Origin of the sequence: Paracoccus sp. Ld10 (assembly GCF_045064235.1) — a bacterium.
Classification (GTDB): Bacteria; Pseudomonadota; Alphaproteobacteria; order Rhodobacterales; family Rhodobacteraceae; genus Paracoccus.
In genome coordinates this window covers 1-56,484 of the sequence record NZ_JBISHD010000028.1, presented here as the reverse complement: position 1 = coordinate 56,484, position 56,484 = coordinate 1, and the positions used below count along the sequence as shown (strand labels likewise).

Here is a 56,484-nt window from a genome sequence, read left to right as displayed (position 1 = left end):
CGCCATCCGCGACGCCCTGCCCCACGCCCGCCAGCCCCGCCCGGTGCATTACAACGGCTGGGAGGCGATCTATTTCCGCCACGACGCCGACGAACTGGCCGACATTGCCGAACGTGCCGCCGCCCTGGGGGCCGAACGATTTGTTCTGGACGACGGCTGGTTCGGCCGGCGCGACGACGATACGTCGTCCCTGGGCGACTGGACCATCGATCCGCGCAAGCATCCCCATGGGTTCGCGCCGCTGATCGACAAGGTTCGCGCGCTGAACATGCGTTTCGGCCTGTGGTTCGAACCCGAGATGATCAATGAGGACAGCGACCTGTACCGCGCCCATCCGGACTGGGTGCTGGGGCCGGCGGACCAGATCCGGGGGCGCAACCAGCTGCATCTGGACCTGTCGCGGGACGACGTGCGCGACCATCTGTGCAACCACATCGGCGCGATCCTGACCGCGTGGGACATCGACTATGTCAAATGGGACCACAACCGCCTGACACCCTTTCCCGACGCAGGCCAGACGCGCGGCGTCTATGCGCTGTTCGACCGGCTGCGGGCAGCCCATCCCGGGGTCGAATTCGAAAGCTGCGCGTCCGGCGGCGGGCGGATCGATGCGGGCATCCTGACCCGCTGCGGCCGCGTCTGGCTGTCGGACAGCAATGATGCGATCGAACGGCTGCGCATTCAGCATCACGCCGCGATGTTGCTGCCCGCCTGCGTGACAGGCAGCCATGTCGGTCCGCGCGACTGCCACACGTCCGGGCGGGTGCTGCCGATGGGCCTGCGCGCCTGGACGGCCGCGCAACGGCACATGGGGTTCGAGATGGACCCCCGCGAACTGACCGACGCCGAATCCGACACCCTGACCCGCGTGACCGCATGGTGGAAGGCCAACCGCGGCTGGATGATGGCGGGCGACATCTGGCGGCTGGACCGCCCCGCGGGCAGCCTGGCCGAGATGCAGTTGGCCGCCGACGGCCACCGTCTGGTGGTCTTTGCCGCCCAGATCGACGCGCCTCTGGCCCTCCAACCGCCGCCGTTGCGGCTGACCGGGCTGGACCCCCGCGCAACCTATCGCCTGACGATGCTGGAACATCCCGTGGGTCACCACAGTTCCGCTGTTGCGCTGTCGCGGGGTGCGGTGACCCTGTCCGGCGCAGCGCTGATGGCGCAGGGGGTTGCCCTGCCCCCGTCATTTCCGCAAACCATCGCCGTGATCGAAGGGACGCGCCTGTGACGATAGACTGGATTGCCGCCGATTGGGGCACGACCAACCTGCGACTGTGGGCCATGTCGGGCCGCCGCGTGGTCGACACCCGCAGCAGCGATCAGGGCATGGGCGGCCTGACCCCGGACCGGTTCGGGGCCGTGCTGGCACAGGCGACCGACGGCTGGCCCGCCGTGCCGGTCATCGCCTGCGGTATGGTCGGGTCGCGCCAGGGTTGGGTCGAGGCGCCTTATGCCCCCGTTCCCTGCCCCGTCGCGCCGCGCCTGGTCGCGGTTCCGGGCGATCCGGGGGGACGACCTGTGCGCATCGTCTGCGGCATCCGTCAGGACAACCCCGCCGACGTGATGCGCGGAGAAGAGACGCAGATCGCGGGCCTTCTGGCGCTGGACCCCGAATTCGACGGCATCGCCTGCCTTCCGGGTACGCATACCAAATGGGTCCGGATCTCTGCCGGGGAAATCTGCAATTTCAAAAGCTTCATGACCGGAGAGCTGTTCGGCCTGATTGCCGACCATTCGGTGCTGCGCCATTCGGTCGGCGGCGACGACTGCGACCCCGCGCTGTTCCTCGAGGCGGTGTCGGACGCCATGAGCAGACCCGAACGCGGCTATGCCGGCCTGTTCCAGCTGCGCGCCGAATCGCTGTTGTCCGGGCTGGACCCGGCAGCGGCGCGGGCGCGTCTTTCGGGCACGCTGATCGGGTGGGAAATGGCCGCCGCCCGGCCCTGGTGGCTGGGATCGCAGGTCACCATCATCGGCGCCCCCGCGCTGTCCACCCTCTATGCGAACGCGCTGTCCGCACAGGGCGTGCCCGCCGCGCGCATGTCGGTCCAGGATGCCACGCTTGCCGGGCTGTCCGCCGCCCACCGCCATTTTCTGCAAGGATAATCCATGTCCCGCCCCCTGATCGCCATCCTTCGCGGCCTGACGCCGCAGGACGCACCCGCCATCGGCCATGCCCTGATTCGGGCCGGAATCACCCGACTGGAGGTGCCGCTGAACTCTCCGGACCCGTTGGACAGCATCGCCATTCTGACGCAGGAATTCGACGATGTGGCACAGGTCGGCGCGGGCACCGTGCTGAGTGCTGACCAGGTCCGGGCCGTCCGTGACGCGGGTGGCCGCATGGTTCTGTCGCCCAACTGCGATGCGGACGTGATCCGCGCGACCGTTGCCGCAGGCATGGCCAGCTATCCCGGCGTCATGACCCCGACCGAAGCCTTTGCCGCCCTGTCCGCCGGTGCCACCGGGCTCAAGCTGTTTCCCGGCGAACTGATCGGCCCCAAAGGCCTGCGCGCCATGCGGGCGGTGCTGCCCGCCGGGACCCAGTGCTGGGCCGTCGGCGGCGTGTCCGCAGACACCATGGCCGAATGGCGCCGTGCGGGGGCTGCAGGGTTCGGGATCGGGTCCAGCCTGTACATGCCCGGCGACAGTGCCGACACCGTGGCGGCCAAGGCCGCGGCCATTGTCGCCGCATGGGAGGTCAGCGCATGATCTTTGACGACACCCCCTGCACCTTGGGCGAAGGCGCGCTGTGGCATCCCGACCGCCAGTCGATGATCTGGTTCGACATCATCGGTCGGCGGATGTTCGAAAAGCCGCTGGACGGCGTGCGCCGCCACTGGGACTTTGCCGACCCCGTCTCGGCGGCGGGCATCGTCGATGCGGACCGGGTCATCGTCGCGTCCAGCCGGGCCCTGTCGCTGTTCGACCTGCGCGACGGGACCGCGCAGGTTCTGGTCCCGCTGGAGGCCGACAACCCCGTCACCCGCAGCAACGATGGCCGCGCCGATCCGCAGGGCGGATACTGGATCGGCACGATGGGGCTGAACGCCGAACCCGGTGCCGGATCGATCTGGCGGTTCCACCGGGGCGAACTGCGCCTGCTGTTTCCCGACATCACCATCACGAACGCGATCTGCTTTTCCCCGGACGGCGATCTGGCGCATTTCGCCGGTACCGACCGGTCGACCATCTGGCAGGTCAGGCTGGACCGCGACGGATGGCCCGTGGGCGATCCGCAGGTGTTCATCGACCTTTCGGCCGAAGGGCTGAACCCTGACGGCGCGGTGATCGATGCCGATGGCGGGCTGTGGTCGGCACAATGGGGTGCGGGGCGCGTTGCGCGCTATGACCGGCAGGGGCAGTTCGACCGGGCGATCGATTTGCCCGCGCCGCATGTGTCCTGTCCGGCCTTTGGCGGCCCGGACCTGACGACGCTGTTCGCGACGACCGCGCGGCAGGGTCTGGACGACCCGCGCGACACGGACGGCTGCACCTATGCGGTGCCCGCCGGCGTCACGGGCCAGCGGGAGCACCGGGTGATCCTGGACTAGACCTCGACGGTGATCCGGCCCATCGGGTTGGAGCAACAGGCCAGGATCCAGCCCTCGGCGATGTCCTCATCGCTGATGCCGCCGTTGTGGACCATGTGCACCTCTCCGGCGGTCTTGCGGATCCGGCAGGTGCCGCACAGCCCGAACGTACAGCCGGACGGGATGTTCAGCCCGGCCCGCTTGGCCACGGCCAGCACGGTGTCGGTTTCTGCGCACGCCGCCGTCACGCCGCTGGACGCAAAGATCACCTGGGCGCGGGCGTCGTCGTCGGGGGTCACGTCCTCGATCACCGGGGCCTCGGCCTCGGTCGCGACGGGGGCCCCGAAACTCTCCTGATGATACCGCTCCATGTCATAGCCAAGCGAGATCAGCATCTCTCGGACGGCCTGCATGAACGGTTCGGGTCCGCAACAGAACACCTCGCGGTCCAGATAGTCAGGGGCCATCAGGCCCAGCATCAGGCTGTTCAGCCGCCCCTGATAACCGTGCCAGACGCGGAACGGCTCGGGCTGTTCCACGGTCAGGCGCAGTTGCAGCCCCGGCACGCGGGCCACGTAATGTTCCAGCTGATCGCGAAAGATGATGTCGGACGGGCGCTGTGCGGCATGCACGAAAACGATGTCGGTGTCCTGTGCCTGATCCCAGGCCCAGGTGGTCATCGACATCATCGGCGTGATGCCCGACCCGGCAGAGATGAACAGATATTTCGGCGCCGGATGGCGGTGAAAACTGAACAGGCCGTTCGGGCCGAATGCCCTGATCCGCATGCCCGGTTTCAGCTGATCCAACATCCAGCGCGTGCCTATGGAGGTCGATTGCGCTTTGACGGTAACGGATATCGACAGCGGCCGCGACGGAGAAGAGCTGATCGTATAGGTCCGCTGGACGTTTCCGGCCTGCCCGCGCGCGGGATCGACGGGCAGATCCAGCGTCACGAACTGACCGGGCTGATAATCGAACCACGCCCCCGACGGGGCCCGAAAGATGAACGTCGCGGTGTCGCGCGTTTCCGGCACGACCATGACGCATTCCAGCGGCTCGTCATCGGACCACGGTTCCGCGGCCCAGTTCAGGCGGGGTTTCGCCATCTATTCGGCCGCCTGCTGCAGCCCAAGACGCGATGCCATCACACCGCAATACCAGTCGATCAAGTGGATCACCCCGGCCTCCTGGCTGGGGGAATAGGGCCCGGGTTCATAGGCGGGCGACAGGATGCCGGCCTGATTCTCCTCGACCACCTGACGATCCTCATCGTTGGTGTTCAGCCAGACGCGGGTCAGCGTTTCCAGATCATAGTCGACCCCTTCGACCGCGTCCTTGTGGACCAGCCAGTTGGTCGTGACCTGAGTCTCGGTCGGGCTGATCGGCAGGATGCGGAAGACGATCGCATGATCGGCCAGGAAATGATTCCAGGACGACGGAAAGTGATAGAACATCAGGCTGCCCGCTTCGTTCCAGGGCATCGTGCCCATCCGCCGCGCCACTGCGGCCTTGCCCGACAGGGTAAAGCTTTCCTGATGGTCCATCAGTGGCACCCGGGCCATGCGCCATTGCATGTCGGCGGCGTTCACGAACCGGGACGGCAGGTTGGCCGCGTCGCATTTGGTCCAGTGGTCCAGAATTTCGGGCGAGGCTGCGTTCGGCCCCTCCATCACCGTCATCAGCGGATCGTCGGAATAGGTGCGGCACAGGGACGGATGGCTGCCGCTGCAGTGATAGCACTCGCGGTTGTTTTCCATCACCAGTTTCCAGTTGCCGTTCTCGACGATGGTCGAGCTGAAAGCGACCTTGGCATCCGCCAGCCCCGACGGCGCCGCATACCGGATCAGGTTGGCTGCCAGTTCGTTGATGGCGGGGGGCACTTGGGCCAGGCAGATGAAGACCATGCCATTCAGGTCAACGCAATGCACTGATTTCAAGCTGTATTTCGACGGATCGAAATCAGGGCCCATGTCGCGGGCGAACAGCAGCTTGCCGTTCAGATCGTAGGTCCATTGGTGATAGGGGCAGACCAGTTTCGGATTGGTCCCGTTCGATTTCGCGCACAACCGCTGGCCACGGTGGCGACAGACGTTGTGAAAGGCGCGGATGCGGCCGTCGGCACCGCGGGTGACGATGACCGGATACTGGCCGACCTGCATGGTGATGTAGCTGCCCGTCTTGGGCAGCTCGCAGCTGGGTCCGGCGAACAGCCATTCGCGGTACCAGATCTGTTCAAGGTCATCCTGAAACGTCTGCTGCCCGCAATACAGATCGCGCGGCAGCGCATGGCCGGGAAGACGCGCGGCGATCAGCTGGGCTGTGGTCAAGTCGGAGGTCTGGGTCATGGCGCTGCTCGGGGGTCCGGTGTGGCTTTCGCCCCAAATTAGTCGTCGGCAAACGACAGGGCGGCAGAATTGCGACATTCTGCCAGCAGAAACGGACATCGGCATCGACGCCTCGCATTTGAGGCAGAAAGCCTCGCAGCCCCCATCGAGGGGGGCGGCGAGGCTGCGGGGCCCCCGGACCCCCGCGGCACGGGCCGACAGGGTATTTTGCGTCAACAGTGGAAAATCGTTCCAAAACGCTTGGCAAGAGCGTCGCGGTGGCGTATCCCATGCTTGGGGTATGGCCCGATGCCTGAGGCCCCGACATCCGAGGAGAGCCCCATGACCCGTCCCGCCACCCCCCGCCACGGCCTTGAGGTCGATCCCGACTTTGCGCAGTTCATCGAGACGCAGGTGCTGCCCGGCACCGATGTGTCGGCGGACGCGTTCTGGAACGGGTATGCCGGGCTGCTGGACGGATTCGCAGCCGAAAACGTCACCCTTCTGGAACGGCGCGCCGCGCTGCAGGGTCAGATCGACGCCTGGCACAAGGCCCGCGGCAATCAGCCTTGGGATGCCGCCGCCTATCGCGCGTTTCTGACCGACATCGGCTATCTGGTTGACGAACCTGCGCCTTTTGCCATCGAAAACGGTACCATCGACCCCGAAATCGCCACTCTTGCAGGGCCGCAGCTGGTTGTGCCGGTCAGCAACGCACGCTTTGCGCTGAATGCGGCCAATGCCCGGTGGGGGTCGCTGTATGACGCCATGTACGGATCGGACGTGATGGGGCCGGAGCCCGCAAGTGGGTTAGACCCGGCCCGCCGCGATGCGGTCGTGGCCAAGGCGGCAGAGTTTTTGGATCAGGCGCTGCCGCTGGCAAAGGGCAGCCATGCCGATGTCACCGCCTATGACGCCGATGCGCAGGGGCTAATGGCGACCGTTGCGGGCCAGCCCGTGCGACTGGCCGAACCGTCGGCCTTTGTCGGCACCCGCCACAACGGCGCGGATGTCGGGTATGTCCTGCGCCACAACGGTCTGCATGTCGAACTGGTGATCAACAGCGACCATCCGATCGGCGCGGCATCCGCCAGCGGGTTGCGCGACGTGGTGCTGGAGGCCGCGCTGTCGGCCATTCAGGATTGCGAGGACAGCGTCGCGGCCGTCGATGCCGAGGACAAGATCGCGGTCTATGGCAACTGGCTGGGCCTGATGAAGGGCGATCTGGCAGAGACCTTTGACAAGGGTGGCAAGTCGATGACCCGCCGCCTGCAGGACGACCGCACCGTGACCCGCCCCGACGGCAGCACCGTGACGCTGCAGGGTCGGGCCCTGCTGCTGGTGCGCAACGTGGGCCACCTGATGACCACCGACGTGGTGCGCAAGGACGGCCAATCGACCCCCGAAGGGATGATGGACGCGATGGTCACCGTCGCCTGCGCCATTCACGACCTGAAGAAATCCGACGGTCCCCGCAACAGCCGCAATGGTGCGATCTATATCGTCAAGCCGAAGATGCACGGCCCCGACGAGGCTGCATTCGCCGACCGCCTGTTCGCCCATGTCGAGGCGGCTCTTGGCCTGGCGCCCAATACCGTCAAGCTGGGCCTGATGGACGAGGAACGTCGCACCAGCGCGAACCTGGCGGCCTGCATCCACGCGATCCGCAATCGGATCTTCTTTGTGAACACGGGCTTTCTGGACCGTACCGGGGACGAGATCCACACTTCGATGCAGGCCGGTGCCTTTGTCGGGCGTGACGGGATGAAGACCGCGACCTGGCTGAAGGCATACGAGGATCGCAACGTCCTGATCGGCCTGGCATCGGGCATGCGGGGCCGCGCGCAGATCGGCAAGGGAATGTGGGCAAAGCCCGATGCCCTGGCCGAAATGCTGCAGGTCAAGGTCGGCCACCCGAAATCGGGCGCCAGCACGGCCTGGGTGCCCTCGCCGACGGCGGCGACGCTGCATGCGCTGCACTATCACCAGATCGACGTGGCCGCGCGCCAGGACGAGCTGGCGGGACAGCCCATCCCCGATCTGGACCTGCTGCTGACGCCGGCGCTGGCCGACGGTCCGATCCCGCAGGATCAGGTGCTGCGGGAACTGGACAACAGCGCGCAGGGGATCCTGGGCTATGTCGTTCGGTGGGTCGATCAGGGCATCGGTTGTTCCAAGGTGCCCGACATCGACGACGTTCAGCTGATGGAAGACCGCGCCACCTGCCGCATCAGCGCGCAGTATCTGGCCAACTGGCTGGAACACGGCCTGATCACCGTCGATCAGGTCGAGGACGCGCTGCGCCGCATGGCCGCCAAGGTCGACGGCCAGAACTCGGGCGACCCGGCCTATCGGCCGATGGCCCCCGGTTTTGACGGACCGGCGTTCCTGGCGGCGCGCGATCTGGTGCTGACCGGGACCAGCCAGCCGTCGGGCTATACCGAACCGTCGCTGCACGCGCGCCGCGCCGAAGCCAAGGCGATGTAGCACACGACTCTGCGCAGCGGCGGTTGCAACGCCGCCGCCGCGCGCTATGGTGCCCGACACACCATCTGGAGCACCGCCATGTCGAGAAAAATCATAGCCGTTGCAGGCATCGGCTATGTCGGCCTGTCCAATGCCGTCCTGCTGGCCGCCCGCAATACCGTCCGCGCGCTGGACGTCGATGCGAGCCGGGTGGCCATGCTGAATGATCGTGAATGCCCGATCATCGACGACGACATCGCGCGCCACCTGGCCATGCAGACACTGGACCTGACCGCCACGACCGACCCTGCCACGGCCTATGCGGATGCGGATTTCGTCATCGTGGCAACGCCGACCGATTACGACCCGGTGACGAACTACTTCAACACCTCCAGCGTCGAGGCAGTGATCCGCGACGTCACGCGTTTGGCCCCGCAGGCGGTGATCGTGGTCAAGTCGACCGTTCCTGTGGGCTTCACCAACGACGTCCGCGCCCGGCTTGGCACCGATCAGGTGATCTTCAGTCCCGAGTTCCTGCGCGAGGGGCGCGCGCTGCACGACAACCTGCACCCGTCCCGCATCGTCGTCGGAGAGGACAGCCCCCGCGGCCGCGCCTTCGCCGATCTGTTGGCCGAGGCCGCGCTGGACGCGGATGTGCCGGTCCTGCTGACCGGATCGACCGAGGCCGAGGCGATCAAGTTGTTCGCAAACACCTATCTTGCGCTGCGCGTGGCCTATTTCAACGAGTTGGACAGCTATGCGATGTCGCTTGGGCTGGACAGTCGCCAGATCATCGAAGGCGTCGGATTGGACCCGCGCATCGGCGCCCACTACAACAACCCGTCATTCGGCTATGGCGGCTATTGCCTGCCCAAGGACAGCAAGCAGTTGCTGGCCAATTACAACGACGTGCCCCAGAACCTGATCGCCGCCGTGGTCGATGCGAACCGCACCCGCAAGGACGTGATCGCGGACGCGATCCTGGCCCGCAAGCCGCGGGTTGTGGGCATCTATCGGCTGGTGATGAAGGCCGGATCCGACAACTTTCGACAGTCCGCGGTGCAGGGCATCATGAAACGCCTGAAGGCCAAGGGGCTGGAGGTGGTCGTATTCGAACCCGCCCTGCCCGACGCGCGTTTTTTCGGCTCCGAGGTCATCCGCGACATGTCCGAATTCAAGGAACGCGCCGACGTGATCGTCGCAAACCGCCTGACAACTGACCTTCAGGACGTGGCAGACCGGGTGTTCACCCGCGACCTGTTCGGCGGCGATTGATCACATCCTGTCGCGCATCTTTGCCTCTATCTGACGGCGACGCCAACGCGACCGGATCTGGCGCGCGTGCAGGCTCTGCGGGCACAGCGACATGTCGTCCCCCTGACCCCGCATCGAAAAACGGCGGGCTGCGGCGGCAATTCGGCTGTCGGCCGCGGTGATGGCCGCGACGGTCACCTCGACCTCGCGGATATCCGCCGTCTCCAGCGTGTCAAAGCAGCTATGGCGGGCGCGGTCCAGCAGATCCAGAACACTGCCGATATCGACGTGATCGCCGCTTTTCAGCGGCCCCTGCAGGGTCGCCTCGCGCGGGGTCGAATGCTGGCCTTGCGCGATCTCTGTCCGGTCCGCGACCGAGGACATTCGTTCGCCGCCGGCCGTCCAGACGGTCAACATGATCTCAAGGACATAGATCGGCTCGAACCCCAGGTTGCTGACCAGGATGCGCGCCGACAGGGACCGGGCACCGCCCAGATAGATCAGGATCTCTGTTCTCCGCTGGCGGCGCAGGCCTGACACGATGATGTGCAGATAGACCATCCAGACAAGTGCCGTGACCGCCGCCATTCCGGCCTGAACCAGCCCGCTATTCTCTGATATCCAGTTCCACATATGCCAACCGGCCTTTCCCCAAGGCCCTCCCAACACGGCACATCGCGGGATGTTCCATGCCGCGATCAGTCGGTCAGGGCTGCGGCCTCGGCTCCCAGGTCCAGTGCGGGGCCCGCGCCGATTTCGTCCAGCGCCGCGTCGATCAGCGCCGTGCCCAGATCCGATGCGGGCAAAAAGGCGTCCTGACCCGCGCCGGCCACGGCCAATGCCACCGACCAGCCGTCCTGATCCCGGCACATCAGTGCCCGTTCCTTTTGCGCCTCGATCAGACGGCACACACCCAGATCGGTGTCATAGCTGGCCAGCGCCCGCGCCACCGCACCGTCGGCCAGGACGGCATCGCCACCGGTCGGCACCTGTGCCAGCGCGACCGCAGCCTGTTGCAACATTCCACCCGCCGGGGGCGTCATGCGACCGGCCAGAAAGCCGCCAAGCCCCACGGCCAGCACCACAGACGCGGCCATGGCCCACCCCGCCACTGGCCGGGCGGCCAGCTTGCGCCCGAACGGCACGACCACCGGCGCCGGGGCGCCGGCCATGATCGTGGCGATCAGCTGATCGGAAACGGGCTGGGGCGGATAGGCCGCCTGCAAGCCGTGACGGGTGTCGGCGAACAGGGAAAAGCGGTCGGCCAGCGCCGGGTCGGACTCGATCCGCCGCCACAGCCCATCGGCGGTCGCATCGTCCAGTTCGCCGTCCGCCAGGGCCATCAGCATCTCGTCGCTCTCGTCGTTGGGGTCTATCGGGGAATCTGTACGGGTCATCGGGACATGCCTTTGCGGATTGCGTGAGACGAGCCGGGCTGGCGACAGGGTTGGCCCTCCTGCAGGGACTGCGCCAGGGCCGCACGGGCGCGGCCAAGGCGGCTCATGACGGTTCCCTGCGGCACGTCCAGCGCCAGCGCCGCCTCGCGATAGCGCATGCCCTCGACGCAGACCAGCATCAGCACCACACGCTGATCCTCGGGCAGGCGGTTCATGGCGCGACGGACATCGGCCAGATGCAGACGCGTCTCGGTCACCTCGCGTCCGTCATGGCCGATGAGGGGCAGCGCATCGTCGTCGTCCAGGCTGTCGGTGTCACGCCGCGCACGCACATGGTCGATAAAACTGTTGCGCAGGATGCGGAACAGCCAGCTGTCCATCCGCGTCCCCGGCACGAACCGGTCCAGGTTGCGCAACGCCTTTTCCACGGTGATCTGCACCAGGTCGTCGGCCAGCGCGTGGTGCCGCGACAGGCCGCGGGCAAAGGACCGCAGGCGTGGCAGCAGCGCGATCATCTGGGCGCGCAGGTCATCGGTCACGGGCGGGATCCCCCTTGCGGTAACGGTCAGCCTTGAAACGCGGCTCGTCCGGTTTTATTCCACCATCGGCGAAAGAAAAGCGCGCGCCGCGGATCATGGGGAATAGAATGGCCGTGCCGCCCGTTCCCATGCCCCGATCCGATCGCATCAAGGACCTGCCCATGACCCAGGACGCCCCGACCACGCGCCGCGCGCTGCTGACCCGCATGGGTCTGGCGGCGGGCCTTGCCTATGCGGCGCCCACGCTGATCGGGACGGGGACCGCCCGCGCATCCGACGGCAGCGCAGCATCCGGGCGCGCGTCGGTATCCCGACCCGTGCGCCAGCGGCAGCCCCGCGCGCGTCCCCGCCCGGAAATGGTAGTGATCATGGCACCAGGTCAAACCCTGCAGCCGTTGCGGGCCGCAGGGTACGATGTGCTGTCGCAGCGCGACAACACCACGCTGGCCCGCAGCGCCGCCCGACTGCGCCTGCCGCCGGGCCGCAACGCAGCCCAGGCACGCGCAGAGATCGCCCGCCTGCTGCCCGGATCGCTGGCGGCGCTGAATTCGCTTTATCGCCCGGACGACCTGACATGCGACGGCGCCGATTGCGCGGCCCAGCAGATGGTCAGCTGGAGCCCCGCCGACCTGCAGGCCAGGCCGCGGATCGGCATGATCGACACCGGCGTCAATCCCGACCATCCGTCGCTGCGTGGCCAGTCGCTGCGCGTCGATCAGGTCGATCTGGACGGGCGCAACGCAGCGGGGCGCCGGCACGGCACCGCCGTCGCCGCGCTGCTGATTGGCAACGCGCAGGGCCGCGCCCCCGGCCTGCTGCCGCAGGCCGACCTGATGGCGGTCGAAGCGTTCCACAGCCGCGCCGACGGGGCGGCCGCGGATGCGTTTTCATTGCTGAACGCACTGGACGTCCTGATCCAGGCGCGGGTGCAGGTCATCAACATGTCGTTTTCCGGACCCGCCAACCCGGTGCTGCGCCAGGTCGTGGTACAGGCGCGCGATGCGGGTATTGGCATGGTGGCGGCGGCGGGTAACGGCGGGCCGGGCGCGGCCCCGGCCTTTCCCGCCGCCTGGCCCGAGGTGATCGCCGTCACTGCGATCGATGCCGATCGCGCGCCCTATCGCCAGGCCGCGCGGGGCCCGCATGTCGCATTGGCGGCGCCGGGGGTGAACCTGTGGACCGCCGCCTCGATCGACGGGGGCAGGCTGCGGTCGGGCACGTCCTATGCCGCGCCCTTTGTATCGGCGGCGCTTGCGCTTGGGATGGACCGTGACGGGCTGAGTGCCGTGGATGCGCGCGATCGCCTGTTTCGTTGCGCCACCGATCTGGGCGCCCCGGGCCGCGATCCGGTCTTTGGCCATGGCATGGTCGCATCGCCGTCGGCCTGCGCCGATACCGGATCACAGATTTTTCCCGTCGGCGGGGAATAAGCCGCCCCGACGGCCCGTTGCACATATGAACCGGACAGGACCGGTTGCAGCAACACAAAGGAAGAAGCCCATGTCCGATACATCCGATATCCGCCTCTCGCGTCGCGGTCTTCTAGCCAAGCTGGGTCTGGCCGCAGGGGCGGCAGGCGCGATCTATGTGGCCCCCGCGCTGGCAGGGTTCGGGACCGCGCATGCCAGTGACGCCAGCGGGCGCGGAGGAAGCGGTCGCGGAGGAAGCGGTCGCGGAAACAGCGGTCGGGGCGGCAGCGGGCGTGGCAATAGCGGTCGCGGAAATAGCGGCCGGGGCGGCAGCGGTGGCGGGCGGGCAAGCCGGGCCAGCCGCGCATCGCGGCCCGGCAACCGGGCAGGCCGTTCGACACACCGCGCCCATCGCGGCAGCCGCCCGTCACGACCCGGCATCCGCCGCGACTGGTCCAAGCCGTCGCGCTGATCCCCAGTGACCCCCCGGACCCGCACCCGCCCCGCAGGAATCCCGCGCCAGTCGCGCGACCCGGACACCACCCTGCACTTTCCCGGAACCGGCCTGTCGCTGCGCCTGCGGGGCGCACAGCCGGTCCACCAGGCACTGATGGCCGCGATCCACGGATGGCAGCCGCAGACCCTGTCCGCGCCGCGCCCCGGCGACAGGCAGACGCTGGTGACACGGGGGGCGGGCGGGTTCTCGGCGCGATCGCCGTTCTTTGAGGGCGATCTGGCCGGGCTGGATGCGGCCAGTGCCGCCTGCGCCCTGATGGCCGACCTGTCCGAGGGGTTTGTGGCCGACCGCCCCAGTTGCATGGCGCTGCATTGCGGGGCGTTTCGTTTCGCGGGCGATCTGATCCTGCTGACGGGTCCGATGCGGGCGGGGAAAAGCACGCTGATCGGTCGCCTGACCGCAGAGCCCGACGTCACGGTGTTCTGCGACGACGTGCTGCCGCTGACTGCGGACTTGCAGGCCGTCGCTCTGGGCATCGCGCCCCGCCTTCGGCTGCCGCTGCCCAACGGCACGACGCCCGCGTGTCGCCGCCATGTTGCGGCAACACCGGGGCCGCGCGACAGGCGATACGCCTATCTGGCGGCCGCCAATGTGGCACCGCATGGCACGCAGGCCCGCCCCGGCACGCTGATCGTGCTGGACCGGCGCGATATCGCCCCCGCCACACTGCACCGGATGGACCCCGACCAGGCGGTGCGTCACCTGCTGGCACAGAACATGGCCGATCTGGGCAGCGCGGATCAGGCTTTTGCCACGACTCACGACATGGCAGCGGCGATGACCTGCCTGCGGCTGGTCTATGCTGATCTGGAGGATGCGGTCGCCCTGCTGCGCCGGGCTTTCGCACCCCATGCCCCGCCCCAGACCAACGTGCCGCTGGCCGATCCATTGGCGGATCCGCTGTTCGCGCCGGACCGGCAGTCCGTACCGGTGCAACCGGACCGGGTGATGCAGCAGTCGGCAGGCATCGTGGTACGGCAGATCGGCTCGGGCGCGTTCCTGTGGACGCCCTCGGACCCGGTCGTCTGGCATCTGAATCCGGTCGGCCATGCGGTCTGGGCCCTGCTGGCAATACCGGGCAGTGCGACAGATCTGGCCGTCACGCTGGCCGAGGTGTTTGCCGACGTGCCCCGCGACCGCCTGACCCGTGATATCGCGGCCCTGATGGGTGACCTGCTGGCGGGGGGGTTCATCACCGGATGAACCCCGCAGGCCGCGCCCGCGTTGTCCCGTCACATGTTCGCCCCAGGAGGCACCGATGACCGACACCGCCATTGCCACGCTGGAAGCCCGTCTTGTCGCGCAACGCCGCCTGTTGGCACAGTTGGTCGCAGCGCTGGATCCGCAGGCCCGCCAGCCGGTCATAGATTGGCTGGACCAACGGGAGACCCTGCGCGACGGGCAGGAGGATCCGGGCGCCGTCCCTGCCGAGGGCATGGGCCAAGCCCTGACCGTCACCGACGAATTTCGCATGATCCTGCGCCTGACGCGGGATCGCCTGCACGAGATGGACCAGCCCTAGCGTCGAGCCGCCAGCATGCGTGCCAGTTCGTCTGGCCGCACCAGCGCATCCAGATCGACCCGTGCGCGCAGTCGCGCCAGCAGCAGATACAGCCCTCCGATCTTGCGGTGCAGGAACAGGATCTCGGGCGGGGGCATCTCGGCGCGCGTGCGGGTGCGCGCGAACTGCATCGCCAGATCGGCCACCTGCCGGGGAATGTCGCTGTCGGTCAGGTCCATCATCCCGCCGGCACGCAGCGGGTCAAAGGCCAAGTCCATGATCTGCAACAGCACGGTCTGGTGCTCTGCGTCGGTCTGTTCGCGAAAATAGCCGATCTCGATGGCCGCGCGGCGTACCCCATCGCGGTCATTGGCCAGTGCCGCGCGCAACAGTGCCAGATAGCGCGGCGCAACGGGTGCGGAAAACCCTCGCGTGGCACCAAAGTCCAACAGCACGATCCGCCCGCCGTCCGGATGCGCGTCATCCGGCTGCCAGCGATAGTTGGCAAAGTTCGGATCGGTCTGCATCAAATCGAAGCCGAACAACTCCTCGATGACAAGGCGGGCCAGGTGATGGGCGGCGCGGTCGCGCATCGGTTGTGGTGCGTCGGCCAGAACCTCGATCGGGCGGCTATCGATGAAATCCATCGCCAGCACATCCGCAGTACTGAACTGATCGTCGGGCACCGGCAGGCGGAATTCGTCGCGCCCCGCCAGGTTGGCCGCGTACCGGCGCATCTGCGCAGCCTCGCGGACATAATCCGCCTCGGCATGCAGCTGGCTGCGGGCTTCGTCCATCAGGGCGGGCAGGTCGACACCCTGTGGCATCAGGCCGGGAATGCGCAACAGCAGACCCATATTGTCGATGTCGCTGTCGATGCTGCCGCGCACACCGGGGTATTGCACCTTGATCGCCAGATCGCGCCCATCCCTGGTCTGTGCCCGGTGCACCTGACCGATGGATGCCGCCGCGATCGGTCGCACCTGAAAGCGCGCGAAATGGCGCAGCCACCCCAGCCCCCAGGCCCTGTCCAACACGGCCTGCAGTTGTTTGGGTGGCATCGGGTCGGCATCGGCACGCAGCCGCGCCATGATCTGAGTCAGTTCGGGGGGCAGGAAATCGCCCGCCTCCATCGACACCAGCTGGCCCATCTTCATCGCGGCGCCGCGCATCTGCGCCAACTGTGCGGCCAGCCGTGCGGCATTCGCGGGCGTCAGGAACAGATCCTGCGCCGAAGGTCGCCGCCCCGTCGCCAACTGCCGCGCGCCTTGCGCCAGCGCGCGACCGCCCATGCCGCCTGCCAGACCGCCAAGGCGCATCATGCGCGTCAGCCGTCCCTGTGGCACAGGGCGGGGGGTGCGGTCGTCGGTCATGGTCGCGCCAGCAGATGCGCGGCCATCGCACGGCCGCTGGCCCAGCCATGTTCCGCATGCGGCCCCAACGCCCAATCCCCGCCGACGATCAGACCCGTCGTGTCATCAGCCAGGAAGGGTTGGCCAAGCGCCGTTTCCGTCAGTGCATAAAGCCAGCGATGGGCGACCGCGTGGTGCAGGTGATCGGGCCGCGCGCCCAGCAGGTCCAGCAACTGCGGCGCGATCAAGTCCGCCAGTTCCGCAAAGGGCAGGTCGATATGGGTCATGCTAAAATCAGGATCGGCCTGCACCACCCACGTGGTCAGGGGCTGTCCGTCGCGGCCCGGCTTGGCACCGTCCTGTGCGACCCAGGCCAGTGCGCCGGTGCCGCGATGCGTAACAAAGGGCCGCGGCGCCTCCGGGTCCAGCCCAGCCATCACCGTGATGCTGGCCTGATAGCGGACCTGCGCCAGCGGCGCGACGAATGCATGACCCGCACCCAGCAGGTCGCGCGCCTGCGGGGCGGGAATGGCCAGCACAACGGTGTCGGCGTGGTGGTCGATGCCCGTTCCGCGCAGATGCCAGCCGGTCGGACCGTGATCCAGTGCAGTGACCATCGCCCCAGTGTAAACGTCCATCCCCTGCGCCAAGGCACGCGGGATCTGGGCCATGCCGGGGGTGCCCACGAAACCATCGTTCCATTCCGCCGCATGACCGTCGCAGACCATCGTGTCCAGCAGCGCCGCGAAACCGGGATCGGTCGCGGGCAGCACCTGCGCGCCGTGATCGAACCGCAATCCGCCTTCGGTCCGGCGTGTCGCCAGCCTGCCACCGATGCCGCGACCCTTGTCGAACACGGCAACGGCATGTCCCGCATCCGCCAGCGCCCGCGCGCAGGTCAGCCCGGTGAGGCCCCCGCCGATGACCGCAACCCTACCCTGTTCGCCCATGTCCCGTGCCTTTCCTTGTCGGGGATCAGCAGGACAGACCGCGGCGGCATGCGCAAGGCGGCATTCTGTCCGGCAATGCGGTCAGGCCAGATCCAGCCGCCCAACGAAATCCAGGAACGCCGCCAGGGCCGCTGTCACCAGCTTGCGACTGGAATAGACGACATGGATCGGCACACCCGGCAACGCGTGATCCGCCAGCACCGGCACCAGCAACCCACGCGCCAGATCGTCGGCCACCTGAAATTCCGGGGCCAGTGCGATACCCTTGCCCGCAACCGCCAAGGCACGCAGCAATTCGCCATTGTTGCTGGAAAAAGCGGGGGTTATTTTCTGGTACACCATCTCGGTCCCGCTCAGCATCGGCCAAGTGCCCGCCCCCTTGAGGTTGGTATAGTGCAGGCACTGGTGGTCGCGCAGGTCCCCCGGGCGCTGTGGACTGCCGTGGCGCGCCACGTAATCGGGCGAAGCGACCAGCATGATGTTGGCATCATGCAGGCGGCGGGCATGCAGACTGCTATCCTCCAGAATGCCGATGCGGATGACGGCGTCGAACCCGTCGCGGGTCATGTCCGACCGGCTGTCATCCAGAACCACGTCCAGCTGGATGTCGGGATGTTCGTCCATGAAACGCATCAGATGCGGCTGAAAGACCTTTAACGTGTATTGAACCGGCACCCCCAGCTTCAGGGGGCCCGACGGGCGGCTGGATGCGGCGCGCACATCCTCGAACGCCGCGTCCAGGCGGGCAAGGATGTCCGTGACCTGCTGGTGAAAGCCAAGGCCCGCGGCCGTGGGCGTCACCGCGCGGGTGGTCCGGGTCAGCAGGCGCGTGCCCAGTTCCGCCTCCAGATCGGCAAGCATCTTGCTGCACATGCTTTTGGAAATGCCCATTCGCCGTGCCGCCGCCGCAAAGCCGCTTTCGTCGATGATGGCCACGAAACAGCGCAGTGCCTTGAGGTCCGTCATATGTCCAGATCCTCCGCTGGTCCCGCATCGGGACAAGCATACGGCACAAATGACAAGACCGCCACGCATCTGCGTGACGGTCCGTCATCAGTCGTCATCAGTGGATGACGCGGATCAGCGGTCGCTGTTCAGGTCAGCGATTTCGCTGTCGCCCGAGATCTTGGTCACGGTCAGCAGCTCGTCACCCGACAGGTTTGCGCGCGACAGTTCGGCCGAGGTCATCACGGTGTTGGCCGGAACCTGCACGGTTTCGACGACGGCGGTGGCGACCGAACCCGAATTGGGGCGCTCGTTGGTGCCATTCACGGCGGCCAGTGCGCCACCAGCGGTCAGGGTCAGGGCGGCGATGGCGAACACGAAGTTTTTCATGGTTATTTTCCTTAATCGAACAATATCTTGGCAACGGTGGCGCGCCGGATGCACGTCTGGTCCGTTCCGATGACTGTCAGATAAGGGTCACACAAACGAAAGATTAGGCGCGAAATCGCGCGCTCTGTGTTCGATGGAACGGGACAATCGCGCAGCATCGTCCCGTGTTTCGCCTAGGCCGTACAAACCTGTCCAATACGCGCCAGGATCGCGTCGGTCTGTCCGTCCAGCGTCGCGGATTGGCGGGGTCGTCCGTCCCATGCGCCCAACGGACCCTGGCGGTCGGCGGGGTTCATCAGCGTCAGGCCCAGGGCGATGCCGTCGGACAGGACACGGACCTCTCCCTGCACCAGGGTGAACAGATCGGGGTCGGTCAGATAGACGGCGGAGGTGCAGTCATGGACCAGCATCCCGTCATAACCCGCCGCCTGATAGAATCCGACATAGCCCTGCGACAGGTCGGCGACCAGTTGCATCCCCGCGCCCCCCCGCGCGCCCAGATCGGCCAGCATCGCGCTGTCCATGAAGGTGCGCGTGGTCAGGTCCAGCGGCACCGCGACCACCGGCCATTCCGCACCAAAAACGATGTCGGCGGCCAGCGGGTCGCCCCAGATGTTTGCCTCGGCCGCGGGGGTGATGTTGCCGGGTACGCGAAACGCGCCGCCCATGATCACCACGTCACGCACCAGCCCCGCGATGTCGGGGGCCATCTGCAACGCGCAGGCCAAGTTGGTCATGCGACCAACGGCCAGAACACGCACCTCGCCCGGATGGGCGCGGATGGTGTCGATCAGGAATTGGGCCGCGGTGTCAGGTTCGTCCACCGGCCGCTGCGGGGTCGGGTGGTTGCCCAGACCGTTGTCGCCGTGGATATGCGTGGGCCAGAATTCGGGCGGCATGTCCGGGGTCATCGGCCCTTCGGCCCCGCGATGGACGGGCGCGTCATGGCCCCATTCCTGTAACAGAAAGCGCGCGTTGCGTGTCGTCATCGCCACCGGCGCATTGCCGAACACGGTCGTCACGCCCAGCAGGTCGACCTGCGGGTGGCGCACCAGATAATAAAGGGCCAGCGCATCGTCCACGCCGGGGTCGGTGTCAAAGATCACCTTGTGCTGGGTCATCGTCATGTCCTGTCTGTGATCGACCCGATTTAACCTGCAATCCGGCCGCGTCAACAGGCGGTCACAGCGACATCGTGGCCTTTACCGCGCGGCGCCAGGCGTCATAGCGCGCGGCGCGGTCGTCATCGTCCATTGCGGGGGCAAAGCTGCGGTCCAGCGCCCAGTCCTTGGCGAACCCGGCCTGATCGGGATAGATCCCCGGCCCCTGCCCCGCCAGCCAGGCCGCGCCCAGGGCCGTGGTTTCCAGAACCTTGGGGCGGTCGACGGGCGCGCCCAGAATATCGGACAGGAACTGCATCGCGTAATCGGACGCGCTCATCCCGCCATCGACGCGCAGCGCGGTCTCTCCCTTTGGCTCCCAATCGGCCTTCATCGCCTCCAGCAGGTCGCGGGTCTGGAAACCCACGCTCTCCAGCGCGGCACGGGCCAGTTCTGCGGGGCCTGAATTGCGGGTCAGGCCAAAAATCGCGCCGCGACTGTCGGGCGACCAATAAGGTGCGCCCAGACCCGTGAAGGCCGGGACCAGGATCACCTGCTGTCCCGGATCGGCGCGTTCGGCCAAAGGTTGGGTTTCCTTTGCATCGCGGATGATCTTCAGCCCGTCGCGCAGCCATTGCACGACCGCGCCCGCGATAAAGATCGACCCCTCCAGCGCATAGGTCGGCTTGCCGTCCAGCTGATAGGCGATTGTGGTCAACAACCGCTGCGTCGACGCCACCGGCTTGTCCCCGGTGTTCAGCAACGCGAAACAGCCGGTGCCATAGGTCGATTTCAGCATGCCCGGTTGGAAACAGGCCTGACCTACGGTGGCCGCCTGCTGGTCGCCTGCGACGCCGGTGATAGGAATGGGCCGCCCGAACAGGTCGGGACGCGTGGTGCCGAAATCGGCGGCGCAATCCTTGACCTCGGGCAGCATCGACATGGGGATGTCGAACAGTTTGCAGATGGTGGCCGACCAGCGGCCCTTGTGAATGTCATACAGCATCGTGCGCGCGGCGTTCGTCGCGTCGGTGGCATGCACCTGTCCGCCGGTCAGGTTCCAGATCAGCCAGCTGTCCACGGTGCCGAATGCCAGATCGCCCGCCTCGGCACGCGCGCGGGCGCCGTCGACATGGTCCAGAATCCACTTCAGCTTGGTCGCCGAGAAATAGGGATCGACCAGCAGCCCGGTGCGGGCCGTGATGATCTCGGCATGGCCCGCGGCCTCCAGCTCGCGACAGAATTCGGCGGTGCGGCGGTCCTGCCAGACGATGGCGTTGTGAATCGCGCGGCCCGACCTGCGGTCCCAGACCACGACGGTCTCGCGCTGGTTGGTGATGCCGATGGCCTCGATGCGCGGATTGCCGCATTTCTCGATCGCGGCGCGGCAGGTGGCGGCGGTGCTGGCCCACAGATCGGCAGGATCATGTTCAACCCAACCCGATTGCGGAAAATGCTGGGGAAATTCCTCCTGCGCACTGCCGCAGGGGACCATCTTTGCGTCAAAGACGATGGCCCGGGACGAGGTCGTGCCCTGGTCGATGGCAAGGATGTGGGTCATGGGCGGTCCTTTCGTCACGAACGGGGGCGCGGATGACCGCGCCCCCCTCAGGTTAATGCGCAGGGATCACTCCTGCCAGCGCTTGATAAGCTCTTCATAGGCGATGGTGACCGGCGCGGGCTTTTCGTTCTCCAGCTTGGCGACGGGGGCGCCGGGCTGGTCGAGCCAGTACTGGGGGTCCTGCTCTTCGTTCAGGACCGGGCCCAGATCACCCTGCACACCGGAACGCTCCAGACGGTCCAGCACGTCTTCCTGCTGTTCGCACAGCGCGTCCAGCGCCTCCTGCGCGGTCTTGGCACCCGAGGACGCATCCCCGATGTTCTGCCACCACAGCTGCGCCAGACGCGGATAGTCGGGGATGTTCGCCCCGGTATCCGACCAGCGGACCCGGTCAGGAGAGCGATAGAACTCGACCAGGCCGCCCAGTTGCGGCGCCCGCTCGGTAAAGCTCTCATGCCGGATCGAACTGTCGCGCACAAAGGTAAGGCCGACATGGCTTTTCTTTGTATCGACCGTCTTGGACACGATGAACTGCGCATAAAGCCACGCCGCCTGTGCGCGGTCGACAGGGGTCGATTGCATCAGCGTGGCCGATCCCACGTCCTGATAGCCGACCTTCATGCCTTCTTCCCAATAGGCGCCATAGGGCGACGGGGCCATGCGCCATTTCGGCGTGCCGTCGTCGTTCATGACCGGAAGGCCTTCCTTGACCATGTCGGCGGTAAAGGCGGTGTACCAGAACATCTGCTGGGCGATGTTGCCCTGCGCGGGAACCGGGCCTGCCTCGCTGAAGGTCATGCCTGCAGCGGCCGGGGGCGTATAGTTCTGCAGCCAGTCGATGTATTTCTCGATCGCATAGACGGCGGCCGGACTGTTCGTCGCCCCGCCCCGCGCCATGCACGATCCGACGGGCTGAAAGTCGTCGTTGACCCGGATGCCCCATTCGTCGACCGGGAAACCGTTCGGTTCGCCCTTGTCGCTGGCCCCCGCCATCGACAGCCACGCATCGGTGAACCGCCAGCCAAGCGACGGGTCCTTTTTGCCGTAATCCATGTTGCCATAGACCTGCTGGCCGTCGATCTCGCGCCCGGTAAAGAACTTGGCGATGTCCTCGTAGGCGGACCAGTTCACGGGAACGCCCAGGTCGTATCCGTATTCGGCGCGGAATTCGGCCATGATGTCGGGGTCGGTGAACCAGTCGTGGCGGAACCAGTACAGGTTCGCGAACTGTTGCACGGGCAGCTGGTACAGCTTGTCGTCGGGCGCGGTGGCCTGATCCAGACCGATGAAATCGTCCAGATCCAGACCCGGGTTCGTGAAATCGGCGCCCTCTCCGGTCATCCAGTCGGTGATGTTGCGCACCTGCTGATACCGCCAGTGCGTGCCGTCCAGATCGGCGTCGTTGATGTACAGGTCGTACACGTTCTGGCCGGTCTGCATCTGGGTCTGCAGTTTCTCGACGACGTCACCTTCGCCGATCAGGTCATGGGTGACCTGGATTCCGGTGATGGCGGTAAAGGCCGGTGCCAGGACGCGGCTTTCGTATTCGTGGGTGGTGATCGTTTCCGACACCACGTTGATCGACATGCCCGACAGGGGTTCTGCGGCGTCGATGAACCACTGCATCTCGCCTTCCTGCTCCTCGCGGGTCAGGACGGACTGATCGCCGATCTCGGCATCGAGGAACGCGCGCGCGGCCTCGATATCGGCAAAGGCGGGGCCGGACAATGCCAGCATCACCGCGGTTGTGGACAGCAATCTCAGGCTCATTTGTATTCCCTCCCTGGAATTTCTCAACAGTCTCAGACAGCCTGCGAAACCCTCATTCCCGCAGGCCGATGCTCTATGTCAGACCCACCGAAAGACGGCGGCGGCCCAGACCAGGCAAACCAGCATCGCCCAGGGCAGCGCGGCCGTCATCAGTCCCAGCCAAGCCAGGGTGATGAAGGCAGAGCCCAAAAGCGTGATGAACAGGCGGTCGCCCCGCGTCGTCTCTATCCCCAGAACGCCGCGTCGGGGCGTTTCCGGGAACCGGACCGCCAGCACCGAAAAGGTGACCAGCAACAGGGCGATGGTGACGAAAAAGATCGCGGTCGGCAGCGTCCAGGCCATCCATGACATGGCGTATCCCCCTTACACGCGGCCCAGGGCAAAGCCCTTGGCGATATAGTTTCGGACGAACCAGATGACCAAGGCCCCCGGCACGATGGTCAGCACGCCCGCCGCCGCCAGCACCCCCCAATCGACGCCCGATGCGCCTTGGGTTCGGGTCATGGTCGCGGCGATCGGCTTGGCCGCCACGGATGTCAGCGTCCGTGACAACAGCAGTTCGACCCAGCTGAACATGAAGCAGAAGAACGCCGCAACCCCGATCCCCGAAGAAATCAGCGGCATGAAGATCCGGGTAAAGAACCGCCCAAAGCTGTAGCCGTCGATATAAGCGGTCTCGTCGATCTCCTTTGGGACGCCGCGCATGAAACCCTCCAGGATCCAGACGGCCAGCGGCACGTTGAACAGGCAATGCGCCAGCGCCACGGCAATGTGCGTGTCGAACAGCCCGACCGATGAATACAGCTGAAAGAACGGCAATGCGAACACCGCGGGCGGGGCCATGCGGTTGGTCAGCAGCCAGAAGAACAGATGCTTGTCGCCCATGAAGTGATAGCGGCTGAACGCATAGGCCGCCGGCAACGCCACGGCGACCGAAATCACCGTGTTCAGAACAACATAGATCAGGCTGTTCACGTATCCCATGTACCATGCCGGGTCCGTCAGGATGGTGGCATAGTTGGCAAAGGTCAGGTTGCGGGGCCACAGGCCAAAGGTGCCGGTGATTTCAGCGTTGGTCTTCAGGCTCATGTTGATCAGCCAATAGATCGGCAGCAACAGGAACAGAAGATACAGGATCATGACGACGGCGCTGCCGTTGATGCGCTTGCCCATACCTTCAGCCCCTTTTGTCCAGATTGGTCATGACCGTATAGAAGACCCAGGAAATCAGCAGGATCACCAGGAAATACATCAGCGAAAAGGCCGCCGCCGGACCCAGGTCGAACTGCCCCAGGGCCATCTTGACCAGGTCGATCGACAGGAAGGTGGTCGCGTTGCCCGGACCGCCCCCGGTGACCACGAAGGGTTCGGTATAGATCATGAAGCTGTCCATGAACCGCAGCAGGATCGCGATCATCAGGACGCCCGCCATCTTGGGCAGCTCGATATAGCGGAACACCTTCCAGCGGCTGGCCTGATCGATCCGTGCAGCCTGGTAATAGGCGTCGGGGATGGACTGCAGCCCGGCATAGGCCAGCAGTGCGACCAGTGACGTCCAATGCCAAACGTCCATCACGATGACAGTGGCCCAGGCATGGATAGGGTTCTGGGTATAGTTGTAGTCGATGCCCAAGGCGTCCAGCGTGTATCCCAGCAGGCCGATATCGACGCGCCCGAAGATCTGCCAGATGGTGCCCACCACGTTCCACGGGATCAGCAGCGGCAGCGACATCAGGACCAGAACGACGCTGGCCCAAAATCCGCGTTTGGGCATGTTCAGCGCGACAAAGATGCCAAGCGGAATCTCGATCGCGATGATGATGCCCGAGAACACCAGCTGGCGCCCAAGCGCGTTCCACATGCGTTCCGATTGCAGCAGGTCGGTGAACCAGCCTGTGCCGTTCCAGAAGAACACGTTGTTCCCGAACGTGTCCTGGAACGCATAGTTGACCACGGTCATCAGCGGGATCACCGCCGAGAACGCGACCAGCACCAGCACCGGCAGGACCAGAAACCAGGCCTTGTGATTAACGGTCTTTTCCATGGTTCCCCCCTTATGCCGCAGCCACGCGCCAGTCGTCGGCATAGACGTTGATGCGGCCCGGATCGAACACCGCGCGGGTCATGTCCGCGGTTATGGCCTGATCCTCGGGCGCGATGATGTTCAGGTCGTGACCCATCAGGTCGGCCCGGATGATGCGGTGGCGGCCCACGTCCTCGATCCGGCGGATGGTCACAGGCAGGCCCTGATCCGTGGACAGGCGGACATGCTCGGGGCGGATGCCCAACTGCACCTTGCCCGACAGCGCGCCATAGGATCCCGCCAGCGCGGTCGTGCCGCCCGGCACCTGCGCCTGCGTCCCTGCGACCGTCGCCGGCAGCAGGTTCATGCCCGGCGATCCGATGAAATAGCCCACGAACGTATGTTCGGGCCGGTCGAACAGTTCGTCCGGGGTGCCGATCTGGACCACGCGGCCATCATACATGACGACCACCTTGTCGGCGAATGTCAGCGCCTCGGTCTGGTCATGCGTCACATAGATCATCGTATGGCCGAAATCGTGGTGCAGCTTTTTCAACTGGGTGCGCAGTTCCCATTTCATGTGCGGGTCGATCACCGTCAGCGGTTCGTCGAACAGCAGCGCGTTCACGTCCTTGCGGACCATGCCGCGGCCCAGGCTGATCTTTTGTTTCGCATCCGCCGTCAGGCCGCGGGCCTTGCTGTCCAGCATGTGCTCCATCCCGATCATCGCGGCGATCTCGGCCACGCGTTCGGCGACATAGGCCTCGGGGCGGCCCCGGTTGCGCAGCGGAAAGGCCAGATTGTCGCGCACGGTCATGGTGTCGTAGACGACCGGAAACTGGAACACCTGCGCGATGTTGCGTTCCGCGGTGGGCGCGCGGGTCACGTCGACCCCGTCGAACAGGATGCGCCCCTGGCTGGGGATCAGCAGTCCCGAGATGATGTTCAGCAGCGTCGATTTTCCACAACCGCTGGACCCCAGCAGCGCATAGGCCGCCCCGTCCTGCCAGTCGTGGTTCAGTTCCTTGAGCGCGTAATCCTCCGGGCCCTTGGGGTGGGCGGAATAAGAATGGGCGAGGTTCTCCAGCGTGATCTTGGCCATGACCCCTCCTCAGGCGGCGCGTGCATAGGCGGCGGGGGTGACCATGCGGCCATCCTCGGCAAAGACATAGACGTGGCGCGGGTCCAGCCAGACCGGCAGCACCTGTCCCAAAGGCAGGTCGTGGACGCCATGGATCAGCCCGACCCACCGCTGTCCGTGATGGTCCAGATGAACAAAGGTTTCCGACCCGGTCAGCTCGGTCACGACCAGCTGCGCATCGAACTGCACCGCATCGGCCGCATGGCGCTGCAGGTGCAGGTGGTTGGGCCGGAACCCCGCCAGATAGCGCCCGTCGGGCAATGCAGGCATGCCCGCAACCGTGGCCTGCCCGCCCGCCACCTGGAACGGCAGAAAGTTCATCGGAGGATCGCTGAACACCCGCGCCGTGGTCGCATCGACCGGGCGGCGATAAACCGACGGCGTCGGCCCGAACTGCGTGACCCGGCCCTCCCACAGAGTCGCAGTGTTGCCACCCAACAGCAGCGCCTCTTCGGGTTCGGTGGTGGCATAGACAAAGATCGCGCCCGATTCCTCAAAGATGCGGGGGATCTCGACGCGCAATTCCTCGCGCAGCTTATAGTCCAGGTTCGCCAGCGGCTCGTCCAGCAGGACCAGACCCGCGTTCTTAACCAGAGCCCGCGCAAGGGCGCAGCGCTGCTGCTGTCCGCCGGACAGTTCCAGCGGCTTGCGGTCCAGCATGGGCGTCAGGCGCATCATCGCGGCGGTTTCCCGGACGCGGCGGTCGATCTCGGCCCGGTCCACGCCCATCAGGCGCAGGGGCGAGGCGATGTTGTCGAACACCGTCATCGCCGGATAGTTGACGAACTGCTGATAGACCATCGCGACCTTGCGGTCCTGGACGCGCATGCCCGTGACGTCGCGGCCCTCCCACAGGACGCGGCCCCGCGCCGGGCGGTCCAGCCCCGCCATCAGCCGCATCAACGAGGTCTTGCCCGACAGCGTCGGCCCCAGCAGCACGTTCATCGTGCCGCGTTCCAGCACCAGATCGGTGGGATGGACATGCACCTGCCCGTCGACCACCTTTGTCACACCCTGCAATTCTAACGTCATGTCCCCTCCCAAGGCCCTCCGACGGTCCGCGCTATCCGGCGGCGGCCCTCTGTGCCCACCGGGCCTTTATCCATTCGTCCAGGACCTGCACCTGATCGGCGCTCAGCCGCAGCCCCAGCTTGGTCCGCCGCCAGACCACATCGGCCGCGCGGCGGGCATATTCGTGATCCATCAGCCAGACGACCTCTGCCTCGGTCAGGGTGGCGCCGAAATCGACGCCCAGATCAGCGGCCTGACGCGCGCCCGACAAAATTGTCGCGGCCTCGGTCCCATAGGCGCGCACCAGACGGCGCGCCCAGGCTTCGGTCAGGAACGGATGGTCCGCCTGCAACCCCGCCACCAGCGTGGGCACGCCATCGACGGGGAAATCCCCCCCGGGCAGCGCCACGCCCCGCGTCCAGTCACCGGGCAGGTCCGCAAAGAACGGCGCGATCTTGGCCAGCGCCGATTCCGCCAGCCGACGATAGGTGGTGATCTTGCCGCCGAACACGTTCAGCACCGGTGCGCCCCCGGTCTGGTCGACCTTCAGAGTATAGTCGCGGGTCGCTGCCGTGGCGCTTTGCGCGCCGTCGTCATACAGCGGCCGCACACCGGAATAGGACCAGACCACGTCGTCCGCGGCCAACTGGCGGCGGAAATACTGGTTGGCAAAGTTCAACAGGTAATCCCGCTCCTGCGGCGTGCATTCCGGTGTCACCGACGGGTCCTGATGGTCGGCATCGGTGGTGCCGATCAGCGTAAAGTCGTTCTCATAGGGAATGGCAAAGATGATCCGCCCGTCCGTGCCCTGAAAGAAATAGCACTTGTCATGATCGTACAGGCGCCGCGTCACGATATGGCTGCCGCGCACCAGCCTCACGCCTTCGGACGAATTCAGCCGGATCGTGCCCTGGATCAGGTCGCCGACCCACGGGCCGCCCGCGTTAATCAGCATCCGCGCCCGGTGGCGCATCGTCTGTCCCGTCGCCACATCCTGGGTGGTCACGATCCAGTGGTCGGGATGGCGGTCGGCGGACAGAACCTTGGTCCCGGTCATCACCGTTGCGCCGCGCGCCTCGGCGTCGCGGGCGTTCAGGACGACCAGCCGCGAATCCTCGACCCAGCAGTCGGAATATTCATAGGCGTGGTGAAAGCGTTCCTGCAGCGGCGCCCCTTCGGGCGTGCCGTCCAGCGACAGCGTCCGGGTGCCGGGCAGGATCTTGCGACCGCCAAGCGTGTCGTACATGAACAGCCCCAACCGGATCAGCCAGGCGGGGCGGCGGCCCTTCATCCAGGGCATCACCATGCCCAACAGCTTGGACGTCGGCGTGTCCGATTCGAACCGCATGTCGGGGTGATAGGGCAGGACGAACCGCATCGGCCAGCTGATATGCGGCATCGCGCGCAACAGCACCTCGCGTTCGATCAGCGCCTCGCGGACCAGACGGAACTCGAAATATTCCAGATAGCGCAGACCGCCGTGAAACAGCTTGGTCGATGCGCTGGAGGTTGCCTGCGCCAGATCGCCCATCTCGGCCAGGGTGACGGACAGACCGCGTCCGACGGCGTCGCGGGCGATCCCGCACCCGTTGATGCCGCCCCCGATCACGAACAGATCGACCGTCTTGCCAGTATCCGTCACGCCCCGTCATCCTTTCGCCGCCTCCGTCTATCTCTGCCGCTGTTCGCATCAAAAAGAAAGACTTTTATTTTCGTTTTTTTTCATTTGTAATTTTCAATTAATATACAGATGGTTACCGTGTTTGCGTCATGCTTTATGCCCTATCTTCGGGCGAAAACCAGTCGTGTTGCCGCGTTTATCGTGCCGGACAGCTGCACGATCTGCACAAACCGCAACAAAGCGAACATCTTGCCTGTTCGGCCCGGGCGTGCAAGATCGGCAAAACCGCAAGGGGTGTCCCATGTCGCAAAGCTTTCGTCAGCCTGAGATTCTGGAGATCGCCCGCCGTGACGGCAAGGTCACGGTCGAGGGGTTGGCCAGCCATTTCAATGTGACGCTGCAGACGATCCGGCGTGACCTGACCGACCTGGCCGAGGCGGGTCGGCTGGAACGCGTGCATGGCGGCGCCATCCTGCCATCCAGCGTCGCCAACATCGGCTATGAGGAACGCCGCGCCCTGCATCACGACGCCAAAACCGCCATCGCCCGTGCCTGCGCGGCCGAGGTGCCCGAAAAGATCAGCCTGTTCCTGAACATTGGCACCAGCACCGAGGCCGTGGCCCGCGAACTGCTGGGGCATCGCGACCTGCTGGTGGTGACGAACAACATGAACGTGGCCAACATCCTGGCGGCCAATACCGACTGCGACGTGATCGTTACCGGGGGCAGCCTGCGCCGCGCCGATGGCGGTTTGGTCGGCACATTGGCGGCCGAAACCATCCGCCAGTTCAAGTTCGACCTGGCCGTGATCGGCTGTTCGGCGCTGGACAGTGACGGCGACCTGCTGGATTTCGACATCCAGGAGGTCGGCGTCAGCCAGACCATCCTGCGCCAGTCGCGCAAGACCTTTCTGGTGGCGGACCATTCGAAACTGTCGCGCAGCGCCCCCGCCCGCATCGGGTCGCTGTCGCAGCTGGACGCGATCTTTACCGACCGCGCCCTGCCCGGCGATCTGGCGCGGGCATGCGAGGCGTGGCAGACCCGCGTGATGGTGCCCTAGGCGCAGCACCCATTGATTTTAGCGGCGTAGCGTGGATCACGGCTCAAGAACCGAGCGTTGCATGTCGGATCTTTACTGGCTGACAGACGCGCAGATGACGCGTCTTGAGCCCTGTTTCCCGAAGTCCCACGGCAAACCTCGCGTTGATCATCGGCGCGTGCCGAGCGGGATTATCCTTATCAATCGCAATGGCTTACGGTGGCGGGACGTACCGCGCGAATATGGTCCGCACAAGACACTCTACAACCGTCGGAAGCGGTGGAGCGACAAGGGGGTCTTTGCGCAGATGATGGCCGGGCTGGCAGCCGAGCACGGTGAGAAGCAGACGGTCATGATCGATGCGACTTACCTCAAGGCACATCGCACGGCGTCCGGTTTGGGCGCGAAAACGGGGGGCGTGGTCGTCTGATCGGTCGAATCAAGGGCGGCATGAACGCCAGGCTGGATGCCATCCGCGACAGCAAGGGCCGCCCGATCGACGTCTTCGTCCCTGCCGGTCAGGTGAGCGATTACATTAGCGCCCGGGCTCTCCTGAGCAACCTGCCGGACGTCGATCAGTTACTTGGAGACCGGGGGTACGATGCCGATTGGTTCAGAGACGCATTGCTGGACAAGGGGATACGCGCCTGCATTCCCGGCCGGAAGCAACGTAGGATGCCCGTCCGCAACGATAAGCGGCGATACAAAAGACGCAATTGCATTGAGATCATGTTTGGCAGGCTCAAGGACCGGCGGCGCGTCGCAACACGGTATGACAGATGCCCAAAGGTCTTCTGCTCGGCCATCGCACTCGCCGCGCTCGTCATCTCCTAGCTGTGAAACTCAATGCGGCTAGAGCCTAGAGCCCAACGCTACAGGGACGCCAGCAGGGCGGCAGTGTCAGGCATGCGCGACAGGCTGGCCGCGATGCGGTCGCGCCAGCGCGGGCCACGGGACAGCGCGTCCTCATGCGCCTCGGCCAGATCGTCGGGGCGGTCGCGGGCCAGTATGGTGATCAGGAACGCCGCCTGTGCGCGATCCTTGGCCGATTTCAGTCGGTCGTCGGCACGCCTGCGGTCGGCCACGATCAGCTTGTGGATGGCGAACCGCTCCGGGCGGGGCACCTGTACCAGCACGCCGCTGCGATAAGGAATGGCCGCGGGGATCGGGTCCGCGATCAGATAGTTCAGGTGGTGCAACGCCTGCGCCTGTACCCCAAGTGCGGGCAGATCGCGCAGCCCTTCGTCGCCGAATGCGGGGGTCAGGAACTCGACCAGCGCATTGCCCTGCGTCTGGCGCCAGCGCCAGGCGCGGCCTGGTTCCAGACTGGGCGCCGGGGCGAAATCGAAATCGGCCAGCACCTGCGTGACCGGCGGCGCCGCCGCATCCTCCAGCGCCAGGGACAGACGCTCAAAGCTGGCGATGTCCAGATCATCGGTCTGCGCGGTCTGTTCCAGCGACAGCGACAGGTTCAGTTCTCCCTCGTACAGGCGAAAGGCATGGGTGCCGACGACCGTGCCGCCAAGGCGAAATACCCCCGCCCCGGACAGCGCCGCCATCAGGCTGCCACTGGTCGGGTCAAGGCCCAGGAACCCCTCGGCCCGCAACAGGCGCACCAGCCGGGCACGGCTGCGGCGGCGCTGTTCAGCCGGCACCCGATCGTCACGCGCCGCCTGCATGCGCCCGGCCATGTCGGGACCATCCTCGCCCAGATAGCGCTTGCGAACCTGGGTGCCGATGCGAAAGCTGTCGTACCAGTAGCCCCGCCCGTTACGTTCGACCAAGGTGGGCGTGCCACGCAGGTCCCGCAGGCCCTCGTCGCGCAGCGACCGCAACAGATCATGGTAAGCCGCGTGGGCCAAGGCAGAATGAGATCGGGTCATCATGCTCAACAGTTGGGACATCTGTTGAATACAGTCATGTTCAACAGTCGGCAAGTTTGTTGAACATTTTACCGACGGATCACGGCAACGATGCTGAATGCACGCGACCGATCCAATGCGCCTGCGGTCTTGTTCCGACCCGGTCACCCCAGCCAAGGCACGGGGCCGGTTACCACCCGGTCACGTCGCCCGGTGACATCGCGCCCCTGTCGCAAAAGATGGGCGGCGGCGCCCGAATTCTGAACGCCGCCGCCCTGTTTTCACATTATGCCAGACGCTCAGCGCGCCGCGCGACGCCGCGCTGCTGGTCCTGCAACGGAGGGGGGCACATGGCCCTCCTCTTCGGCGCGTTCTGCGGAATCGGCCGCCGATTTCGCCGCGTCGGACTGTGTCGCACCGGCCTCGATTTCGGCGGCGGCACGGGCCCAGTGATCGGCCTCCTGGCCCTCCTGGCAGCCTTCGCTCTCCCAGATCTGATGGGCGCGGGCGCGGATCAGTTCGTCTTTGTCCATATCGGTCATCATTTCCTCCAGTGATAAGACATAGGATTTGGGCGGCGCTTACGCACGCGTCAGGGCCACCACGCTTTGCCATCCCAGGGGCAGAACCCCCGAAACGGTATCCATGCAGGCGACGTCGTCACGCGCGGTATCAATGCGCAACGTCCAGTCACCTTCGGGCAGGGCGAACTCGCCGTCCTCGCCCGCGTTCACGATGATCAGGATCTGCGGCGCATCCGCAGGCTGCAGCATCAGCCCCAGAATGCGCAGTTCGCCGTCCGACCAGTCGCTGTCCACCATCGCATCGCCACGCGGGTGCAACCACTGGCCGACGGGCTGGCCGTCGGCTGCGGTAAAGTGGGTCTGCGCCAAGTCGCTTTCCCGACGGAATGCTGACAACGCGGCAACCGCATCGCAGATATCCGCACGTGCGCCGTCCCAGTCCAGCCAGCTGATGTCGTTGTCCTGGCAATAGGCATTGTTGTTCCCGTTCTGGGAATTTCCCATCTCGTCACCGGCCAGGATCATCGGCACCCCCTGCGACAAGAAGATGGTGGCCAGCATGCCCCGCACCCGGCGAACGCGGGCGGTATCGACACCCTCATCGTCGGTTGGACCCTCGATGCCCATGTTGTCCGACAGGTTGTGGTCGTGCCCGTCGCGGCCATCCTCGCCATTGGCGTCGTTGTGCTTGTCCGCATAGCTGACGGTGTCCCACAGGGTGAACCCGTCATGCGCCGCGACAAAGTTCACGGAACTGGTGGCGGGGCGGTGGCTGTGATCGAACTGCACCGGCGATCCGACCAGACGTTCCGCGATCACACCCAACTGGCCGGAATCACGGCGCCAGAAGGCGCGGGTATCGTCGCGGAACTTGTCGTTCCATTCGCGGAACGGCCAGCGGTATCCGCCGACCTGGTACCCGCCCTCGCCGATGTCCCATGGCTCTGCGATCAGCTTGATGCCGGACAGGACCGGGTCCTGGCGGATGGCGTTAAAGAACGATCCGTCACGCTCGAACCCTTCGGTCTCGCGGCCGAGCGTCGATGCCAGGTCGAACCGGAATCCGTCGACATGCATGACCTGCACCCAATAGCGCAGCGAATCCATGACCATGCGCAAGACCATCGGATGCGAGACGTTCAAGGTGTTGCCCGTGCCCGTGGTGTCAAAGCTGTGGCGCTTGTCCTCGGCCAACAGGTAATAGCTGGCGTTGTCGATCCCGCGGAACGACAGCGTCTGGCCCAGCTCGGACCCTTCGCAGGTGTGGTTGAAGACCACGTCCAGGATGACCTCGATCCCGGCCTTATGGAACTTGCGGATCGCCTCCTTGACCTCACGGATCTGGCCGGTCTTCAGATAGGGGGTATGGGGCGCAAAGAACGACAGGGTGGAATAGCCCCAATAGTTCGACAGGTTCTTTTCGACCAGATAACGGTCATTCGCGAATGCGTGGATCGGCAGCAGCTCGATCGCGGTGACGCCAAGCTTTTCAAGGTGATTGATCACAGGTTCGGTCGATAACCCGCGGAACGTGCCCTGCAGGTCCTCGGGGACGTCGGCGTGCCGTTTCGTCAGCCCTTTGACATGCGCCTCGTAAATGACCGTGTCCGCCCACGGCGTCCGCAATGCCCGTTCCGTGTCCCAGTCGAACCGGCTGTCCACGACCACGCCCTTGGGCATAAAGGGCGCACTGTCGCGTTCGTCAAACGACAGGTCGTCCTCGCCGATCGTATAACCGTGCAGCGCGTCGTCCCAGATGATCTCTCCGCACAGCTCGCGGGCATAGGGGTCCAGCAGCAGTTTGTTGGCGTTGAACCGGTGTCCGTTCTCGGGCTCGTAGGGGCCGTGGACGCGATAGCCATAGACCTGACCCGGCATGATGTCGGGCAGGTACCCGAACCAGATGCCCCCCTCCATGTCCGGCAGGGTGAGGCGATGCAGCTCTTCCTTGCCCTCATCGTCGAACAGGCACAGTTCGACCTTTGTGGCGTGGTCTGAATACAATGCGAAATTGGTCCCGTCGCCCAGAAATTCGGCGCCCAGGATGTCGGAACGGCCCTGGGTGGCATCAAAGATGGGCGGGGTGGTCAGATCACGCATGAAGTCCTCGGCGGTTGGAAGGGGGCGGGGTGACAGAGCGACGGATATGCGCGTGCGCGGCACGGCGGTCCAGCATCGCCTGGGTAATCAGCACCGTACCCGAGGGTGTGCGGGTAAACCAGCGCGCATCCTCGGCCGCGTTCTCTCCGGTGGTCAGGCCGGGTGGGACATGCGTGCCGGGCGCGACCAGCGTGCAGGTCAGGCGCGCGCTGTCGGGAACGATCGCGCCGGGCATGGCAATACTGCCACGCCCCAGATACCAGTCCGAGGCAGGGCTGGCAAAGGGCAGGCGCGCGGGCTCTGCGGCCACGAAATCCAGTTGCGCGCGGCGCAGCGCATCCAGGGTTCCCACGTCGCGCCAATAGCCACGTCCCGACGGTCCGGCGGGCATCTGCCACACAGCGGCCACACCCTGGGCCACCGCGTCGGGGATCACGTCCTGACCGAAATCCATCGCCTCCACAGGACGATCGAACAGCGCTTCCTGCAGCCAGCGGCGATCAAAGACATAGATGCCCATCGACACCATTGCACGGTCGGGCTGGTCGATCATGCCCGGCGGATCGGCGGGCTTTTCCAGAAATGACAGGATCCGGCCCTGTGCATCGGCCTGCATGACGCCAAAACCGCGCGCCTCGGCCCGCGCGACCGTATCGACCGCCACGGTGACCGCCGCGCCCGATGCCCGATGCGCCGCCAGCAGATCGGCATAGTCCATGTCATAGACGTGATCCGCCGCCAGGATCAGCACCTGATCGCCGCCCATCGCCTGCAGCGCATCCCATGTCTGGCGTGCCGCATCTGCCGTGCCCATGAACCGGTCTTGTCCGTCCTGCAGAACAAGCCCAGACTGCGGGAAATGGCGCCCCCACCGGGTCGGCAGGTGATGGTGAAGGCTGTGCGGCGCATATTGGGTCGCGACCAGCATGCGGTGCAGACCGGACCGCACCGCATTGGCCATCGCGAAATCAATGATCCGGTTCGTGCCCGCAAAGGGGACTGCGGGCTTACTGTCGCGCGCTGTCAGCTGATGCAGGCGCGTTCCCTTGCCGCCAGCAAGCAGCAGAGTCGCGACCGGCAATTGGGCCGCAGGGGTGGGGTGGCGCAGCACGGCGGGCGTCTTGTCTGACATGGCGACATCTCTTGTGGACCAGGGTTTCATCCCGCCGCGCTGTCCCGGTGACACGGGACCGTCTGGCGCTTCACCTGTCGAACCGATCCGGCCCCCTGTTGTTCCCCCGCGCGTCAAATATCAATTCGTCTGCCCTGGATCGGTGCATCCGTCAGACGCACACGACAGCCGTCAACGCCACGCCAAGCCAGAACATCGGCAGCCCCATCGTCTGATGCCGCACCACCGGGCAGTTCAAACAGCGCCGTCAGCTGTCGCTTGGCCGTGCGACGGATCAGGCGCACACCGTCATCGTCGATCTCTACCTGCGTCTCGGCGTCATGGAACATCGCCGGTGCATCGCGGCGCAACGCCAGCAACTGCTTGGTCCAGTGTGTCTTGACCGCGCTGATATCGACACCATGCGAACCCTTGGCCAATGCCGCCCAGGGGACGGGGCGTCGATTGTCCGGGTCGGTCAGCGCCAGGAACAGACCCTGTGTGCCCTGATAGATATCCGGAAAGCCCGGCATGACGGTCTTGAACAACAGCTGTGCCAGCATCAGGGCCTGCCCCCGGTCCAGCAGGCGGGTCAGGGCCGGGGGGGCGTCGGTGTCCCATTGCGCCAGCAGCGCGCGACCCAGACCAGAGATGCGGCCCTCGACCGCCTCATCGGGGTTGGTCCAGAAACTGTCCTGCTTGGCCTCGCGCAGGGCCTTTTCGACATGGGGGATCAGGCGGTCGGCCGCATCCTCGGCCCCGTGCATGGCCAGCGCGGTCTGGACCATGTACCACCGCCAGCGCGGGTCCACGCCCTGCGCCTCCGGCAATGCCGCCGCGGCCTGATCAAGCGCCGCCAGATCCTGTGGCAGGTGGCTGGCCGCGATCAGGCGGGCGCGCGCATCCTCGGACCGCTTGCTGTCATGAGACGACGTCAGCACCATGTCCCCCACGCGCCGCTGTGCCATCGCATGCGTTGCCTCCTGTCCGGTGATCGTTGCCTCGTCCGGTTCAGCGCCGACCTCGTTCGCGGGCAGATAGCGGGTCCAGCGAAAGCCAGCAGTATCCTCCTGCGCCTTGGCCAGCAACGCGCCTGACACCTGCTGCAGGCGCGTGACGAACGCCTGTTGCGCGGGTGTCGTCGGATCGGCCCAGACCTTGGCCAACTGTCGCAATACGTCGTCACTGCGCAGCCCCTGCGCGGCCGTGTCGGCCACCTGCCCGATCAGCGCACGGTCATCCGGACCAGCACCGCGTGCAGTGACATAGGTGCGGTAACGCGGCGTCGCGATCAGCAGGGCGGTCACCGCCTCGCGCAGCGTCTCGGGGCCCGGCTCGACCTGTGGCAGCGATTCAAGTGCGTGGGCGGCCATGCGCGCCAGCTGCATCCGCTCCGTCGCCAGTTCGTTGTCCAGGATCTCATGCTTGGCTTGGGTCAGCGTGTCGGCAAACGACGGCGTCGGCCCGACGGCATCGTGCCACGCGGTGTCCAGACGCTCCAGCCCCGTGGCGGGGGTCAGCATGCGGGTGATCAGGCGACCGGCCTCGTATCCGGTGGTGCCTTCGGTGGACCACCCCGCCGGCAGGGGCTCGTCACCGGTCAGGATCTTTTCGATCCAGATCGGCGTATCGGGCAGCGCCTTGGCCAGTCGGTCCATATAGCCGGCCGGATCGGCCAGCCCGTCAACGTGATCGACCCGCAGGCCCTGGACCTGCCCGCTGCGCACCAGATCAAAGATCAGCGCATGGGTGTCGTCGAACACGCCCTGATCCTCGACCCGCATGCCGATCAGGTCGGTGACGTTGAAAAACCGCCTATGCGTGATGCCGTCGCGTTCCAGCGGCCAATGCACCAGCCGCCAATGCTGTGCCTCGTGCAGGGCGCGCAGATCGTCGGTCGCGTTCGTCCCCGGTGCCAGCGGCAGGGCCAGATCACCGAACAGCCACTGTCCGTCGCGGACGCGGAACGCGCCCTCGGTCAGCATCTGTTCGAACGGGTCGGGCAGCCAAGGCAGGACCAGCGGCCCCGCGTGCCAGTCGATATCGAAATGCCGCGCGCGCGGGCTGGATCTGCCATGCATTAGCACATCCGCCAGCCACGGGTTCTGGACCGAAAAGGCCGTATGGTTCGGCACGATGTCCAGGATGATCCCCAGACTGCGCGCATGCGCCTGCGCGGCAAGTTCGGCGAACCCCTCCGCCCCGCCCAGGGTGTCGTCGATCCGCGTCGGGTCGGTGATGTCATATCCGTGCGTCGACCCACGCGTCGCGGCAAAGATCGGCGACAGGTACAGGTGCGACACGCCCAGATCGGCGATCTGGTCCAGACGCGCGGTCAGGGCCGCGAAATCAACCCCCTCGCGCAGCTGAATGCGGCAGGTGGCGGTCGGGATGCGCGGGATCATGACAGGGCTTTCACGGTCAGGGAAAACAGGTCGCCGGGTTGTCCCACGGACAGGTCGGCATCGGGCAAAGGTGTCGGGTCGGGCTGCCCCAGGGCGATGGACAGCGCCAGCCCCCCGGCGGGGAACTGCCACAGGGCGCGGATCAGGCCCGGCCCTTCGCGCGTGACGCTGGCCTGGGGCTGACCGCTGTCCAGCAGCGGCACGACATGGGCGGCACGGAACGCCAAAGCGCGGCGGGTCAGGTCCATCCAGCCGCACGCGTCGGCATCCTCGCGCCAGCCGAGGCGCGACCGTGCCATCGTCGCAGGGTCGATCGGGTCGGGCACGCTGTCGCCCATGCTGGCGATGCCCGGAAATTCGCTGGCCCGACCCTTGCGCACCGCCTCGCCCAGCTCTCCGCCGTAATCGGCAAAGAACTGGAACGGCGCGGTCTCTCCGCGCTCTTCGCCCATAAAGACCATCGGCACATAGGGCGCGACCAGCAGCAGCGCATAGGCGACGCGCACCGCCTCGGGCTTGGCCAAGGTCAGCAGGCGTTCACCCAAGGCGCGATTGCCGATCTGGTCGTGGGTCTGGATCGCATTGACAAAGGCGGTCGGCGGCAGATGGCCACAGGGCGCGCCGCGCGGGTGGTCCAGGCCCTGGCGGGGCTGACCCTCCTCGATATGGCCGCGCGACAGGGCCAGCGTCAGGTCGGCGATCGGGTCGACGGCAAAGCTGGCATAATAGCTGTCGGACTCCCCCGTCAGCGCGACATGGACGGCATGGTGGAAATCGTCGTTCCAGCTGGCGTCGTACCCCACCTCGCGCAGGTCGGGGATGTTGCGCTCATCCTCGGTGATCAGGTGGCGGCGGGGGGTCAGCGTGGCGACCTCTGTGGCCAGATCCTGCATGAACGCGGCCGATCCCGGCCCGGTGATCTGATGCACCGCGTCCAGCCGCAGACCGTCGAACCCGTAATCACGCAGCCAGTGCATCACGCAGCCGATCCAGAAATCACAGACCTGCGGACGTGAAAAATCGATTGCTGCACCCCAGGGCGTGTTGCGGGTCGGGTCAAAGAAATCGGGCGCTGCATGGTGGATCCATGCGCCCTCGGGGCCGAAATGGTTCATGACCACGTCCAGTATTACCATCATCCCGCAATCATGCGCAGCCCGGATCAGGCGGCGCAGATCGCCGGGGCTGCCATAGGCCGGATGCGGCGCATAGGGCAGGACGCCGTCATAGCCCCAGCCCCGATCGCCCGGAAACTGTCCCACGGGCAACAGCTGGATCGCGGTGAACCCAAGCGCGGCCAGACCCGGCAGCCGCGCGGCGGCGGCGGCAAAGGTGCCTTCGGGGGTGAAACAGCCGACATGCAGCTGATAGATGACCGCGTGCGACCAGGGGCGCCCCTCCCAGGTCTGCGGCGCGGGGCTGTCCGTCACCACGGATGCGTCGTTCACGCCCCCCGCCTGCAACCGGCTGGCAGGGTCGGGCATGTCCTGTCCGTCGACGCGGAACAGATAACGGGTACCGGGTGCCGCGGTGTTGCGCACCTGCCATATGTCCAGATCGCCCTTGTGCATCGGTTGCCGATGTCCGTCGATCATGAGGTCGACCTGTTGGGCGCGCGGTGCCCACAGGCGGAACGTCAGGCCGTCATCATCCCGCAAGGGGCCCCAAAGGTTGCGCATCGTCCCGGTCCCTCTGACTGTGGCTGCGCAAATCAATGACCGGGATGCCAAGGCGTTCCCGCCTTATGATAAAAAGCAATCGCGTCACGCATCCTGCGGCGGCGGGACGGCCGTCTGCCCGATGAACAGGCGATGACCGTCATGGGTGACGGCCCAGACCCCGCGGTCGCCCATCTCGATCAGGATGCTGCGGTCTTCGGCGGCCGCCTCGAAGACCACGACAAGATTGCGCAGCATGTCCAACGTAAATTCGGCCTGCGCCTTGACGGCCAGCGGGCCCGGCCAGGCCCGGACGGTCGGACGTTTCATCGGAACCTCGAACAAGGATGACATTCACACCGTACAGTTTAGCACAGATGTCCGTCCTTGGCATAGTCCCGTGCCATCATCCCGCGTCGGGATCGATCCGGGCCAGCGGCGCGCCATGCGCCAGGGTCTGGCCCTCTGCCGCAAGACGCGTCAGACGACCCGCATGGGGGGCCTCGATGCTGGTCTCCATCTTCATCGCCTCGATCACGGCGATCACCTCTCCGGCCTCGACCTGCGCCCCGTCCGCCGCCTGCCACAGCGACAGCGTGCCCGCCACCGGCGCGCCGATGGTGCCCGGATCGGCCACGGCCTCCTGCGCATCCGTGGGCGACCCTGCTGCCGACACGCCCGCCCCCAGAATGCCTTGGGGCAACGCAAGGTCATGCCGCTTGCCGTCGATCTCGATCGACAGGCGCAGCATCGGCTGATCGGGGACGGACGTCACCCGGTCCGCGGGCTGGACCGCGGCGGCCAGACGGTCGGCGAAATCGGTCTCGATCCAGCGCGTGTGGACCGCGAAATCATCGGTGAACTCGGGCGCGTCCAGCACCGCGCGGTGGAACGGCAGGACCGACGCCACCCCCTCTATGCGAAATTCGCGCAGCGCGCGGCGGGCGCGGGCGATGGCGGTCGCGCGGTCGGGACCGGTCACGATCAGCTTGGCCATCATCGAATCGAACTGGCCCGCGACCTGTCCGCCCTGTTCGACGCCGCTGTCCAGCCGGATACCGATGCCGCCCGGCGCCGACCACAGTGTGATCGGCCCCGGCGTGGGCAGAAAGCCCCGACCCGGATCCTCGGCATTGATGCGGAACTCGATCGCGTGGCCCGTGGGCGCGGGCACGCTGTCATCGGTCAGCCGCGCGCCTTGCGCCACGCGGATCATCGCGCGGACGATGTCGATGCCGGTCGTCTCCTCGGTCACGGGGTGTTCGACCTGCAACCGGGTGTTCACCTCCAGAAAGCTGATCGTCCCGTTTGCCGACAACAGGAACTCGACCGTGCCCGCCCCGCTGTAACCCGCATGGGCGCAGATCGCGCGCGCACTGTCATGGATGCGCGCGCGCTGCTCGTCGGTCAGGAACGGCGCGGGCGCCTCCTCGACCAGCTTCTGGTTGCGGCGCTGTAACGAACAGTCGCGGGTGCCCAGCACCTTGACCGTGCCGTGACGGTCGGCCAGCACCTGCGCCTCGATATGGCGGGGCCGGTCCAAGAACTGCTCGACATAGCATTCGCCGCGGCCAAAGGCGGTGACGGCCTCGCGCGTGGCGGCGTCGAACAGCTCCTCGACCTCGGACAACTCGCGGGCGACGCGCATGCCGCGCCCGCCGCCGCCGAACGCCGCCTTGATGGCCAGCGGCAGGCCGTGGTCCCGCGCGAATGCCAGCGCCTCGGCGCCGCTGGCGATGGGACCGGGGCTGCCCGCGACCAGCGGCGCGCCGACGGCCTGCGCGATCTCGCGCGCGCGGATCTTGTCGCCAAGCGCGTCGATCACCTGCGGGTCCGGCCCGATCCAGATCATCCCCGCATCCTGCACCGCACGGGCGAAATCGGCGTTTTCCGACAGGAAACCGTAGCCGGGATGGATCGCATCGACCTGCGCGCGCGCGGCAATGGCCAGCACCTTGGCCGCGTCCAGATAAGTGTCGGCGGGGCGGTGCCCCTCCAGCGCCCAGGCCTGATCGGCGGCACGCACGAACGGCGCATCGCGGTCGGGATCGGCATAGATCGCCACCGATGCGATGCCCTCGTCCGCGCAGGCGCGGATGACGCGCAACGCGATCTCTCCGCGATTGGCGATCAGGATGCGGCGAATGGGGGTCAGGGGGGTGTCACGAAACATCGGTGGCCTCCGGGTCGATGAGGGCGAATGGGGCGGCGGGCGCGAACCGGATGCGGACCCCCGGCGGCAACTGCCCCGCCAGATCCAGCGCGGACGGGTCCAGCGTCGCGATGACCGGATAGCCGCCGGTCAACGGGTGGTCGGCCAGAAACAGCACCGGCTGGCCGGAATGGGGCACCTGGATGGCGCCGGTCGCGGTGCCCTCGCTTGGCAGTTCGCGGGCGTCGTCGCGGGTCAACGCATCGCCCGACAGGCGGATGCCCACGCGCGACGATTGCGGCGTCACGGTCCAGTCCTGCGCCAGAAACCGCGCCACGGTGGCCGCATCGAACCAGTCGGTGCGCGGTCCCATGGTCACGGGCAGGGTCACGACCGCGCCGGCCTGCGGCAGCTCGGGTCCGGGGCCGGAGTCGGTCACCGCCCCCGCCGGGCGGCCCGCGGGGGCCAACGCATCGCCCGCCGTCAGGGGCGCAGGGCCGATCTGCGCCAGCGTGTCGGTCGCACAGGACCCCAGCACCGGTGCCACGTCGAACCCGCCGCGCATCGCCAGATAGCTGCGCATACCGGACGCTGGCGGCTCGATCACGACTTCGTCGCCCGCGTCCAGCGCGAAGGCCCCGGACTGGACCAGACCGCCGACACGGGCGGTCGCCGCGCCGGTCAGGGCCAGCGTCATTGCCACCTCTGCCCGCAGTGCCACGGGGCCAAGCGTGATCTCCAGCGCGGCGACACCTGCCGGGTTGCCCACCGCCCGGTTCGCCCGGCGCAGCGCGGACAGGTCCAGCGCGCCGGACGCGCTGACCCCCTGCCCCGCCTGACCCATGCGGCCCGCATCCTGCACCAAAATCGGAAACGCGGTCCGGACCACCCGCAGACCGGTCACCGGCGCGGGTTCCGCAACCGCCACCGCATGCACCCGCGCGGACCCGGTCACGAACCGCGCCCGCACGCCGGGGCGCAACAGCGCCGGGATGTCGCGGGTCAGGTCGAACATCGGCACCTCGGTGCGGCCGAGCAGCTGCCAACCGCCGGGGCTGGCCTGCGGATAGATGCCACAGAACCGACCCGCCAGCGCGACCGACCCCGCCGGGATGCGGGTGCGCGGCGCGGACCTGCGCGGCAGGTCAAACCGCGCATCCGCACAGGTCATATAGGCGAAACCGGGCGCGAATCCGCAAAACGCCACCTGCCACGTCGCCTCACTGTGGGCGGCGATCACCTCGGCCTCGGTCAGGCCCATCAGGGCGGCGACCTCGGCCAGATCCTCGCCGTCATAGATCACGGGAATCTCGACCGTCTCGGCGTCGCGCGCCGCGGGCACGGTGCCGGGCGCAGGCTGGCGGGCCAGCACCGCACGGGCCAGCGCGGCGTCCGCCGCCACGCCCGGATCGGACGTGATCATCAGCGTGCGCGCCGCAGGCACGATCTCGGCCACGCCGGGGACGGGGTCCGCGGCCAGCGCGTCGAACAGCGCCAGCGTCGCGTCCAGATCGGCCAGTTCGACCAGAAAGGCGCGCGGCCCGATGGGCAGGACGCGGGTCATGCGCGCCACCGCGCATCGGCAATGGCGGCAGGGGTCACGCTCCGGCCCCCGCAAAGGGCGCGATGGTCACGCCCTGCGCAACCAACACCTCGCGCACCCGCGCGGCAATGGCCACCGCGCCGGGGCTGTCGCCATGCACGCAGATGCTGTCCGCCGCCAGCCGCAGGATGCTGCCGTCTTCGGCCTCCAGAACACCCTCGGTCGCCAGACGCAGCATGCGTGCCGCGATTAGGTCCGCGTCGTGCAGGACCGCGCCCGGATGCTTGCGCGACACCAGTGCACCATCCGCGGTATAGGCGCGGTCGGCAAAGGCCTCGGCCACCACGGACAGGCCCGCGGCACGCGCGCGGTCCAGCACGGGCGCGCCCGCCAGACCCATCAGCACCAGTGTCGGATCAACCGCCAGCACCCCCGCGATGACCGCATCGGCCTGACGCGCGTCATCCGCGATGGTGTTGTACAGCGCGCCATGCGGTTTCACATAGGTGACCCGCGTGCCCGCCGCCCGCGCCAGACCGGACAAAGCGCCGATCTGATAGATCACGTCGGCGGTCAGGTCGTCCGGGGCCACGTCCATGTTGCGCCGCCCGAACCCGACGCGGTCGGGATAGCTGACATGCGCCCCCACCGCCACGCCCCGCGCCGCCGCCTGTCGCAGCACCGTCAGCATCCCCGCCGGGTCGCCCGCGTGAAAGCCGCAGGCGATGTTGGCGGAACTGACGATGTTCAGCATCGCCGCGTCGTCGCCCATCGGCCAGGGGCCGTACCCCTCGCCCAGGTCGCTGTTCAGGTCGATTGGCATGGATTCTCCTTACACGCCCAGAAAGGCAAAGATGGTGGTGAACGACCGTGCGCCCATGTACCAGGTCAGCGCACAGACGATGGCCCCAAGCGCCAGCAGCACCCGGTTATAGCGGTGCCCGCCCATCAGGTCGGACCGCGCATAGCCGATATAGGTAAAGATCGTCAGACCGATGGGCAGGATCAACCCGTTGAACCCGCCCACGAACACCAGGATCGCCGCCGGCGCGGTCCCAAGCGCCAGATACACCGCCAGCGAGAACGCGATGAACGCCACCGTCGCCCGTGCCCGCGCCGCATCGCTGCGCACGCCCACCACGTCCAGAAAGCTGACCGAGGTATAGGCCGCCCCGATGACCGAGGTCAGCGCCGCCGCCCACAGGACCACGCCGAACACGCGCATCCCCCAATCGCCCGCCGCCGCCTGGAACGCCTGCGCCGCCGGGTTCGCGGCCTGCGACGACAGGTCCAGCGTCACGCCCGATGCCACGACCCCCAGGATCGCCAGGAACAGCACGAACCGCATGACGCCCGTGACCGCGATCCCGGTCAGCGCCGCGCGGGTCACGGCGGCCAGGTTGTGCTGGCCGGTCAGGCCCTTGTCCAGCAACCGATGCGCGCCGGAATAGGTGATGTAGCCGCCGACCGTACCGCCCACGATGGTGGTGATGGTGGCGAAATCGATGCTGTCGGGCCAGATCGTCTGGCGCAGCGCATCGCCCACGGGCGGGTTCGACTGGACCGCCACGAACAGCACCAAAAGGATCATCACGATGCCCAGCCCGATGATCGCCCGGTCCAGCAGGATCCCCGCCTGCCGCGACAGAAAGATCGCGATGGCCAGAACCGCGGTGATCGCGCCGCCGATCTTGGGGTCCAACCCCAGAATCGCGTTCAGGCCCAACCCGCCACCCGCGATGTTGCCCACGTTAAATGCCAGACCGCCGATCACGACCAGCGCCGTCAGCAGATAGCCCGCGCCCGGAATGGCCGCATTGGCCGTGACCGATGCGCGCTTGCCGGTCAGCGCGGTGATGCGCCAGATGTTCAGCTGAACCACGAAATCGATCACGATCGACGCCAGGATCGCAAAGGCAAAAGCCGATCCCATCCGGGCGGTGAATGTTGCGGTCTGGGTGATGAACCCCGGCCCAATGGCCGATGTCGCCATCAGAAAGATCGCCGCCAGAAGGCCTCCGCGAAGGCTGGCGGCCGCAACGCTGCGGTCGTTGGTCATGAATGTTTCCCCGTGTCGGACTGTTGTTGATTGCCGCCAGCCTGCCACGTTCCCGTGATCCGTCAACTATTATCTGACACCGTTGCCAGTTTTGTTCAACAATCTGATACGATCTGCCCGGCAATATGCCCGGAAACAAGGCAACAGCCCGCTTGCAGTGCCCCTGCCCCGCCGCCATGATCATCTCCGCATCACAGGAAGACCCATGACCGACCCGAATCCCGCAGGCCCAAATCCAGCAGGCTTGGCCGAAGACACCGCAGCACGGCTGCGCGCGCAGGTGATCGCGGGCCATCTGCGCCCCGGACAGCGCCTGTCGGAAACCCGGCTGGCGGGCGATCTGTCGGTGTCGCGCAATACCCTGCGCGAGGTGTTCCGCCTGCTGACGCATGAGGGGTTGTTGACCCACGCGCCCAATCGCGGCGTGTCCGTGGCCGTGCCGTCGATGGCGGGGGTGCTGGACCTCTATCGTGTCCGCCGCCTGATCGAGGTGCCTGCGCTGGCGCAGGCCTGGCCCCGGCACGCGGCGGCGCTGCGCATGGCCGAATGCGTGGCCCAGGCCCGTATCGCGCGCGAGGCGGGCGACTGGCGCGGGGTGGGCAGCGCGAACATGTCGTTTCACGCGGCCATCGTGGCCCTGACCGACAGCCCGCGGCTGACGGCGTTCTTTGCGCAGGCGATGGCGGAACTGCGGCTGGCCTTCGGATTGCTGGACAGCCCCGAATTGCTGCACGCGCCGTTCGTGCAGGAAAACGGCGCGATCCTGGATCTGCTGCAGGCCGGCGACACGGGGGGTGCCGCGGCCCGGCTGGCCGATTATCTGGACCGGTCAGAGCGGGTCGTGATGACCGCATTCGCCCGGCTGGAAAACGGCGTCACCCCGGGGTGACGCCGCGACGGCTCAGCCGCCGGTGATGGCCAGCAACACCAGATAGACGACCGACGGCCCCATCAGGCAGCCCAGCCCGGTATAGAACGTCGCCGTCATCGCGCCATACGGCACCAGCCGCTTGTCGGTGGCGGCCAGACCGCCCGCGACGCCGCTGGTCGTGCCCATCAGCCCGCCATAGGCCATTGCCGATTTCGGGTTGTTCAGCCCGATCATCGGCGCGACCAGGGGCGTGCCGATCATCACCAGAACCGCCTTCAGCAGGCCCGCGGCCACTGACAGGGCAATGACCTCGGAACTGGCGCCCAGGGCGGTGCCGGTCACCGGGCCCACGATATAGGTCGCGGCCCCGCCGCCGATGGTCGCCATGCTGACCGCATCGGTATAGCCGAACGCCGCCGCGACGACCGCGCCCACCGCAAACGACACGACGATGCCAAGCGCTAGGGACACGACGCCCGCGGCACCCGCCTTGCGGATCTCGCGGATGTCGACGCCATAGGCGGTTGACACGATGGCCAGATCGCGCAGCATCGCGCCGCCCATCAACCCGATCCCCGCGAACATCGGCACGTCGGCCAGCCCCTTGGACCCGCCGGTCGCAAGACCGCCCAGCCAGGCCAGGATCAGGCCGATGATGATGGCCACGGCCGACCCGTGCAGACGACCCGCCGACAGCCGGTCAGACAGCTGATAGGACAGCCACATCACGACGCCCACGACGACAAAGGCAAAGACCAGCCCGTTCTTGGACAGGATTTCTGTGATCATCTCCATGCGCTCAGGCCTCCTGCGCCATCAGGGGCGGCAGGGGCTTGTCCTGCCCGCCGATCCGCGCCACCACGGGCACCAGCGCCAAACAGGCGATGGTCGCACCGACCCCTGCGATGATCGCGATGGGACCGCCCGCCAGCGCCGCCACGACGTTCTGCTGGGCCGCCATCGCCACGACGATGGGGATGTACATGGCCGACCAGAACAGGATGCCCTGTTCCGACAGTTGCGGCAGACGCCCGGTGCGGCGCAGCCAGTCACTGGCCACGATCAGCAGCAGCATGGCAAAGCCAACGCCGCCCACATTGGACTGAACGCCCAGAATCATGCCCAGCAGATCGCCCAGTATGACGCCTGCCAGATGACAGGCGGCCAGGGCCGCGACTCCATAGATTATCATATCTTCCTCCCGTTGAATGACCGCTGCTCCGGGCCGCGTCCTCCTCGACGCGGGCCCGGGCGGCCGGATGTCAGGCCAGGGCCTGCGCGTACAGTTTCGCATGGGTCTTGCGCAGTTCGGCCTTCTGCACCTTGCCCATGACGTTGCGCGGCAGGGCGTCGACGACGATCACCTGCCGGGGTTGCTTGAACCGTGCCAGATCGGACAACGCGGCGCGGATCTGGTCCGCGTCCAGCCTGCCCGATTTCGGCACGACGATGGCGGTCACCGCCTCTCCCAGGTCGGGATGGGGCAGGCCGATCACGGCGCTTTCCAGAACGCCGGGCAGCGCGTCGATGGCCTCCTCGACCTCCTTGGGATAGACGTTGTACCCGCCGGAAATCACCAGATCCTTGTCGCGCCCCACGATGCGCAGATAGCCGTCGCCCTCGATCGTGCCCAGATCGCCGGTGATAAAGAACCCGTCGGGGCGAAACTCGGACGCGGTCTTTTCCGGCATGTTCCAATAGCCCTCAAAGACGTTCGGGCCCTTGACCTCGATCAGGCCGATGTCGCCCGGCGCCACCGGATCGCCGGACTCACGGTCGGTGATGCGCACCTGAATGCCGGGCAGCGCCATGCCAACCGCCCCCGCGATGCGGTCGCCCTCATAGGGGTTCGACGCGATCATGCAGGTCTCGGTCATGCCGTACCGCTCCAGGATGCGATGTCCGGTGCGGTCGGTAAAGGCGCGGTGATCTTCGGCCAACAGCGGCGCTGACCCAGACACGAACAACCGCATGTTCGACGTCGCCTCCCGGTCCAGCCGCGGCGATTTCAGCAGACGGGTATAGAATGTCGGCACGCCCATTAGTACGGTCGCGCGGTCCATCAGGTCGATCGCCTGTTCGGCGTCGAATTTCGTCAGAAAGATCATCGTGGCGCCGGCGACCAATGCCATGTTGGCGGCCACGAACAGCCCGTGCGTGTGAAAGATCGGCAGCGCGTGGATCAGCCGGTCGTTCGCGTCGAACCGCCAATGCGCCAACAGCGCCTCGGTGTTCGATGTCAGGTTGCCATGCGTCAGCACCGCCCCCTTGGACCGCCCCGTCGTTCCCGACGTGTATAGAATCGCGGCCCGGTCGTCTGGCCCGCAGACGTGCGCATCCTCGCGCGGGGTGGCCGCAGCGGCCTCATCGGCCAGCGTCCCCTGCCCGTCCGCTCCAAGCGTCAGAACGGCCAGCGCATCGCCCGCCCGGTGCGCATGCGACGCGGCCAGACCGGGGTCGCACACGAACAGCCGCGGCGCGGCGTCACCGATGAAATAGTCGATCTCGGCCCCGGTATAGGCGGTGTTCAGCGGCAGAAAGATGCCGCCCACCTGCAGCGTCGCCAGATACAGCGCGATGGCCTCGGGCGATTTCTCGACCTGAACGGCCACGCGGTCGCCCGGCGCCACACCGATCGCGGTCAGCGCGCCCGCCATCGCCTCGACCATGCCGCGCATCTGCGCAAAGCTGATGTCGGGCTGGGCGGGGCGTTCGAACAGCGTCTTGCCCTGCATCACCTCGGCGGTCTGAATGAAATGGTCGTGTATGGTCTGCATGCTGGTCTCCTCCCTCATGTCGTTCTCGCCTTCAGCGCATCGTCGATCTGGGCGCCAAGCGCCACCGCGCCGTCGCGCACAAAGGCCTCGTGCCGGTCCTCGATCCGGTCCAGTTCGTACAGATAGTTGATCATCAGCCCATGCGCCGATTTCAGCGCCGACGGCGCCATGTCGGCGGGCCAGTTCAGGCGGTGCGCGCTGGCACCGTTGCCCAGATGGAACCGCGCCACCGGGTCGGCGGGCAACCCGCCGCGCCCCTTGGCCTCGGCAATGTAACGCGCGCCTGCGGCCAGAACCTGCGGGCGCAGCGTCTCGACCGCGTCATCGCTCCAGCCCTTGGCCAGCGCCGCGCGCAGCTCCGCAGCATCGTCCTGATCGGCCAGCCACGCGGCAAAGCCCGGCACCGGCGACAGCGTCACGAAACAGCGCAGGTCCGGCAGGTCGGCAGACAGCTGCGCCACTACCTGCTTGATCAGGAAATTGCCGAAACTGACGCCCTTTAGCCCGGCCAAACTGTTGTTGATCGAATAGAAAACCGCCGTGTCCGCCACCACCGCCTCGCGCGCGTCCGGCGCGGTCAGGATCGGGCCGATCGCATCGGGCATGCCTTGCGTCAGCGCCACCTCGACAAAGATCAGCGGCTCGTCCCCGGTGGCGGGGTGAAAGAACGCGTACAGGCGGCGGTCATTGTCGGCCAACCGGCGTTTCAGGTCCGGCCAGCCCTGCATCTGGTGGACGCTTTCGTATTTTATCAGCTTTTCCAGAATCGCGGCGGGCGCGTTCCAGTCGATCCGACGCATGGTCAGGAACCCGCGGTTGAACCAGCTGGCCAACAGATGCGCGAAATCCTGATCGATCGGCGCCAGATCGGGGTCGCTGCGCATCGCGGCCAACAGATCCTGACGCATCCGCACCAACCGCAGCGTCGCACCAGGCGCCATGTTCAACCGGCGCAACAGCGTCTGACGCGCAGGCTCGACTACCTCGAACAGGCGCGCAACCCCCGCGGCATCGGGCTGCGCATCCCACGCGGCATAGGCCGCCCGGATCGCATCCGCATCCACCCCGTGATCGTCGCGCATGGCGCAAAAGAATGCCAACCGTTCGTCCGCGTCCAGTTCGGCATAGGCCGACAGCGCCTGTTCGGCCACCGCCACCCGCGCCGCGTCCCCAATCCGCCCCATCAGCACCGCACAGGCCACCCGCGCGCGTTCGGACGCGGGCCGTGCCAGCGCCTTCAGCGTCTCGGCCTCTCCGCCGCGCTTGCGCCGCGTGATGGCCTCGACGAAATCCGACAGGAATCCCAGTCTTTGCTTGCCCATGATGATCCTCCCCGCCGTTGATATACACGGCTTTCGTTCTGTTGTATACAACAACAGCGCAGATGGACTTTTTCCTGCCGTTGCGGTGAGGTGACATGAAACAGGTGCCGACATGACCCTTCCGACCGCACAGCGTATCCGCCTTGCCCTGGAAAACGCCATCGTGGACGGTCGCCTGACCCCCGGCCAGCAGATCGACCCCGACCGCGTCGCGCGCGATTACGGCTGCTCGCGCACCCCCGTGCGCGAGGCGCTGCAGGCGCTGGAGGCGTCGGGCCTGCTGCTTGTGCAACCCAAACGCGGGACCTTCGTCGCGAAACTGGGCGTTCCCGAACTGATGGACCGGTTCGAACTGATGGCCGAACTGGAATCCTTTTGCGCGCGGCTGGCCTGTCGTCGGGCCGATGCGGACGACCTGGCGCGGATCGACACCGCCCTGACCGCCTGCGACGGGGCGCGCCACGACCCGGACCGGTACTATGCCGAAAACACCGCCTTTCATCAGGCGATCTATCGCGCCGCGCACAACCCCTTTGTCGAAACCGAAACCCTGCGCCTGCAGGCCGCGCTGCAGCCCTATCGCCGCCGCCAGTTGCAATCGCCGGGGCGGGTCGCCAATTCGCTGGCGGAACACCGCCAGATCGCGGCGGCGATCGCGGCGGGCGATGCCTGCGGCGCGGCACAGGCGATGACCGATCACGTCGTGGTTCAGGGCGAACGGTTCCGAGACCTTGTTGCCGTGGTCGGCAGCCTGTCGCGCCCTTAGGCCGGGGGCGTGGCCTTGCGCTGACGGCGGCGTTCCAGCCCCAGGCTGTGTTCGCGCCAGATGATCAGGATGCCCGCCAGAATGACCAGCCCGGACCCGCCGATGACCGCCGCGCCCGGGACCTCTCCGAACACGTACCAGCCCAGGGCCACCGCCCAGATCATCGCGACATAGTCGAACGGCGCCACCACCGACGCATCCGCATAGCGATAGGCCGAGGTCAGCAGGATCTGACCCACCCCGCCCAGCAGCCCCGTCGCGATCAGCTGCATCAGCACCCAAGGGCCCGGCATCACCCACCCGAACGGCAGCGTCAGCAGCGACAGCCCGGTCGACGTGACGGAAAACCAGAACACGATCGCCGATGTGCGTTCGACCTGTACCAGCTGACGAACAAAGATCTGCGCCAGCGCTGCGGCCCCTGCCCCGCCCAGGGCCACGACCGCGCCCAGCATCCGCAGCGGGTCGCCCGCCGTACCAGCCTGCAGCTGCGGCGACAGCACGATCAGCACGCCCGCCAGCCCCAGCCCGACCATGCCAAGACGAAACGCGCGGACGTTCTCTCCCAGAAACATCCCGGCCAGCACCACCACCAGCAGCGGCGCGGCAAAGCCGATGGCCGTCACCTCTGGCAGAGGCAGCAACCCAAGCGCCCAGAAATTCAGCGCCATCGCCGTGGTCCCGACCAGCCCGCGATACAGATGCCCCATCGGGTTCGCGGTGCGGAGCCCGACGCTCAGCTCGGACCGCAACACCAGCCACCCCAGGATGACCGGCAGCGCAAAGAACGACCGAAAGAACACCTGCTGCCCCGGCGGGATCTGCGCGCTTTCCGATGTCGCCTTGATCAGCGACGCCATCAGAATGAACACCGTCACGCTGAGACATTTCAGCGCGATGCCGCGCATCGGGGAATCATTGGGGGGCATGGTGGGCGCCTTGATGCCGTGGGGGTTGCCCTTGGTGCTACGCCGGGATTGCACGTTCTGCAACAACCAACAGCATGGCAATGTGAATGCGTAACTTTTCGTTTAATATTAGTGGTTTAACTTTACCCTTCCCCGTGGGGAAGGGTGTGCCCCGCGGAAAAGGGCCCTGCCCTTCCCCGCGGGGAAGATCATTCGATCTGGTCCAGCATCGATGCGACCGCAGCCTCAAGCTTTCGGCGGTCCACGGTCGAAAAGTCCCGTGGCAGCCGAATCTCCAGCCGGCCATTCGCGGCCGTGCATTTCGCGCTGCCCTGCGGGCGCGTCAGTTGGAACGTCGTCTTGGCCTTGGCGGTCGATGTCGGCGCGGACGGGGTGCTGCGCGGGGCCGGCCCCTCGGGCAGCGCATCCCCGCCCTGCCCCGCGTAACGACGCAGGACACCCAGTTCGTCGGTGATGGACCGCGTGTCCCAATCCTTCAGTTCCGTCCGGATCGCCGTGACCAGCCCCGGCACCTCCTCCAGACGCTGCGACAGTGACAGGCCCAAGGCGCGCGGGATCTCCTGGGGATACATCAGCACCTCGCCCAATCGCTCGACCAGGGGGATAAAGTTCCGGATATAGCTGCGCTTCTGATAGCCCGCCGACCGGAACAGGATCGCCACGGCCTTTTCCGCATCGTTCTCCGCGGTCAGCGGGTCCATCGCGTAATGCACCGCCAGCTGCGCCATCTCGGCAAAAGAGATGTCCTTGCGCACCAGGTTCTCGTCAACCATGCGCCGGTACAGCGCCTCCAGCTGATCGCCGCGCGCGGCGATCCGAGGGAATACGGACCGGCGAAGATCCTTTATAATCGGTGGAAGCGCTGGAGCGATAACGGGGTCTTTGCCCGGATCATGGTGGGCTTGGGTGCCGAAGGCACGGACCCGAAGACGATCATGATCGACGCGACCTATTTGAAAGGGCACTGCACGGCTTGCAGCCTGCTTGCAAAAAAGGGGAGCGTGGTCGCCAGATCGGTCGAACGAAAGGGTTCGAGGGACGAAGAAACTGTCCAGTGGACAGTTTTGCCCGAGAACGGAACACAAAGCTGCATGCCGTCACCGATGCGGAAGGCCGGCCCATTCGCCTCTTCATCTCGGCAGGACAAGTCAGTGATTATACCGGCGCGGCAGCGCTTCTGGACAGCCTGCCGCAGGCTGACTGGTTCCTGGCGGACCGGGCTATGATGCTGACTGGCTGCGAAAAGCGTTGCAGGACAGAGGGATAAAAGCCTGCATCCCCGGCCGGAAGTCCCGCAAGAAGACCGTGAAATACGATAAACGCCGCTACAAGAGACGCAATCGCATCGAGATCATGTTCGGTCGTCTGAAAGACTGGAGACGTGTCGCAACGCGTTACGACAGGTGCCAAGAGACATACCTCTCCGCAATCGCTTTGGCCGCAACCGTCCTGTTCTGGTTATGATCAAGAACGAGTCCTGACCCTAGCAAAACACCCGCTTGAGAACCGGGATCTGAGCGCCAATTAAAGCGCCAGCAGTAGCAATTATCAGTGTCAGAGCTGCAGTTAAAAGCCCGGATATGAGGGAATTGGGCTCAATCAGATTAGTCACCTTCCAAAGCACCACCATATGTAGCGCGTAGATACCGAGTGATACTGCTCCAATACGCCGAATCGCTGCAGCAAGAAAAGGTATCTGAATGTCGACACTCATACATAGCACAGCTATGCCAAAACCAAAGGGCACAGTGCCAATCAGGAAATTGTGGCTGGAGATCGGCGCATTGAAAAAATAGAAAAGAAACGTTGCCTCTGTAACGCTTAACACAACGCCAAGTGCAATCAACATTAATCCTCTTAAGGTAGAGGATTTGAATAGTCTTATGCGCAAAGCAGCTCCAAGACTTACGAAAAGCAAACCCATGAAGGGTCCATTGCGCGGATTAAAAGAGCGATCGACCTCACTAAATGGAAGATCAACTATAGCTGCTTCATAAGAGCCATTAACCAATCCACATAAATATAAAAAAACGGCGAGTAAAAGCAGAATTTTTATGGAAAAATAATATCTTACAACGGCTGCTATTGCCAAACACACACCCAAAGATGGTAAAAACCATAGATGAAAACCAACGCCCCCATTAGTCATGTTTTTCAGTATTACCGATGAATTCGAGAGAAACCAGAATGGATTTCCGGCGATAGCTTCATAGGCTGTTACCCAAAAAATAAAAACGGGGAAAAGCCGATTGAAATACTTAACTGAAACCTTTAACCAGCCTGTCCCTGCCGGCATGAAGTAACCAGCGAATATAAAGAAAAATGGAACAGCCCATCTGGAAGAAAAATCAAGGATTTCGCGGATATTGTAATAGGCACCATAGTTATTTGAATTTTGATGGATAAAGATCACTGCAAGACATGCAATAATTCGGCCAAGTTCAATGCCGGCTAGGCGCTCTGATGTTGTGCGCGGTAAGAGTACAGTCTGCGCATTTTTTCTGTGAAGATTAAGCAGTGGCCCGTCAGCTGTTTTTGACATTAGTAACCTCAAATGACTAGGTTCAGGACTCGTTTTTGATCACAGCCAGAACAGGACGTTTGCGGCCAGAGCGACAGCGGAGAGATAGGTCTCCGGGCATCTGTCGTAACACGTAGCGACCCGTCTCCTGTCTTTCAGACGACCGAACATGATCTCGATGCGATTGCACTTTTTGTGGCGGCGCTTATCGTATTTGACTGCCTTCTTGCGCGACTTCCGGCCTGGAATACAGGCTTGTATCCCTCTGTCCTGCAGTGCTTCTCGCAGCCAGTCAGCATCATAGCCCGGTCCGCCAGGAACCAGTCAGCCTGCGGCAGGCTGTCCAGAAGCGCTGCCGCGCCGGTATAATCACTGACTTGTCCTGCCGAGATGAAGAGGCGAATGGGCCGGCCTTCCGCATCGGTGACGGCATGCAGCTTTGTGTTCCGTTCTCGGGCAAAACTGTCCACTGGACAGTTTCTTCGTCCCTCGAACCCTTTCGTTCGACCGATCTGGCGACCACGCTCCCCTTTTTTGCAAGCAGGCTGCAAGCCGTGCAGTGCCCTTTCAAATAGGTCGCGTCGATCATGATCGTCTTCGGGTCCGTGCCTTCGGCACCCAAGCCCACCATGATCCGGGCAAAGACCCCGTTATCGCTCCAGCGCTTCCACCGATTATAAAGGATCTTCGCCGGTCCGTATTCCCTCGGGCAAGCCCACCGACAATGGCTTTATCGAAGCGTTCAACAGCAAGCTCAGGTCGGAATGCCTGAACGCGCACTGGTTCATGAGCCTTGCGGACGCACAGGAAAAACTGGAGACTTGGCGTAGGCACTACAACGAGGACCGACCCCACAGCGCCATCGGATATAACGTCCCGATCGCCCTGCATTATCCCGGCGGCGCAGCCAGCCCGTCGCCGGACCAAGCCGGAAAACTCCAGCATCCGGCGGTCCAAGGTTAGGGAGCAGCGCACAAACCGGCAGACTCTCGTTATGATCGAGGGACCAACGGGGGGCAGGTCGCCGGCTATGTCACGTCGACGGCGTTTTTCATCAGCAACCGCATCTGCAGCATCGCCTTCGTGGCCAGACATGGAGTGGTATCTATCCTCCAGAACGTTGCCATCGCGAAGGCACCAGGAAGTGGATTTTCCCGGGAAAAGTAAAAAGCACCATCTGAGGAACCTGGAGCTGTTCTGTGGGAAATAGGAACAAATCGACGCCGGCGTTTCGCAGTGAAACGATGCGGCTGGCGCTGACCAGTGGTCGGACGCAACGGGAGACCGCGAAGGATCTGGGCATCGGGCTATCGACGCCGACGCGATGGCTTGATCGGGAGCGCGATGCAGGTGAGCCGAGCGAAGGACCTGTCGACCTGCATGCCGAAATGAAATGTCTGCGTCGGAAAAATGCAGTCCTGAAGCATCTGAGAGGGATCATAAAACCATCCGGGGGATTGTTTTCCCGGCTAATGGCAATATCCAGAAAACGCCGCGGCCTTCTTCGCGAAAGAGGGAAGCCGATGGCCTTCTGCTTAATCGAAGTGGAGAAGGGCAGCGGCCCGATCAACCGGATGTGCCGCGTCCTTGGGACCAGCCAGAGCGGCTTCTTCGCTTTGCAGGACCGTCCGGCCAGTCGCCCTATGTGTTCAGTCCCGACATTTGGTGGGTGGGATTTGGGATGAATCGATCTGGTTCGGAAGTCCAGATCTTGCCGATGTATTCGTAGGGCGTGAGACCGTTGAGGTTTTTGAGCCCGCGTGCGACGTTGTATGCGTCAATGAAGTCGGGCAAGTGCGTGCGCAGCTGATCTTGGGTGTCGCAATGGTATGGTTTCACCGTCGCGTCCTTGATGGTTCGGTTCACCCGCTCAACCTGGCCGTTTGTCGGGAAAACAGACCCAGAACTGTTTCCTGATCCTCGCAACTCCACGGATGGTTTGGCTTGGTCAGGCTGTGCTCGATCCCGCTCGACCATGTCCTTCGGACCAATGGCAGACACGGTCTCGCCCTTGCAGATCATGTCGAAACGC

General features: G+C 65.6%; 51 protein-coding genes and 4 pseudogenes (1 of these 55 only partly in view). 16 read left to right on the top strand and 39 right to left on the bottom strand.

Annotated elements, in window-relative coordinates:
- The 4 genes in view from ACJJVR_RS11020 to ACJJVR_RS11005 are tightly spaced (at most 3 nt apart) and all read left to right on the top strand, a layout consistent with a single transcriptional unit that may run on beyond the window.
- On the top strand, nt 1–1,234 hold the 3' portion of the coding sequence (locus tag ACJJVR_RS11020; RefSeq protein WP_405404541.1) for an alpha-galactosidase. Its footprint begins 809 nt before the window's first position; the window shows 1,234 of its 2,043 coding nt (coding positions 810–2,043); its start codon lies beyond the left edge, outside the window; it ends in the stop codon at nt 1,232–1,234.
- On the top strand, nt 1,231–2,112 hold the full coding sequence (locus ACJJVR_RS11015) for a 2-dehydro-3-deoxygalactonokinase (protein WP_405404540.1): 882 nt from the start codon (nt 1,231–1,233) through the stop codon (nt 2,110–2,112). The genes ACJJVR_RS11020 and ACJJVR_RS11015 overlap by 4 nt, the downstream gene beginning before the upstream one ends.
- 3 nt (nt 2,113–2,115) lie before the next feature.
- Nucleotides 2,116–2,718: a 2-dehydro-3-deoxy-6-phosphogalactonate aldolase gene (locus ACJJVR_RS11010; RefSeq protein WP_405404539.1), complete on the top strand. Its 603-nt coding sequence runs from the start codon at nt 2,116–2,118 to the stop codon at nt 2,716–2,718.
- Nucleotides 2,715–3,560 carry an SMP-30/gluconolactonase/LRE family protein gene (locus ACJJVR_RS11005; RefSeq protein WP_405404538.1) on the top strand — a complete coding sequence of 282 codons (846 nt, stop codon included), beginning with the start codon at nt 2,715–2,717 and terminating at the stop codon, nt 3,558–3,560. Before ACJJVR_RS11010 ends, ACJJVR_RS11005 begins: the two co-directional genes overlap by 4 nt.
- Here the strand turns inward: ACJJVR_RS11005 and ACJJVR_RS11000 are convergent.
- Nucleotides 3,557–4,648, bottom strand: coding sequence for a 2Fe-2S iron-sulfur cluster-binding protein (locus ACJJVR_RS11000; RefSeq protein WP_405404536.1), 1,092 nt, complete (start codon nt 4,646–4,648; stop codon nt 3,557–3,559). The two genes, ACJJVR_RS11005 and ACJJVR_RS11000, sit on opposite strands and share 4 nt — an antisense overlap.
- Entirely contained in the window at nt 4,649–5,887 is a 1,239-nt protein-coding gene (locus tag ACJJVR_RS10995; RefSeq protein ID WP_405404535.1) for an SRPBCC family protein, read from the bottom strand.
- A gap of 321 nt (nt 5,888–6,208) precedes the next feature.
- Between ACJJVR_RS10995 and ACJJVR_RS10990 the strand changes: the two genes are divergently transcribed.
- Both ACJJVR_RS10990 and ACJJVR_RS10985 read left to right on the top strand, forming a co-directional pair.
- On the top strand, nt 6,209–8,353 hold the full coding sequence (locus ACJJVR_RS10990) for a malate synthase G (protein ID WP_405404534.1): 2,145 nt from the start codon (nt 6,209–6,211) through the stop codon (nt 8,351–8,353).
- A 78-nt stretch (nt 8,354–8,431) separates the two neighbouring features.
- The gene (locus ACJJVR_RS10985; RefSeq protein ID WP_405404532.1) at nt 8,432–9,607 is read left to right on the top strand and encodes a nucleotide sugar dehydrogenase; all 1,176 of its coding nucleotides are present in this window, start codon (nt 8,432–8,434) and stop codon (nt 9,605–9,607) included.
- Here the strand turns inward: ACJJVR_RS10985 and ACJJVR_RS10980 are convergent, their stop codons facing one another.
- The 3 genes from ACJJVR_RS10980 to ACJJVR_RS10970 form a co-directional block, all read right to left on the bottom strand.
- The gene (locus ACJJVR_RS10980; protein WP_405404530.1) at nt 9,608–10,219 is read right to left on the bottom strand and encodes a hypothetical protein; all 612 of its coding nucleotides are present in this window, start codon (nt 10,217–10,219) and stop codon (nt 9,608–9,610) included.
- Nucleotides 10,220–10,284: 65 nt separating this feature from the next.
- A complete protein-coding gene (locus tag ACJJVR_RS10975) occupies nt 10,285–10,983 on the bottom strand; it encodes an anti-sigma factor family protein (protein WP_405404528.1) in 699 nt (232 codons plus the stop codon).
- Complete coding sequence (locus tag ACJJVR_RS10970; RefSeq protein WP_405404527.1) at nt 10,980–11,522, bottom strand: sigma-70 family RNA polymerase sigma factor; 543 nt, start codon at nt 11,520–11,522, stop codon at nt 10,980–10,982. Before ACJJVR_RS10970 ends, ACJJVR_RS10975 begins: the two co-directional genes overlap by 4 nt.
- A 161-nt stretch (nt 11,523–11,683) precedes the next feature.
- Between ACJJVR_RS10970 and ACJJVR_RS10965 the strand changes: the two genes are divergently transcribed.
- The 4 genes from ACJJVR_RS10965 (at nt 11,684) to ACJJVR_RS10950 (ending at nt 14,970) form a co-directional block, all read left to right on the top strand.
- Entirely contained in the window at nt 11,684–12,952 is a 1,269-nt protein-coding gene (locus ACJJVR_RS10965) for a S8 family serine peptidase (protein WP_405404526.1), read from the top strand.
- A gap of 70 nt (nt 12,953–13,022) precedes the next feature.
- The gene (locus ACJJVR_RS10960; RefSeq protein ID WP_405404524.1) at nt 13,023–13,403 is read left to right on the top strand and encodes a hypothetical protein; all 381 of its coding nucleotides are present in this window, start codon (nt 13,023–13,025) and stop codon (nt 13,401–13,403) included.
- Between the two features lie 6 nt (nt 13,404–13,409).
- Entirely contained in the window at nt 13,410–14,651 is a 1,242-nt protein-coding gene (locus ACJJVR_RS10955) for a PqqD family protein (RefSeq protein ID WP_405404522.1), read from the top strand.
- 55 nt (nt 14,652–14,706) lie between these two features.
- Nucleotides 14,707–14,970, top strand: a complete 264-nt coding sequence (locus ACJJVR_RS10950) for a hypothetical protein (protein ID WP_405404520.1) — start codon at nt 14,707–14,709, stop codon at nt 14,968–14,970.
- On the opposite strand, the gene ACJJVR_RS10945 is transcribed toward ACJJVR_RS10950, so the two are convergent.
- The 13 genes from ACJJVR_RS10945 to glpD all read right to left on the bottom strand — a co-directional run bounded on the left by ACJJVR_RS10945 (nt 14,967) and on the right by glpD (nt 28,834).
- Entirely contained in the window at nt 14,967–16,322 is a 1,356-nt protein-coding gene (locus ACJJVR_RS10945; RefSeq protein ID WP_405404518.1) for an ABC1 kinase family protein, read from the bottom strand. The two genes, ACJJVR_RS10950 and ACJJVR_RS10945, sit on opposite strands and share 4 nt — an antisense overlap.
- A complete protein-coding gene (locus ACJJVR_RS10940; protein WP_405404517.1) occupies nt 16,319–17,251 on the bottom strand; it encodes an NAD(P)/FAD-dependent oxidoreductase in 933 nt (310 codons plus the stop codon). Before ACJJVR_RS10940 ends, ACJJVR_RS10945 begins: the two co-directional genes overlap by 4 nt.
- Before the next feature lie 81 nt (nt 17,252–17,332).
- Entirely contained in the window at nt 17,333–18,217 is an 885-nt protein-coding gene (locus ACJJVR_RS10935) for a LysR family transcriptional regulator (RefSeq protein WP_405404515.1), read from the bottom strand.
- Nucleotides 18,218–18,331: 114 nt separating this feature from the next.
- A complete protein-coding gene (locus ACJJVR_RS10930; RefSeq protein ID WP_405404513.1) occupies nt 18,332–18,586 on the bottom strand; it encodes a hypothetical protein in 255 nt (84 codons plus the stop codon).
- 173 nt (nt 18,587–18,759) lie between these two features.
- The gene (locus tag ACJJVR_RS10925; RefSeq protein WP_405404511.1) at nt 18,760–19,707 is read right to left on the bottom strand and encodes a nucleoside hydrolase; all 948 of its coding nucleotides are present in this window, start codon (nt 19,705–19,707) and stop codon (nt 18,760–18,762) included.
- A gap of 61 nt (nt 19,708–19,768) precedes the next feature.
- Complete coding sequence (gene glpK / locus ACJJVR_RS10920; protein WP_405404510.1) at nt 19,769–21,247, bottom strand: glycerol kinase GlpK; 1,479 nt, start codon at nt 21,245–21,247, stop codon at nt 19,769–19,771.
- Nucleotides 21,248–21,313: 66 nt separating this feature from the next.
- A complete protein-coding gene (locus tag ACJJVR_RS10915; protein ID WP_405404508.1) occupies nt 21,314–23,017 on the bottom strand; it encodes an ABC transporter substrate-binding protein in 1,704 nt (567 codons plus the stop codon).
- 78 nt (nt 23,018–23,095) lie between these two features.
- Complete coding sequence (locus ACJJVR_RS10910) at nt 23,096–23,368, bottom strand: DUF2160 domain-containing protein (protein WP_405404506.1); 273 nt, start codon at nt 23,366–23,368, stop codon at nt 23,096–23,098.
- A 12-nt stretch (nt 23,369–23,380) separates the two neighbouring features.
- Complete coding sequence (locus ACJJVR_RS10905) at nt 23,381–24,190, bottom strand: carbohydrate ABC transporter permease (protein WP_405404505.1); 810 nt, start codon at nt 24,188–24,190, stop codon at nt 23,381–23,383.
- Nucleotides 24,191–24,194: 4 nt separating this feature from the next.
- The gene (locus ACJJVR_RS10900) at nt 24,195–25,061 is read right to left on the bottom strand and encodes a carbohydrate ABC transporter permease (protein ID WP_405404503.1); all 867 of its coding nucleotides are present in this window, start codon (nt 25,059–25,061) and stop codon (nt 24,195–24,197) included.
- Nucleotides 25,062–25,071: 10 nt separating this feature from the next.
- On the bottom strand, nt 25,072–26,142 hold the full coding sequence (locus ACJJVR_RS10895) for an ABC transporter ATP-binding protein (protein WP_405404502.1): 1,071 nt from the start codon (nt 26,140–26,142) through the stop codon (nt 25,072–25,074).
- Between the two features lie 9 nt (nt 26,143–26,151).
- A complete protein-coding gene (locus tag ACJJVR_RS10890) occupies nt 26,152–27,213 on the bottom strand; it encodes an ABC transporter ATP-binding protein (RefSeq protein WP_405404501.1) in 1,062 nt (353 codons plus the stop codon).
- A 31-nt stretch (nt 27,214–27,244) separates the two neighbouring features.
- Nucleotides 27,245–28,834, bottom strand: coding sequence for a glycerol-3-phosphate dehydrogenase (glpD, locus tag ACJJVR_RS10885; protein WP_405404499.1), 1,590 nt, complete (start codon nt 28,832–28,834; stop codon nt 27,245–27,247).
- Between the two features lie 280 nt (nt 28,835–29,114).
- Here glpD and ACJJVR_RS10880 point away from each other — a divergent pair, with 280 nt between their 5' ends.
- A complete protein-coding gene (locus tag ACJJVR_RS10880; protein ID WP_405404498.1) occupies nt 29,115–29,873 on the top strand; it encodes a DeoR/GlpR family DNA-binding transcription regulator in 759 nt (252 codons plus the stop codon).
- A gap of 61 nt (nt 29,874–29,934) precedes the next feature.
- Nucleotides 29,935–30,686, top strand: a protein-coding gene (locus tag ACJJVR_RS10875; RefSeq protein WP_405404497.1) for an IS5 family transposase whose coding sequence is annotated in 2 segments (ribosomal slippage) — nt 29,935–30,262 and nt 30,262–30,686 — 753 coding nt in all. Because the reading frame shifts where the segments join, the coding sequence is not laid out codon by codon here.
- Nucleotides 30,687–30,724: 38 nt separating this feature from the next.
- Here the strand turns inward: ACJJVR_RS10875 and ACJJVR_RS10870 are convergent.
- The 11 genes from ACJJVR_RS10870 to ACJJVR_RS10820 all read right to left on the bottom strand — a co-directional run bounded on the left by ACJJVR_RS10870 (nt 30,725) and on the right by ACJJVR_RS10820 (nt 45,266).
- Nucleotides 30,725–31,756, bottom strand: coding sequence for a GSU2403 family nucleotidyltransferase fold protein (locus tag ACJJVR_RS10870; protein WP_405404495.1), 1,032 nt, complete (start codon nt 31,754–31,756; stop codon nt 30,725–30,727).
- A 257-nt stretch (nt 31,757–32,013) separates the two neighbouring features.
- Nucleotides 32,014–32,247, bottom strand: coding sequence for a DUF2934 domain-containing protein (locus ACJJVR_RS10865; protein ID WP_405404494.1), 234 nt, complete (start codon nt 32,245–32,247; stop codon nt 32,014–32,016).
- Between the two features lie 48 nt (nt 32,248–32,295).
- Nucleotides 32,296–34,338, bottom strand: coding sequence for a glycogen debranching protein GlgX (gene glgX / locus ACJJVR_RS10860; RefSeq protein ID WP_405404493.1), 2,043 nt, complete (start codon nt 34,336–34,338; stop codon nt 32,296–32,298).
- On the bottom strand, nt 34,331–35,470 hold the full coding sequence (locus ACJJVR_RS10855; RefSeq protein WP_405404491.1) for a sugar phosphate nucleotidyltransferase: 1,140 nt from the start codon (nt 35,468–35,470) through the stop codon (nt 34,331–34,333). Before ACJJVR_RS10855 ends, glgX begins: the two co-directional genes overlap by 8 nt.
- Nucleotides 35,471–35,583: 113 nt before the next feature.
- Nucleotides 35,584–37,854 (bottom strand): malto-oligosyltrehalose synthase, encoded by a 2,271-nt coding sequence (treY, locus tag ACJJVR_RS10850; protein ID WP_405404490.1) that lies wholly within the window; start codon nt 37,852–37,854, stop codon nt 35,584–35,586.
- Nucleotides 37,851–39,533, bottom strand: a complete 1,683-nt coding sequence (gene treZ, locus ACJJVR_RS10845) for a malto-oligosyltrehalose trehalohydrolase (RefSeq protein ID WP_405404488.1) — start codon at nt 39,531–39,533, stop codon at nt 37,851–37,853. The genes treY and treZ overlap by 4 nt, the downstream gene beginning before the upstream one ends.
- Before the next feature lie 84 nt (nt 39,534–39,617).
- Nucleotides 39,618–39,866 carry a hypothetical protein gene (locus tag ACJJVR_RS10840; RefSeq protein ID WP_405404487.1) on the bottom strand — a complete coding sequence of 83 codons (249 nt, stop codon included), beginning with the start codon at nt 39,864–39,866 and terminating at the stop codon, nt 39,618–39,620.
- A 52-nt stretch (nt 39,867–39,918) separates the two neighbouring features.
- On the bottom strand, nt 39,919–41,685 hold the full coding sequence (locus ACJJVR_RS10835) for an acetyl/propionyl/methylcrotonyl-CoA carboxylase subunit alpha (RefSeq protein WP_405404485.1): 1,767 nt from the start codon (nt 41,683–41,685) through the stop codon (nt 39,919–39,921).
- Nucleotides 41,675–43,228, bottom strand: coding sequence for a carboxyltransferase domain-containing protein (locus ACJJVR_RS10830; protein ID WP_405404483.1), 1,554 nt, complete (start codon nt 43,226–43,228; stop codon nt 41,675–41,677). Before ACJJVR_RS10830 ends, ACJJVR_RS10835 begins: the two co-directional genes overlap by 11 nt.
- Before the next feature lie 34 nt (nt 43,229–43,262).
- A complete protein-coding gene (locus ACJJVR_RS10825; protein WP_405404481.1) occupies nt 43,263–44,030 on the bottom strand; it encodes a LamB/YcsF family protein in 768 nt (255 codons plus the stop codon).
- Between the two features lie 9 nt (nt 44,031–44,039).
- Entirely contained in the window at nt 44,040–45,266 is a 1,227-nt protein-coding gene (locus ACJJVR_RS10820; RefSeq protein WP_405404480.1) for an NRAMP family divalent metal transporter, read from the bottom strand.
- A gap of 205 nt (nt 45,267–45,471) precedes the next feature.
- Here ACJJVR_RS10820 and ACJJVR_RS10815 point away from each other — a divergent pair, with 205 nt between their 5' ends.
- Nucleotides 45,472–46,155, top strand: coding sequence for a GntR family transcriptional regulator (locus ACJJVR_RS10815; RefSeq protein WP_405404479.1), 684 nt, complete (start codon nt 45,472–45,474; stop codon nt 46,153–46,155).
- A gap of 12 nt (nt 46,156–46,167) precedes the next feature.
- On the opposite strand, the gene madM is transcribed toward ACJJVR_RS10815, so the two are convergent.
- From madM to ACJJVR_RS10795, 4 genes are all read right to left on the bottom strand, one after another.
- Nucleotides 46,168–46,932 carry a malonate transporter subunit MadM gene (gene madM / locus ACJJVR_RS10810; protein WP_405404478.1) on the bottom strand — a complete coding sequence of 255 codons (765 nt, stop codon included), beginning with the start codon at nt 46,930–46,932 and terminating at the stop codon, nt 46,168–46,170.
- A gap of 4 nt (nt 46,933–46,936) precedes the next feature.
- The gene (madL, locus tag ACJJVR_RS10805; protein WP_405404476.1) at nt 46,937–47,329 is read right to left on the bottom strand and encodes a malonate transporter subunit MadL; all 393 of its coding nucleotides are present in this window, start codon (nt 47,327–47,329) and stop codon (nt 46,937–46,939) included.
- A gap of 70 nt (nt 47,330–47,399) precedes the next feature.
- Nucleotides 47,400–48,914 (bottom strand): malonate--CoA ligase, encoded by a 1,515-nt coding sequence (locus ACJJVR_RS10800; protein ID WP_405404475.1) that lies wholly within the window; start codon nt 48,912–48,914, stop codon nt 47,400–47,402.
- A 14-nt stretch (nt 48,915–48,928) separates the two neighbouring features.
- Complete coding sequence (locus tag ACJJVR_RS10795; RefSeq protein ID WP_405404474.1) at nt 48,929–50,236, bottom strand: malonyl-CoA decarboxylase domain-containing protein; 1,308 nt, start codon at nt 50,234–50,236, stop codon at nt 48,929–48,931.
- Nucleotides 50,237–50,348: 112 nt separating this feature from the next.
- Between ACJJVR_RS10795 and ACJJVR_RS10790 the strand changes: the two genes are divergently transcribed.
- Nucleotides 50,349–51,002, top strand: coding sequence for a GntR family transcriptional regulator (locus ACJJVR_RS10790; protein ID WP_405404472.1), 654 nt, complete (start codon nt 50,349–50,351; stop codon nt 51,000–51,002).
- Here ACJJVR_RS10790 and ACJJVR_RS10785 read toward each other — a convergent pair.
- Both ACJJVR_RS10785 and ACJJVR_RS10780 read right to left on the bottom strand, forming a co-directional pair.
- On the bottom strand, nt 50,999–51,931 hold the full coding sequence (locus ACJJVR_RS10785) for a DMT family transporter (protein WP_405404470.1): 933 nt from the start codon (nt 51,929–51,931) through the stop codon (nt 50,999–51,001). The two genes, ACJJVR_RS10790 and ACJJVR_RS10785, sit on opposite strands and share 4 nt — an antisense overlap.
- 188 nt (nt 51,932–52,119) lie before the next feature.
- The gene (locus tag ACJJVR_RS10780) at nt 52,120–52,704 is read right to left on the bottom strand and encodes a hypothetical protein (protein ID WP_405404469.1); all 585 of its coding nucleotides are present in this window, start codon (nt 52,702–52,704) and stop codon (nt 52,120–52,122) included.
- Between the two features lie 42 nt (nt 52,705–52,746).
- Here ACJJVR_RS10780 and ACJJVR_RS10775 point away from each other — a divergent pair.
- Nucleotides 52,747–53,395: pseudogene (locus ACJJVR_RS10775) on the top strand (IS5 family transposase); the annotation flags it as partial.
- A 19-nt stretch (nt 53,396–53,414) separates the two neighbouring features.
- Here the strand turns inward: ACJJVR_RS10775 and ACJJVR_RS10770 are convergent.
- The 3 genes and pseudogenes from ACJJVR_RS10770 to ACJJVR_RS10760 form a co-directional block, all read right to left on the bottom strand.
- Nucleotides 53,415–54,473 carry an acyltransferase gene (locus ACJJVR_RS10770; RefSeq protein WP_405404467.1) on the bottom strand — a complete coding sequence of 353 codons (1,059 nt, stop codon included), beginning with the start codon at nt 54,471–54,473 and terminating at the stop codon, nt 53,415–53,417.
- Between the two features lie 39 nt (nt 54,474–54,512).
- A complete protein-coding gene (locus ACJJVR_RS10765; protein ID WP_405404725.1) occupies nt 54,513–54,701 on the bottom strand; it encodes a transposase in 189 nt (62 codons plus the stop codon).
- A gap of 47 nt (nt 54,702–54,748) precedes the next feature.
- Nucleotides 54,749–54,922, bottom strand: a pseudogene (locus ACJJVR_RS10760) (transposase); the annotation flags it as partial.
- Nucleotides 54,923–55,160: 238 nt separating this feature from the next.
- Here ACJJVR_RS10760 and ACJJVR_RS10755 point away from each other — a divergent pair.
- A pseudogene (locus tag ACJJVR_RS10755) lies at nt 55,161–55,415 on the top strand (transposase); the annotation flags it as partial.
- A gap of 678 nt (nt 55,416–56,093) precedes the next feature.
- On the opposite strand, the pseudogene ACJJVR_RS10750 reads toward ACJJVR_RS10755, so the two are convergent.
- Nucleotides 56,094–56,416: pseudogene (locus ACJJVR_RS10750) on the bottom strand (integrase core domain-containing protein); the annotation flags it as partial.
- Nucleotides 56,417–56,484: the final 68 nt, after the last annotated feature.

Bases quoted from the DNA above. Each gene is read 5' to 3' on its own strand.
- ACJJVR_RS10990 (WP_405404534.1), top strand. From the start codon at position 6,209: ATGACCCGTCCCGCCACCCCCCGCCACGGCCTTGAGGTCGATCCCGAC.
- ACJJVR_RS10900 (WP_405404503.1), bottom strand. From the start codon at position 25,061: ATGGAAAAGACCGTTAATCACAAGGCCTGGTTTCTGGTCCTGCCGGTG.
- ACJJVR_RS10995 (WP_405404535.1), bottom strand. From the start codon at position 5,887: ATGACCCAGACCTCCGACTTGACCACAGCCCAGCTGATCGCCGCGCGT.
- ACJJVR_RS10965 (WP_405404526.1), top strand. From the start codon at position 11,684: ATGACCCAGGACGCCCCGACCACGCGCCGCGCGCTGCTGACCCGCATG.
- ACJJVR_RS11005 (WP_405404538.1), top strand. From the start codon at position 2,715: ATGATCTTTGACGACACCCCCTGCACCTTGGGCGAAGGCGCGCTGTGG.
- ACJJVR_RS10890 (WP_405404501.1), bottom strand. From the start codon at position 27,213: ATGACGTTAGAATTGCAGGGTGTGACAAAGGTGGTCGACGGGCAGGTG.
- ACJJVR_RS10895 (WP_405404502.1), bottom strand. From the start codon at position 26,142: ATGGCCAAGATCACGCTGGAGAACCTCGCCCATTCTTATTCCGCCCAC.
- ACJJVR_RS10925 (WP_405404511.1), bottom strand. From the start codon at position 19,707: ATGACCCAGCACAAGGTGATCTTTGACACCGACCCCGGCGTGGACGAT.
- ACJJVR_RS10870 (WP_405404495.1), bottom strand. From the start codon at position 31,756: ATGTCCCAACTGTTGAGCATGATGACCCGATCTCATTCTGCCTTGGCC.
- ACJJVR_RS10985 (WP_405404532.1), top strand. From the start codon at position 8,432: ATGTCGAGAAAAATCATAGCCGTTGCAGGCATCGGCTATGTCGGCCTG.
- treZ (WP_405404488.1), bottom strand. From the start codon at position 39,533: ATGCGCAACCTTTGGGGCCCCTTGCGGGATGATGACGGCCTGACGTTC.
- ACJJVR_RS10780 (WP_405404469.1), bottom strand. From the start codon at position 52,704: ATGGTTGACGAGAACCTGGTGCGCAAGGACATCTCTTTTGCCGAGATG.
- ACJJVR_RS11010 (WP_405404539.1), top strand. From the start codon at position 2,116: ATGTCCCGCCCCCTGATCGCCATCCTTCGCGGCCTGACGCCGCAGGAC.
- ACJJVR_RS10815 (WP_405404479.1), top strand. From the start codon at position 45,472: ATGACCGACCCGAATCCCGCAGGCCCAAATCCAGCAGGCTTGGCCGAA.
- treY (WP_405404490.1), bottom strand. From the start codon at position 37,854: ATGATCCCGCGCATCCCGACCGCCACCTGCCGCATTCAGCTGCGCGAG.
- ACJJVR_RS10910 (WP_405404506.1), bottom strand. From the start codon at position 23,368: ATGTCATGGATGGCCTGGACGCTGCCGACCGCGATCTTTTTCGTCACC.
- ACJJVR_RS10940 (WP_405404517.1), bottom strand. From the start codon at position 17,251: ATGGGCGAACAGGGTAGGGTTGCGGTCATCGGCGGGGGCCTCACCGGG.
- ACJJVR_RS10950 (WP_405404520.1), top strand. From the start codon at position 14,707: ATGACCGACACCGCCATTGCCACGCTGGAAGCCCGTCTTGTCGCGCAA.
- ACJJVR_RS10880 (WP_405404498.1), top strand. From the start codon at position 29,115: ATGTCGCAAAGCTTTCGTCAGCCTGAGATTCTGGAGATCGCCCGCCGT.
- ACJJVR_RS10865 (WP_405404494.1), bottom strand. From the start codon at position 32,247: ATGGACAAAGACGAACTGATCCGCGCCCGCGCCCATCAGATCTGGGAG.
- ACJJVR_RS10820 (WP_405404480.1), bottom strand. From the start codon at position 45,266: ATGACCAACGACCGCAGCGTTGCGGCCGCCAGCCTTCGCGGAGGCCTT.
- ACJJVR_RS10930 (WP_405404513.1), bottom strand. From the start codon at position 18,586: ATGAAAAACTTCGTGTTCGCCATCGCCGCCCTGACCCTGACCGCTGGT.
- glgX (WP_405404493.1), bottom strand. From the start codon at position 34,338: ATGCGTGATCTGACCACCCCGCCCATCTTTGATGCCACCCAGGGCCGT.
- ACJJVR_RS10835 (WP_405404485.1), bottom strand. From the start codon at position 41,685: ATGTTTCGTGACACCCCCCTGACCCCCATTCGCCGCATCCTGATCGCC.
- ACJJVR_RS10980 (WP_405404530.1), bottom strand. From the start codon at position 10,219: ATGTGGAACTGGATATCAGAGAATAGCGGGCTGGTTCAGGCCGGAATG.
- ACJJVR_RS10905 (WP_405404505.1), bottom strand. From the start codon at position 24,190: ATGGGCAAGCGCATCAACGGCAGCGCCGTCGTCATGATCCTGTATCTT.
- madL (WP_405404476.1), bottom strand. From the start codon at position 47,329: ATGATAATCTATGGAGTCGCGGCCCTGGCCGCCTGTCATCTGGCAGGC.
- ACJJVR_RS10915 (WP_405404508.1), bottom strand. From the start codon at position 23,017: ATGAGCCTGAGATTGCTGTCCACAACCGCGGTGATGCTGGCATTGTCC.
- glpK (WP_405404510.1), bottom strand. From the start codon at position 21,247: ATGACCCACATCCTTGCCATCGACCAGGGCACGACCTCGTCCCGGGCC.
- ACJJVR_RS10825 (WP_405404481.1), bottom strand. From the start codon at position 44,030: ATGCCAATCGACCTGAACAGCGACCTGGGCGAGGGGTACGGCCCCTGG.
- ACJJVR_RS10960 (WP_405404524.1), top strand. From the start codon at position 13,023: ATGTCCGATACATCCGATATCCGCCTCTCGCGTCGCGGTCTTCTAGCC.
- ACJJVR_RS10785 (WP_405404470.1), bottom strand. From the start codon at position 51,931: ATGCCCCCCAATGATTCCCCGATGCGCGGCATCGCGCTGAAATGTCTC.
- ACJJVR_RS10770 (WP_405404467.1), bottom strand. From the start codon at position 54,473: ATGTCAAAAACAGCTGACGGGCCACTGCTTAATCTTCACAGAAAAAAT.
- ACJJVR_RS10800 (WP_405404475.1), bottom strand. From the start codon at position 48,914: ATGCAGACCATACACGACCATTTCATTCAGACCGCCGAGGTGATGCAG.
- ACJJVR_RS10840 (WP_405404487.1), bottom strand. From the start codon at position 39,866: ATGTCATCCTTGTTCGAGGTTCCGATGAAACGTCCGACCGTCCGGGCC.
- ACJJVR_RS10975 (WP_405404528.1), bottom strand. From the start codon at position 10,983: ATGACCCGTACAGATTCCCCGATAGACCCCAACGACGAGAGCGACGAG.
- ACJJVR_RS10830 (WP_405404483.1), bottom strand. From the start codon at position 43,228: ATGACCCGCGTCCTGCCCATCGGGCCGCGCGCCTTTCTGGTCGAACTG.
- ACJJVR_RS10935 (WP_405404515.1), bottom strand. From the start codon at position 18,217: ATGACGGACCTCAAGGCACTGCGCTGTTTCGTGGCCATCATCGACGAA.
- ACJJVR_RS10795 (WP_405404474.1), bottom strand. From the start codon at position 50,236: ATGGGCAAGCAAAGACTGGGATTCCTGTCGGATTTCGTCGAGGCCATC.
- ACJJVR_RS10945 (WP_405404518.1), bottom strand. From the start codon at position 16,322: ATGACCGACGACCGCACCCCCCGCCCTGTGCCACAGGGACGGCTGACG.
- ACJJVR_RS11000 (WP_405404536.1), bottom strand. From the start codon at position 4,648: ATGGCGAAACCCCGCCTGAACTGGGCCGCGGAACCGTGGTCCGATGAC.
- ACJJVR_RS10855 (WP_405404491.1), bottom strand. From the start codon at position 35,470: ATGTCAGACAAGACGCCCGCCGTGCTGCGCCACCCCACCCCTGCGGCC.
- ACJJVR_RS10790 (WP_405404472.1), top strand. From the start codon at position 50,349: ATGACCCTTCCGACCGCACAGCGTATCCGCCTTGCCCTGGAAAACGCC.
- madM (WP_405404478.1), bottom strand. From the start codon at position 46,932: ATGGAGATGATCACAGAAATCCTGTCCAAGAACGGGCTGGTCTTTGCC.